Raw genomic sequence first — 57,671 nt, forward strand, 5'->3', positions numbered from 1 at the left:
GCGACGGCAGCTACGTGGGTTGTGTTCCTGGGCTGCGGCCGAACCTCCGGCGGGCAAATCTGCTATCCTTCAGGGACACCGCTTCTCACACGCCAGTTGGTCGGATCCCATGCGTCACTCATCGGTTTGCATCGCCGCGATCCTGGCGGCATTCCTGACAGCCGGACAAGGGAACGGGCAGTCGGTTACCACCAGCGTCCCGAGTCAGGTTCTCGGCTCGTCCTTCTTTGAACAATCCGGCGTGCAATGGTCCGTCCAAGGACCGAACTTCTTCGCCCAGTTCGGTGGCGGCGCTCCCGCAGTTCCCTTCGGCAACCCGGGCGGAGCGCCGGCGCTGCAGACCGGCGCTGGATTCCATGCCGGTGGCGTCCGCGGATCGATCGGCCTTTCGATGACTCAGGGAAGCAACCGCAGCATCACGTCGACGACCCCATCGATCACCACGATGAATGGGGCCGGCGGAAACATCAGTGCACAGACACTTCAACCGTTCGTCACGGGGTTCACTCCGGTCTTGGCTGGTGGCGCCTATGGCAGCCCGGTGCAGCAAAACGCCAGCAGCAACCTGTTCCGTTCGGGCCAGCAAGCTCAGGCCAATGAATTGGCCGCTCGAGCTCAAGCCAATCGGAACGCCCAGCAACAACTGGCGGTGCAAGCCCTGCAGCGAGCCGAACGCGCCGAACTGGAAGGCAATCTACGCATGGCACGGGCAAACTATCGCAAGGCCTTGGCCGCCGATCAAGGACCGCTGCGGGCGCAGATCCTGACACGTCTGCGACAGCACGGCTGGTGACACCGCGGGACGATTCGGTACTCAAGTCGCAACCGGCGAACAGATCTCGACCACGAATCCGTTGTTGTCCCGCACGTAGGACACGATCTGCCCCCAAGGCTTCTTCTCCGGCGGACAGACCTCGACGGCACCTTTCTCAACCGCAGTCGCGAATGCGCCCGGCACGTCATCGGTGACCAACGCGATCTCGACCGGTGGTGGCGGCGCATTCGCATCGGGCTTGCTGATTTCAAAGCCATGCGACTGCGCCAAGGCGTAGGAAACGAAACCCAGCGTCGTCGCGCCGGTGTCCAGCTCGCCGTACGCCTGATCGCCTTCCTCATGGAACATCTTCCGCTGTAGCCCGAAGACGGATTCGTAGAATGTCAGCGTCTGTTGAACGTCGCGGACATAAAGCAAGGTGTAGCCGAATCGCATGAGACCAGAACCTGACGTTGGGGTGACGGAGATCGAAGCGGACGCGTGACCACTCAACAGCACTCGGAATCGCCGCAGCACTCGTCTCCGATCACTGTCATGGAAACGCGACCACCTTTGGTGACCTTCGGTGGCCGCGCGGGCAATTCGCCTTCACAGCAGATCGGTTTCGCTTGTTCGGCGGGAACCTCGCTCAGCGGTTCGATCGCGATGAAGTCTTGGGCGTAAGGTTCCTGCGACAGTTTCAAGAATGACCGCCGACAAACAACCGATCGAACGCCGCGAATGAACGTGTGGCCTTCGTCGTCGCTGACACTTGCGTAGGGACCGCGATACACGACGGCTTCGTGATGGTCCAGGCACGGCCCTGCGGGAAACTTGGACGCGATCACGGTTGCGGAACGAAATTCGATCCCCTCCACCACCCGCCAAGGTTCTCGCTGGTAGTCGGCCATCCGAACCGCCTGAAACCCTGCCTCCACGAACGCGTCAAGAAACGCTTTCTCCTGCAACGCCCCGCTGATGCAGCCGCTCCAGAGTTCGGGATCTTGCTGCATCCTCTCCGGAACCGGTTCGTCACTGACGATGTCACTGATGACGGCACGACCGCCGGGACGCAGCACACGAAAGATTTCGTGAAACAATTGCGCCTTCTGGGACGCATCGACCAGATTCAACACGCAGTTGCTGACGACCACGTCGATCGAATCGTCCGTAATCATCGGCTCGACCGACCGCATTTGCTCCAGAAACGCTTCGAAGCGAACCAGCGAAGCGTCGCAGCTGACCGGATGCTCTCGCAAGTAAGCGTCGACACGTTCCCGGTCGATTTGCATGTCCTGGATCTTGCCTTTGCAAAAGGCGACGTTGTCATACCCGATCTGTGAGGCCACTTCAGATTGGCTGCGACGCGCCAGTGCCAACATCTCATCATTCATGTCGACGCCGATCACCCGTCCCGATGGTCCAACGACCTGCGACGCGATGAAGCAGATCTTGCCTCCCCCGCAACCGAGGTCCAACACGGTTTCGCCTGGACGAACATGCTTCGAAGGATCGCCGCACCCGTAGTCGCGATCGATCACTTCCTGCGGGATCACTTTCAGGTAGCGAGCATCGTAATCAACGGGGCAGCACAATTCGGGCTCACGAGACTCCGCGGCGGTCGAATAACGCTGGCGAACAGCCGACTCGGTATTGAATGCAGACATCGCTTGGAAAAAGACAATGGTTGAAGTGAAGGAACGTTGATCAAGACAGCGTTTCGAACCTGTCTTGGTGGATTTTAGCCGGACAGCGCTACCTTGAATCAAAAACACGGTGATTTGCAGTGCAATCAGCGGCACGGCGTTCGCCGCCGGTTGGGGCGAGAAAACCCGCGGCCAGCGCCACGCGGCTCACACAAAGTGCGCTGTCCAGGTAACGGTGTGCCGACAAAGCCAATCAGGTCAGCGCCCCGCCGCAACCGCTACCGGCGCCCGCGGTGCACCCGTAGCAATGGTCGGCCGTGGCGATGGATTTCCCAGCGAACTCGTCCAGTGATGCAATATCCCAAATGGTTGCCGAGGGTTCGGCGGCGGCCGGCATGTCAATCATCTGATTGAAGTCACAGTCGTAGATCGCTCCATCCCAACCGACCGACACCAGCGATCGACACATCACGCCTTTGGCAGCGTCGGCGTTGAAGTGCTCCGCCAGGAGCCGCAGGTACCGATCCAGATCCCCGCGTTTGAGCAGGTAGGTTGCGTAGCGTTTGATCGGAATGTTTGTGATGGTCAGCAGCCGATCGAATTGAATGCCGTAGCGACGTTTCAGTTCGCGTTGGTAGTCCGCCTGCAAGGACTGTTGGTTGGGCGGAAGCGAAGGCCCGGTGGGATTGTAGACCAGGTCCAGTCGCAGGGGAGAGTCCTCGCGGCCATAGCCCAGCGCGTTCAATTGCAACAACGCCTCGATACTTTGGGCAAACACGCCGCTGCCGCGTTGCGCGTCCACATTGTCTTCCAGGTAGCAAGGCAGGGATGCCACGATGTCAACTTGGTTTTCAGCCAAGAAGGGTGCTACCCAGCGGTACGACGGCTGCTGAAGAATCGTCAAATTGCAGCGATCGATCACGCGCAAACCCGTCGAACGAAACTCCGTCACCAGCCGCCGAAAGTTCGCGTTCATCTCCGGGGCCCCGCCGGTCAGGTCGACCAGCGAAAGATCGCGGCAGGATTGGGCCAGTTGGATAATCCGGTCAGCCGTCTCGCGGCTCATGTTCTCGCGGGTCTTGGTCGGCCCCGCCTCGACATGGCAATGCGTGCAGGCCTGATTGCACAGCTTGCCCAGATTGATCTGCAACTGGGTGACCGCGGTGCGTTCCAGCGTCATCCCTTCGGCCGCCAATCGATCGGAGAATGGTTGGACCACGCCCGAAGGCAGCCCGGCATTGATGACGGGTAACAGTGCTTTCATGAACTCAGATTTGCCTTTGAGAATTCGTCCGCGGTGTCAGTTTAGAGCAATGGCGAACTTTTGGGGCAACCCGCCTTCGATCGGACCGAAGGCGACATTGCCAACTGGCGGGAACGATCTGCCGAAGTCTGCCGAAACGGGTTAGACTCTTTCGCACCCGTCACGGCACCACAGACACCGACTGGGCCGCGTGGGGACCGACTCCCCGCTGTCGTCTTGGCACGATTCGCAACGAGCTACGGTCGGCCCGGCAACTTGACGAGCGTTTTCGTGTCCCCGTAGTCGGCCAGCCGATCCAGGTTTTCCAGTGCTTCGCCAGTTTTGCTTTGTCGCCCTGATCGTCCTGTTGATCGCCAAGGTGGTCGGCGTGATCGCGCAGGGTCCCAGCCCGGTTGTCATGGACGCCGCGGGTTACTGGTCGCTGGGCGAGACGGCACGACAGGGCGATTGGCTGCTGCTGCGGGAACCGATTGCCTACCGAACGCCGGGCTATCCCTGGCTGATCGCGGTGACCCGAGCCGTCCTACCCGATCCACTGTTTTGGCTGACGTGTTTGCAGGGGGCGATGTGGCTGGCAACGGTCTTGATCACGGGACTGTTGGCGGGATCGTTGGCGCAGGACCGCCGGGCCGCCTGGTTCGTCTTGATCGGGGCGACGTTGATGATTTCATCGGTCGTCTACGTCACCACGGTGCTGACCGAAACGCTGTTTGTCTTTCTGCTGATGGCCCACCTGGCGTCGGTCGTCCGCCTGGGTCGATCCCCGACGATCGCCGGCGGCGTGCTGGCAGGGCTGACGCTGGGATTGACGATCTTGACCCGACCGATCGCGATGCTGCTGTGGATTCCGGACCTGATTTACCTTGTCGTCCATTGGCAAACGCGGTGGTCGGTCGACCGCCCCGCGCCGCGTGGTTTGCACCGCCGGGTCAGTGTGGCTGTGGCGGCGTTGCTGACGATCGGCTGCCTGACGCCCTGGCTGACGCGTAACCGGGCATTGTTTGGCGAGGCGATGATCACGGAGTTTGTCGGTCGCAATCTTTGGATCGTTACCTTTCAAGACGGCAGCGGAGCGGGGTTGTCGCTGCCGGACTCTGCGCCCGCAAACGAACTTCAGCGACAGATCGGAGCGGCCACGTGGCGGGATCTGCAGACGGATCAGCGATGGCGGCACACCTGGACGATTTCGGATTCGCTGGTCCGGTCCGGCCTGTCCGATCCGGCGGCCGACCGCTTGATGAAACAGGTCGCCGTGGATGCGGCGCTCCAGTCGCCGAAAGTCTTCATGGCCAAAGCGATTCGGCGATGCGTCAATTTCTGGCGGACTCGAGCCACCGAGCTGCCCGTCCAGTTCGCTCAGTTGGCACCGGACGATGCCAGATCCGGCGAACAACTGCGAAGGGAACTTTACGCCGGAGAAGCTGTCTGGGGGACGCCGCTGGCACCCATCCAGACATGGATCCGCTACCGCTACAGCAACTGGTTGACCGGCAACACGCTGTTGATGATCGTGACCGGACTGGCCACGGTCGTGATGATCTATCGCAAATCGACGCGGGCGGGGGGCATTTGGGTTGCTGCGGTCTTCGGTTATTTTTCCCTGGTCACGGGAATCCTGGAGATCCCCGCCTACCGGTATCGAATGATTGTCGAACCGATGGTGTTGCTGGTGATCAGCGTGTCCGCCAGCCTGCTGTTGCCGGGAAGTTCCGCCCCAACCGACCAGACACAATGAACGCATGAGTGAGACGATCGAACTGTCCGTCGTGATGCCCTGCCTGAACGAGGCCGATACGGTCGCCACGTGCGTGCAAAAAGCCGTGCGGGCCATGCAGGAGAAAGGCGTTGTCGGCGAAGTCGTCGTGGCGGACAACGGCAGCACCGACGGATCGCAGGAGTTGGCGGCCGAGCACGGCGCGCGTGTGGTCCCCGTCACCGAACGCGGCTACGGCGCGGCCCTGATGAATGGGATTGAGGCCAGTCGGGGACGGTTCGTCCTGATGGGCGACGCCGACGACAGCTACGACTTTCTGGAGATCCCAAAGTTCGTCGACGCGCTCCGGCAGGGGTCCGATCTGGTGCAAGGCTGTCGCCTTCCCCGCGGCGGCGGGCACGTGATGCCCGGGGCGATGCCCTTCCTGCACCGCTGGTTCGGCAACCCCGTGCTCAGCTGGTTGGTTCGATTGATGTTCCGCATCCCGATCAACGACGTTTACTGTGGCATGCGCGGATTCACGCGGAAGCACTACGACCGTCTGGACCTGCGCTCGCCCGGGATGGAATTCGCCACCGAGATGATCATCAAGAGTGGCTTGTACGGCGCATCGATGAGCCAGGTGCCGATCACGCTGCATCCGGACGGCAGGAAGGAACACGGCCCGCACCTGCGTACGTTCCGCGACGGTTGGCGTACCCTGCGGCTGTTCCTGGTGTTCAGTCCCAAATGGACGTTCTTCCGCCCCGGACTGCTGCTGATGGCGATCGGCTTGCTGGGTTACGCCTTGGCGATGCCTCAAACCGCGGTTTTCGGTGCCAAGCTGGACGTCCACACCCTGCTGGTGGCAAGCCTGCTGATTTTGATGGGCTGGCAGTGCGTCTTGCTGGCGGTACTGGCAAGGATCTTCACCGGCCGGGAGGGCATGATGCCGCCACACGAAAAACTGGAACGGGTGACGGTGGAACGGGGACTGGTGTTGGGGATCCTGGAAGGTGCGATTGGAGCGTTGTTGATCCTGGTGATTGTCTGGCGCTGGTGGCGCCAAGACTTTGGCCCCCTGGTCTATCCGCAGACGATGCGTTGGGTCGTCCCCGGCGTCACCCTGGTGGCGATCGGATTCCAGACCGCGATGGCGTCATTGATGGCCGGGGTGTTGCAGATGCAACGCCACCGACGCGCCCCCGTGGCTGTTGAACGGGAATCTGCAACGGGGGCGGCGTGATGCAAGGTGACGCCCAACCCAACATCATTCGCCACGTCGCGTCGGGCCAACTTTGCTGCGACCCCGAATGGGAAGCTGCCTACAAGCGGTTTGAAACACCGGAAGAAGAAATTCAAAAGTTCATTGGCCGGCTGAAGCGGTTCGGCTTTGAGGAGCTGGATCGGGACGCGCGGATCGTCGAGATCTTTTGCGGCCGTGGAAACGGGCTGATCGCTTTGCAGCGGATGGGGTTTCGACGGTTGGAGGGCGTCGACCTGAGCGACACACTGCTGGAGGAGTACCGGGGCCCGGCGACGCTGCATCTGGCCGACTGCTTGGACCTTCCGATGCCAGCGGACAGCTACGACGTGGTGATCGTCCAGGGAGGACTGCACCACCTGCCACGGATCCCGGACGACCTGGATCGGTCGCTGGCCGATGTCGCACGGATCCTTCGCCCCGGCGGGTCGTTCTACGTGATTGAACCGTGGCGGACGCCGTTCCTGGTGCTCGCCCACGCCATCACGGATCGGTCGCTGGTGCGCAAGCTGTATGCCAAAGGCGACGCCTTGGCGACGATGACCGAACGTGAACGGGTGACGTACGAACAATGGCTGGGCGCGCCCGAGGTGATTCGGCACAGCTTCGATCGACATTTCCGCGTTCTGTCCTGGCAAACCCGGTGGGGAAAGCTGGCCGCCGTCGCGACGCCAGGCGATCAACCTGCCAGCGATGCTTCTGCAGGCGTTGCCGCCACTGGCGAACGTGCCGATCGAGATTCCGCTTCTGCTGATTGACGCCAGACGGTTTGCTCCGTTCCTTTCCTCCCGCACCGAAAGCTCAACCGTGAAGCCCTCTTTGATCCGGCACTGGATTGACGCGAAGCCCCACGGCACCGAAAGCGGCCGGCGGTTCCAGTCGGTCAATCCGGAAGATGGAACGGTTGTCGCGGAGGCGTTGCGTGGCGGAGCGGACGACGTTGACAAGGCGGTGGATGCTGCCCACCGCGCCGCCGAACCGATGGCCCAGACCACTCCGTCCGAGCGCGAAACCATCCTGCTCCAGGCCGCGGCTTTGCTGCAGCGTGACGCCGATGAGTTTTGCGATTTGTTGATTCGTGAAATCGGGTCCCCGATCGGCAAGGCAAAGATGGAAATCGAGATCGCGACTCGGTTGCTGAAGGCAAACGCGGGGATCACGCGACGCCTGACCGGCCGGACCTACCCCAGCGACATCCAGGGTCGATGGAGTTTGGGCTTTCGCCGCCCGATCGGCGTGGTCGCCGGGATCACGCCATTCAACGTGCCGCTGATCAAAGGCGTCAAACAGGCCAGCACGTCGCTGGCGACCGGAAACACGTTTGTCTGGCTGCCATCGGAGCACACACCGGCCATCGCCGATCGCACGGCGCGTCTGTTCCACGAAGCCGGTGTCCCGCCGGGCGCGATGAACGTGGTGTTCGGAGACGGCAGCGAAATTGGTGACCACCTCGTGTCGGACGCGCGGGTCGCCGCGGTGACGTTCACGGGATCCGAGCGCGTCGGCCGTCACGTGCAATCGATCTGCGGGGCGGAAGGAAAGCGTGTTACTTTGGAGTTGGGTGGCAAGAATCCTTTGGTGGTGCTGTCCGATGCCGACCTCCCCACCGCGATCCAGGCGGCAATCCGCGGCGGATTTATCTACCAGGGACAGATCTGCATGGCGTCCAGCCGGATCATCGTGGCCCGATCCGTGTACCAGGCGTTCCTGGACGGTTTCGTTGCGGCTGCCTCGGGCTTGTCCCTGGGTCCGCTCAGGGAGCCGACGACGATGATCGGTCCGCTGATCGACTCGCAAACCTGCGACCGAATTCGCGAGCGTCTGCGACAGGCTGTCGAGCGGGGCGCCAAGATTTGCTGCGGCGGGCAATGGTCAGGAAACCGGTTGCACCCCACCGTGATCATCGACGTCGATGAAGACATGCTGCTGTTGCGGGAGGAAATCTTCGGACCGGTCGTCACGGTGGAAGGAGCAAACGACGTCGACCACGCGATCAACTTGGCCGCAAGCGCCCCCGGGATCCTGTCCGCCGCCGTCCACACCGCTTCGTTGGCGACGGCAATGGAATTCGCCCAACGACTGCCGACCGCGATGCTGCACATCAACGATTCGACCTTGCAGCAAGAGCCCGAGGTCCCCTTCGGAGGCGACGGTGCCAGCGGTTTTGGTCGCGAAGGGATGGAAACAGCGCTCGATGATTTCACGCGTTGGCAATGGGTGACGATGCGCGGCGTCTGACGTGGGGTGGAGTACCGGACGCCCCAACCACGTCGGGCTGCCGATGCGACAGGGGGCCGCAAGAGCACCCTGCAACACGCCAACGTCAGCCAGAGGTGCTATGCAACACCACCAAGCGACACCGCGCCGCGGCGGTTCCTAACGGCCGACCAAACGCTATCCTTGTTGGATGGAAATCTCACAAGAATTGGCTGACCGCGTGATGCGGTTGGTGGTGTCGTCGGACTATCGCCCCAGCAAGCCGAAGCAAATCGCCGAAACACTGCGTCTGGATCCGGACGAATACCGCGAACTGCGTCGGACGATCAAACAATTGGTCCTGGAGGGTCGATTGTTCTACGGGTCCAACCACTTGGTGATCAGCCCTGGCATGGTGGGCGGCCCCCACGACCAGGTGCGCGGGGTCTTTCGGATGGCCGCCGGCGGCGAATTCGGGTTCCTGCGTCCGGGTGACAGCGGCGACGAAGCCGTGACCGAGGATTTCTTCATCCCACCCGGCCAGACCGGCGGGGCATTGGAAGGCGATCTGGTCGAGGCCAAGGTCCGCCCCTCACGTCGCGGCGGAACAGAAGCCAGCGTCGTCCGGATCATCCAGCGGGCACGACGTCAATTCACCGGCACCTTTGCCACACTGAAGGGACAAGCCGTCGTCTACCTGGACGGGACCCCCTACGAGGAACCGGTGCAAGTCGGCGACGTCAAAGGCTTGCCCATCGAGACCGACGACAAGGTGTTTGTCGAAGTCGTCAAGTTCCCGGAGGAAGACGGCAAGGGGGGCGAAGCGATCATCTTGGAACGCTTGGGCAGCAGCACCAACCCGGCCATCGACACCCTGACGATCATGCGGCAGTACGGTCTGCCGGACGAATTTCCCGAAGAGGTGATCGACGAAGCCCGACAGCGCGCCGATGAGTTCGATGAAGACCAGATTCCGGCCGACCGATTGGACCTGACCGAACACCTGACGGTCACCATCGATCCCTTCGACGCCCGTGATTTTGACGATGCAATCTCCTTGCAACGCGAACAGAACGGACACTGGCGTTTGTGGGTTCACATCGCCGACGTCGGACACTTCGTGAAACCCGGCGGAAAACTGGATGAAGAGGCGCGGCGTCGGGCAACCAGTGTTTACCTTCCGGACCGCGTCATCCCGATGGTCCCGGAAATCATCAGCAACCACCTGGCAAGTCTGCAGCCGGACAAGCAGCGGCTGGCCAAGACGGTTGAAATCGAGATGGACGAAGACGGAACCGTCGTCCACACCGAGGTGCACAACAGTGTGATCCGCAGCGATTTGCGTTTGCACTATGCCCTGGTGGACCAGTTCTTGGATTCGCCGGAAAAGTACCAGGACAAATGGGGACCGGCCATCTGCGACCTGTTGCGGGACATGCACACCTTGGCGATGCAGATCCGCCAACGCCGCTTCCGTCGCGGTGCCATTTCGATGGACATGCCCGAGGTCAAATTGGAATTGGATCGCAGCGGCAAAGTCAAAGGCGCTTACCGCACGGTGAACACCGAAAGCCATCAGATCATCGAAGAGTTCATGCTGGCCGCCAACCAGGCGGTGGCAACGTGGTTGGACGACGCCGATCTGAACTTCCTGCATCGCATCCACCCGCCGCCGGAACGGCGAAAGCTTCGCCAACTCTCCAACTTCGTCCGCGACCTGCGGCTGGGAATCGACTCGGTCGAGAGTCGCTTCGAGATCCAGCAGGTGCTGGACCGCGTCGCCGGCACGCCCCTTGAAGATGCCGTCAACTTCGCGGTGCTCAAGAGCATGAACAAAGCCGTTTATGGGCCTCAGAACGACGGCCACTACGCGCTGGACATGCAGCACTATTGCCACTTCACCAGCCCCATTCGACGCTACCCCGACCTGACGGTTCACCGCCTGGTGGATCGATTGCGGGCCGGCGAATCGACGCCCGACGACGCCTACGGCACGGTGTTGAAATTGGGACACCACTGCAGCGACATGGAACGCAACGCCGCTCAGGCCGAACGCGAATTGACTCAGTTGAAGCTGTTGCACTTTCTCAAGAAGCATCTCGGCCAGACCATGCCCGCAGTCATCAGCCGGGTGTTCGGCGACGGCTTCCTGGCCCGCTGCATCAAGTTGCCCGTGGACGGATACGTCGGGATGCACCAGTTGCCGCCCGACAAGTACCGGTTTGAACGACGCGGCCAGATGTTGGTGGGATTCAAGGCACACAACCGCTATCGCCTGGGAGACCAGCTGACCGTCCGCGTGGCCAAGGTGGATCTGACGCAGCGGCAACTGTTCTTCGAACCGGTCAAGAACCATTCGGTGGGCAAGAGCGACCCCTTCGATCGCAGCGGGAAAGCGTCCAACAAATCACCGTACAAGGCGAAGCGAAAAAAAGACCGGCGTGACAAGAAGAAAAAGAAACGCCGGAAACGCTGACGCGGCGGCCACACCGGCCGGGGCGGTGAACGTTCACCGCGCAGAATGAACGGGGAGCGTCAAATCGGACGGTACCGGCGCGGTTCGTCCAATCCGACCCGCCTTTGCGATCGGCCGGGATTCTCTGATCGGGCGGGCTTTCGCGATCGGCAGGGCCCCCGCGATTGGCCGGGGGTGGAGGTGAAAATTCGCGACATTTTCGCTTCCGATGCGTTTCGACCGCGCCGAACCCTGGAACGTGCTTGCACATTCGATACACTCTGGCGGTGTCATGACGACCGAGGCCGCAGGCCAAGATCGCCACGCCGCACACTGATCGTTGACATTTTGGCCCCGCATTCGAAGCGTCCCGACACGGTGATTGTCGTCCAACAATCGCCTGCCGTTGGCGTGGATTGGTGTGATGGGTGCAGTGAGACTTCGGCGCGACACGAGTCATTGGTCGACAAAGCCAGCACCGACGGACCGCACCCAACCCCTTTCGAGTGACGCATGAGTCAGGTTCAACTTTCCTCCACCCCGCTCGACCGGTGCCATCGCGACGCGGGCGCTCGCATGGTTCCCTTCGCGGGCTGGGAGATGCCGATCCAGTACGATTCGATCGTCAGCGAGCATCACGCCTGCCGCACCGCCGCGGCCCTCTTTGACGTCTCCCACATGGGTCGACTTCGCTTCGACGGCGAGGGCAGCGCAGAATTGCTGGATCGGTTGATGACGCGTCGCGTCACGGATCTGGCCGTCGGTGGCGTGCGTTACGGGCTGATTTGCAACCGCGACGGAGGCACGCTGGACGACGTTCTGGTCTCTCACCTGAAGACGCCCAGCGACACGCGTTATCACCTGCTGGTCGTCAACGCCGCCAATCGGGAAAAGATCGTCGATTGGATCAAGCCTCACCTGGAAGACTTTCCACGCGTGACGTTTTCCGATCGCACGGAAGTGACGGCCATGATTGCCGTCCAGGGCCCGCTGGCGATGGAAACCTGCAAGCGACTGTTTTCCTTTGACCCCGCTCGATTGAAATACTACCAGGCGGCGATCACCGACCACCTGTCCAAACCGGTCATCGTCAGCCGCACGGGGTACACCGGCGAGGACGGATTTGAAATCGTCTGTCGTGCCGAAGAGGCGACGCGGGTTTGGGAAAACTTCTTGCTGGCCGGACGCGACGCCGGCTTTCGTCCCGCCGGCCTGGGCGCGCGCGACACGTTGCGGATGGAGGCCGGGATGCCGCTGTACGGACATGAGCTGAGCGAATCGATCGACCCGATCTCCGCCGGGCTCCGCTTCGCCTGCAACATCAAGGACCGCCAGTTCATCGGTCGCGATGCCATCGCCGACCTGATCCAATCCGGCACCCGTCAAGTCCGGATCGGGTTGCTGCCCGAGGGCAAGCGTCCCGCACGGGACGGCGCCGAAGTGCTTGACCTGGACGGAAACCCGGTGGGCACCGTGGTCAGCGGAGGCCCTTCACCGACACTCGGGCACCCGATCGCGATGGCGATGGTGGATCGCGAACATGCCGACGCCCAGGCGTTCCAAGTGGACATTCGCGGCAAACGCTCCAAGGCGACCCGGACCAAACTGCCGTTTTACAAGCGGCCCCAATAGCACCCTTTTCCCAACCGACTGGTTCAACCTGTTTGCAGAGGAGCTGACAACGTGGCACGCGATAAGAGCAAGCTTTTGTACGCCGAAACCCATGAGTGGGTCGACGTGTCCGAGGAAGGCGGACAAAAGATCGCAACGATCGGGATTTCGGACTTTGCGATCGAACAACTCAACGACCTGGTGTACATGGATTTGCCAGAAGTCGGAAAAACGGTCGACGCCGGAGATGAATTCGGTGAAGTCGAGTCCGTCAAAGCGGTCAGTCCGTTGTACAGCCCGGTCGGCGGCGAAGTCGTCGAGGTGCACAGCGACCTGCCGGACAACCTGGAAGGTCTGAACGATGATCCTTACGACTTCGGCTGGATCGTCAAAATCAAAATCGAAGACGAGTCCGGACTGGAGTCTTTGATGGACTTTGCCGCCTACCAAAAACAGTGCGCTGAATCCGGCTGAGTTTCGCGATTCTTACTGTCGCGTCGTCGGCCCGGTTCCCCGGGCCGGTCACTGACTCGGCTGGCGACGGCCGAGAAGTAGCGGTCCCACCCCGACCGCACCACCTGTCTGCCAACCCACCCTGGACGTTTTTATGAACGGGTATCTGTTTCACACCGAATCCGACCGCCGCGAAATGCTCCGCGCGATCGGTGCCGAATCGGTTCAAGAAATCATCGACGGCCAAGTGCCGCCGGCGGTGCAGATGAAGCGGCCGCTGGAGTTGCCGCCGGCCGCTGATGAGATGACCCTGGAGAGTGAACTGCGGCGGTTGGCCGCTTCCAACGCGTCGGTCTCGTCGCACGTGTGCTTCATGGGTGGTGGGGCCTACGACCATTTCATCCCCGCGGTCGTCGATGAGATCGCTTCGCGGGGCGAATACTACACGTCGTACACGCCTTACCAGGCGGAAGTCAGCCAGGGCAACCTGCAGGTGATGTTCGAGTACGAGACGCTGGTCAGCCAGATCACCGGCTTGGACGTCAGCAATGCCAGCCTGTACGACGGTGGATCGGCCGCCACCGAAGCGGTGCTGATGGCGCTCGCTTCGGTCAAGAAACGCCACAAGGTCATCACCAGTGACGCGGTGCACCCCGAGTATCGCGAGATCTTGGAAGCGTATTTGCAAAACATCGATGCCGAGTTGGTGGTCGTGCCGGCTTCGGAATCTGGGACCAGCGAAGGCATCCTCGACGCGATCGACGAACAGACCGCTTGCGTGCTGATTCAGCACCCGAACTTTTTCGGCCGCCTGGAACAAGTTCGAAAGATCGCGGATGCGGCGCATCAAGCGGGCGCCCTGGTCATCCAGTCGTTCGACCCGATCAGCGTGGGTTTGCTGAAACGCCCCGGGGATCTGGGCGTCGACATCGCCGTGGCCGAGGGCCAATGCCTAGGCAATCCGCTGCAATACGGCGGCCCCTACCTGGGCATCATGGCTTGTCGCCAGGACCTGATGCGTCGGATGCCGGGCCGCATCGCGGGCCAGACCACCGACCGTCGTGGCAACCGCTGTTGGGTGCTGACCCTGCAGACGCGCGAACAACATATTCGACGTGAGAAGGCGACCAGCAACATCTGCAGCAACCAAACGCTGCTGGCATTGCGGGCGACCGTGTACCTCAGCTTGCTGGGTCCCCAGGGCTTGAAGGAAACGGCCGAACACTGCGTCGTCAAAACCAACCAGGCTCGTGAGCGATTCGCCGCCAGCGAACGCTTTGAACTGGTTCACGCCGGTCCGGTATTTAAAGAATTCCTGGTCCGCGATCGCGAAGGCGACGTCCAAGCTCTGCTGGAACACGCCACCGATCACGGCGTGCTGGCCGGGGTCCCGGTGGGGCCGATGGAACCGAAATGGAAGGACTGTTTCCTGGTGGCGGTCACCGAGAAGCGGACCGAAGCGGATCTGGACCGGCTGATGAAAGTTCTGGAATCCGCGCCGGCGGACGAAGCGAATCGACTGGCTGAAACTGTTTGAAAGGTGAATCGAGATGCGTAACCAACAAGCCACCAAGCTGCTGTTCGAAATGAGTCGAAGCGGACGGCGCGCGCACCATCTGCCGCCGTTGCCCGCCGAAGGCGAAACAGCCGCGTCGCTGCTCCCCGCTGACCAATTGGCCGATGCGCCACCCCCGCTGCCCGAACTGGCCGAGGGTGACGTGGTTCGCCACTTCGTCAACTTGTCGACGCTGAACATGAGTGTCGACACCCACTTCTATCCGCTCGGTTCGTGCACGATGAAGTACAATCCCAAGCGGAACGAGCGGATGGCATCGCTGCCCGGCCTGGTCGACGTGCATCCCCTTCAAAGCGACCGCTCGGTCCCCGGCGTGTTGCAGATGCTGTACGAGTTGCAACAAATGATCGGCGAGATCGCTGGGCTGCCGGGCGTCTCCTTGCAGCCGGCCGCCGGAGCGCACGGCGAGCTGACCGCCCTGTTGGTCGCGGCCGCCTATTATCGCGATCGCGGTGAAGACCAGCGTCGCTACGTCTTGACCGCGGATTCCGCCCACGGGACCAACCCGGCAAGCGCCCAGATGGCCGGCTTCTCGACGCGAACGGTCAAGAGCAATGCCCAGGGGCTGGTGGATCTGGACGACTTGAAAAGCAAGTTGGACGACAAGACCGCGGTGTTCATGCTGACCAACCCGAACACGCTGGGGCTGTTCGATTCGCAGATCAAGGAAATCACCGACCTGGTTCACGAGGCCGGCGCGCTGATTTATTTGGATGGTGCCAACATGAATGCGATTCTGGGGATCACCCGCCCCGGGGATTTTGGTGCCGACCTGATGCACTTCAATCCGCACAAAACCTTTTCGGGTCCGCACGGCGGCGGCGGACCCGGCGCCGGGCCGATCTGCGTTCGCGACTTCCTGGCGGATTACCTGCCCGGTCCGGTGGTGGAAAAGGTCGGAGAGGAATTCCGCACCGTCGACCCGGCCAAGACGATTGGCCGTGTCCGGAGCTTTTTCGGCAATGTCGGCGTGCTCGCGCGGGCCTACATCTACATCCGCACTTACGGCAAGGAAGGTCTGCGCCGCGTCAGCGAGGATGCCGTGCTGGGGGCCAACTACCTGCTCAGCAAAGTGCGTCACATTTTGGACGTGCCCCACGGCGACCGCTGCATGCACGAGTTCGTCGCCTCGGCAAAGAAGCTGAAAAAGGAGAAGCACTTGTCGGCCATGGATCTGGCGAAACGGCTGCTGGACTTCGGGTTTCACGCGCCGACCGTCTACTTCCCGTTGGTCGTTGAAGAAGCCGTGATGGTGGAACCCACCGAAACCGAGAGCAAGGAAACGCTGGATGCGTTCGCCGAAGCGCTGTTCCGCATCACGGAAGAATCCGGCGATGTGGTCGAACACGCCCCGCATTCGACGAACATCAGCCGTCCCGATGACGTGATCGCGGCGCGAAAACCGATCCTGCGATGGACGGAAAAGGACAAATGACGGCCGAGTCGGTCGGGCGCCTGCTGCCGTTTCGTCGGGGCGACGCCGCCTGGAACATGGCCTTGGACCAGGCGTTGCTGGAATCGGTCGACCGCACCGCCCGCCAAGACGGTCGTGCTGCTGCCACGCTGCGGTTCTACGGCTGGAAAACGGCGACGCTCTCACTGGGTTACTTTCAATCCAGCGAACCATTGCCTCCGACATTTCGGAACGTCGCCCAAGTGCGCCGATCGACCGGAGGCGGTGCCATCCTGCACCACCATGAACTGACCTACAGCCTGACCTATCCGATCCAGGCCCGCGACTCGGGCGCCCGGATGGAACTTTACCGCGGCGTGCATGCGGCAATCGCCCAGGTTCTTGCCGAACGGTCGATCTCGGCCCGACCTCATCGCCTGGACTCGCGGCTGGGCGGTGACGCCGATGCATTTCTGTGCTTTCAACGACGGACCGACGAGGACTTGATCGTCAGCGGTTACAAAGTGCTCGGCAGCGCGCAGCGCCGCATGCGACAGGCAGTCTTGCAACACGGCAGTCTGCTGTTGCGGGTCAGCCGACATGCCCCGGAGCTTCCAGGATTGTTTGAACTGACATCGATCGACCTGGACGTGGAAAAACTGTCGGAACAAATCGCCCGGCAACTCGGTCAAACACTTGGCATTCGCTTTGCGGCCGACGGTGAAACGGAACAGGAACGGACATCGGCCCTGCAAATCGTTGCCGATCGGTTCGCCAGCGACCGCTGGTGGAATCGCCACTAACGTTCAACAGGAAATGGGAACGTCGTCATGCTCAGCCGACGGCCGCGGCGCGACGAAGGAGACTCCGTCACGATCGATCGGCGGCAATGCGGGTTGGTCGATGGTGGTGTTTCCGCCCCAACTATCGATGGTGTACATCTGCGAATTCGGCGAGAAACGCCCATGGAGTGGTTCGGATTCTTACCCCCTCCTTGGGCTATGAGTGAGGCATAAAAGTAGGATTGCGGCATTCTCCCTGCCTGTGTAACCGTCTACACTACTCGTAGCTCGGTTGCATGGAGTTCGGTGGGCAATCCCGCAACTCGACTGATCCCCCGGATGCGTAGAACGCCTGGCCCGCGTTCGAAATTCAAAGTAACAGGTGCGTTATGCAAGTGAAGCTCAAGGTCAAGACGGGAAGTCATGAGGGAACCGAGATTCCCGTCACGGGGGAGAAGTTTCTAATTGGACGAAGTGACTCCTGCCAGTTGCGGCCCAAGAGCGATTCGATCAGTCGAAAACACTGCATCCTGGTGATCCGAGAAGGACGCGTCTTGATCCAGGATCTGAAAAGCCGGAACGGGACTTACGTCAACGAGAAGCGACTTCCCAGCGACCGCGCCAAGGTTCTCAATGCCGGCGACCTGCTCCGCGTGGGCAAGCTGCAATTCGAAGTGATGATCGAACACGGTTTGCACGGGAATAAGAAACCGCAGGTGGCCGACGTTCAAGACGCAGCCGCCCGCACCGTCAAGGAAAGTGACAGCCGATTCGAAGAAGTGGACGTCACGGGCTGGTTGGATGAAGCCGACCAGATTGACCGGGTCCGCAAACTTTCCGATCCCGATACGCGTCAGTTCAAGGTGGACGATGCCAAGAAGATCGAACAGGAGGCTGCCGAGGACGAATCCAGCGGTGACCTCTCGGTCAACGACACGTCTTTGATCGAGCGATTGCGACAGCAGAAAAAGCAGAAGAAGGGCAAATTGCCCGAAGGCATGAGAAAGGCCACCACGGAGAACTCCAAGGATGCCGCGGACGACGCCCTGAAGCGATTCTTCAGCGGTCGTTAGCGGACACGCGGCAGGCTTGCTGTGAACTGTCGCCCTGATCTCAAGCTTTGTTCGAGCCGCGTCTTGGCGGCGAACGTAAAACAAAATCGACCGCGACACGGCCGTCGCGGCTCCGGAATACCTGTTCCGGGATTCTTGATCAGACGCAACTTGATCTGACATTGGAATGCCGAATCCTCACCGACCGTTGCTTCCAGCCGCCAGGAAGGCTCGCCAGGAGTTGAAGATCTCCGCCGCCGCGGCTCCGGAATCGAACGCCGCTTTGGCGCGTCGAATCGTCGCCGACGACGCCCACGCCTTTGCGGTTCTCGTCGATCGGTATCACGACTTTGTGTTCCGAATTTGTTTCTCAATTTTGCGTCATCGGCAGGACGCTGAAGACGCTACCCAGGAAACGTTTACCCGCGTCGTTCGCTACTTGGACCGCTGGGACCCTCGGCGGCCACTGGAGCCGTGGCTGGCCAAGGTCGCCGGGAATCGATCCCGCAGCCAATTGGCGCGGCGAAAAAGTCACGCCCCGCTGACCTCGGTCGCCGAACCACCGTCGGACTGCAGCACTCAGGCACAGGCCGCCGCGGCGTTGCGGGAAGAGATTGCATTGGCGTTGCGGTCCTTGCCGACACGGCAGCGGCAAGCGTTTGAACTATTCCATCAGCGGTCGATGCCTTATGCGGAGATCGCCGAACAACTGCGGTGCCCCGTCGGTACGGTAAAGACGCTGGTGCATCGCGCGCGGGCGGGGCTGATCCAGCGACTGCAACACCGCGATGTGTTGTTTCCTTCCGGCACTTCGTCCGGTGCCCCGACTTCTCCGGGAGACGCGTCATGAACTGTCATGAATTCCAGCGGCAGCTAGACGATTTACTTGACCGGCGGCAGGATCCGTCGCGAGACAGCCAGTTGCAAGCCCACGCTGCGGACTGCCAAGCGTGCCGGGGACGGATGGCAATCTGGCAAGGTATCGACGCCTCATTGGCGAGCGGCCGAGTTTCACTGGCCTCGTCGGAGCATCCCCGAAACGGCCGCCGACGCACCGCTGCCGTCGCGACATGGCTGGGTACCCTGGCCGCCGCCGGACTGTTGATCGCCTGGGGACATCAGGTGCTACGCGAAGATCCTGTCACGGGTCCCGTTGCCGTACTGCCACCCGACGCCACAGCGATCTCACCGACGTCTCCCCTGCCCTCCCGGGACACGGACGTGGCGACAAGCCAACGCCGCCGTAACGCCGACGCGACGACTGACGCGGGGGTGGCCTCACTGCTCCGCGCGACACCCTGGTGGGCCGCAGTCCAGGAAGCCGCCGTCCGGGAAGAAAATTGGGTCCGCCAAACGATCCCGGCGGTGGTTTCGGTTCGACAGGGCGTTGCGCCCATTGAACGTTCCATGCGGCAAGCGATCGCGATCCTGATCCAAAGTGGACAGCCGGCGGCTTCCAAATCTCAGATGAGACCGGAAGAGCCATCGCAGCCGTTCAATGAGCAGACGTCGAAGGTTCGCCGAGACGTCCGCTGGGATGACGTCGCATGAACCGGTGCGATTTGATCGGGCATCGAACGGTGGCTCGAATGACCGCACGATTCTCGCCGGTGTTTCGACTTGCGGTGTTTCGGCCGGCAGTATCTCGACCGGCGGTGATCCGCTTGCTGGTGGTCGCGCTGCTGGTCGTGATTTCCCATCGTGTGGCTCGAGCCGACCAGCGGGTGGTCCTCAAAAGCGGGATCACGCTGCAGGGTCTGATGGCGGAGATCGCTTCGCTAAACCAGAATCCTTTTGATGCTGGCGGACGCGGTGACGTCAAATCCCGCCCCATTTTGCTGGTCGACGATGGTCTGCGCCGCGTGTATGTGCACCGACGCGGGATGGTCGCGGGTCCGCCGCAGGACGTCCGTGGCGTCGAACAAACGATTGAATTCAAACAGGCACCGCCCTTGGAAGGACGTCCGGTTCAAGGGATCGGCGACATCCTGGCCGTGTCCGATTTCAACGAATTCGGCCGCCGCGTCATCACGGTACGTGGTCCGACGGGCGAATCGCTGGACGTGATTCAGGGCATTACCGAGATCAATTCGCGGTATGCCAAGATCGAAGCGCTCAACAAGAAACCGGCGTATGAATGGGACATGCGGGTCGCCACGCGATCGATTCCGCCGGCCACGCTGCAAAGAATCTTTCGCCGGCGGATTGACCAGACCGATCTGGACCAGCGTTTGGTCGTCGTGCGTTTCTTTATCGAAGCCGGCTTGCACCGCGCCGCCGAAGAAGAATTGACGCGCACGATCCGTGACTTTCCCGAAGCCAAGGACATGGAAGCCCAGCTGATCGGGATCGTGCAACAGCAGGCGGTTCAGTTGATCGACGAGGCCAAGCTACGCGCCTCAGTCGGCCAGGAGCAATTCGCTCGGGACATCCTGAGCCGGTTTCCCATGAATGCCGTCGGACGGACCACCCGCATCACGGTCCGCGACGAGCTGGCTCGAATTGACGAGTTACAACAACAGGCCCAGTCTTTGGCCGATGCCCTTCGTCAAGACATCGAACAATTGGACGAGGCACCTCGGGACGCCCTGCAACCGATTCTCAATGAGATCCAAGCCAACCTGTCTTCGGCGACGCTTCCACGGCTGAACGACTATTCGCGACTGCGTCAGTCGGACACCGTGACGCTGGAAGAACGCGTCGCCTTGGCCGTTGCCGGCTGGTTGCTCGGTCCCGGATCGGGCGAACAAAACCTGACGGTAGCCACCGCCTTGGTGCAAGTGCGTGACCTGGTGTCGGAGTACCTCGGTTCCGCCGACGCCGATCGCCGGGCGGGGATCCTGGAAGAGTTGAAATCGCTGGAAGGGGCGCAGATCGAATACATCGCGAGGATGTTGCCTCTACTGCATCCGGTCAAAACCTGGCCGGAAGGGTCCGAAGACCCCGACGTGCCGGGGCTGTACCGAATCGGCGACGTCTCGCAACCGCCCGCCGTCGATGATCTGGATGCGACCCCCAATTACATGATCCAGTTGCCGCCAGAGTACGATCCGCTTCGCGAGTATCCGTGCCTGGTGGTTTTGTCGCCGCCGAACGCTCCGCCCGAACTGGAAATGACCTATTGGGCCGGCAAGTATGATCCGGTCCAAGGAGCGCGCAGCGGTCAAGCCATGCGGCACGGATACATTGTCGTTTCTCCCGTCTGGGGAATCACCGAACAACGGCAGTACGAATACACGCCGCGGGAACACTACGCGGTCTTGGCGGCACTGCGCCACGCCATGCGTCGAGCCTCCATCGATGCCGACCGAGTCTACTTGGCGGGCCACGGCGAAGGCGCTACCGCAGCCTGGGACATCGCGCTTTCACACCCGGATCATTGGGCCGGCTTGATCAGCATCAACGGCGAGCCTTCCAAGACGATCCAGCACTATTTCCCCAACGCCCGACACATCCCGCTGTACTTTGTGATGGGCGAATCGTCCGGCCCCAAAGCGCCGCTGATCCGCATGGGGCCGATCCTTGATGATTACATGCACGTCCGCAACGATGCGACCGTGGTGATGTACCGCGGACGCGGCGCCGAACCCTACTTCGAAGAATTGCCCGAAATGTTCAAATGGCTGAACGTTTCCACGCACGTCCGCAAACCGATCCCGACCGATTTTGAAGCCGCGACGATGCGGAGCGGCGATCAGTATTTTTGGTGGCTGGAACTGGGACCGTTGAAACCGCTGGTCGATCTGAATCCTGTCCTCTGGGATCAGGAGAAACGCAAGCGGGCTGGAAAGGTCAGTGGCGAAGTGGGATCAGGGAACCAGATTCGCATTTCCGGTCCCGCCGACAACTTTATCGTCTGGTTGCGTCCCGAGATGGGCATCGATTTGAGTCAGCAGGTGGTGATCCGCTACGGGACTTCGCCCACACGTTTCGACTTTGACTTCGACGTAGAAACGATCCTGGAAGATGCCCGCCAGCGTGCGGATCGCAAGCGCCCTTATTGGGCCAAGGTGCCCGTTCCGTAGGGACAGGGTAGCCGTTCCCTAGGGACAGGGGCAGGAACCGAGACGGTTGCCGCTGCGAAGTCCGAGGCTCAATCTTCCGAGATACTCCCGGCTGGCAGAGCCAGCCCTACATGGCGTTCCAGGGCGGAGCCCAGGAACGAGGGGGGGGACGCCATCAATGCCTGGTTCCAAGGCTCCCGCCTTGGAACCCACTGCCCGTCAGGCTCCGCCTGACAAACAGAGCCCTGCATGGCGTTCCAGGGCGGCGCCCAGGAACGAGGGGAGGGGAAGACCACCAATGCCTGGTTCCAAGGCTCCCGCCTTGGAACCCACTGCCCGCCAGGCTCCGCCTGACAATCGTTCGCCCACCGGCGGCAGCCTCAACCAGCACGGTTCGATTCCCGAAACGGTCCCATTCCGAACAGGGTCGACGGGGGATCAGGATCACCTCCTGAAGAAAAATCCTGCAGGATCTTGGCCGTTGGGGATAGTTTCCTGCCCTTGCCCTTCGATTCAGGCTCGTTCCCATCTGCGGGCGGAAGTGTCGCAGAAGTGAACCTGGACGCCAGTGAAAGTGACAAGGACAATGCCCGGGAAACGAATGATGCCTGCCGCCCGTTCCCTTCCCCGCGGGCGGCCGAGAAGACGGCCTTCGATTCCCACCCACCTGCCTTGCCCACCGGTTTTGATTCCCGTGTCGACCACCGAACCCGCCGAATTCCGCCCGCCATCCCCTGCCACGCGGCTGGGCCGTGTTGGCGATGGTGACGGCACGTTGGGTCCGGCGGACTTCCAACGGATCGGGATATCACCGCGGGAGACCCGCTCGGCGGTCATCCGTCGCGCTGCCGCAAGGACATCACAATCGTTGGCCAGCAAGCAGCTCCGCTGCCCGAGTGTCGCCACCGAGGAACAACTCTTTCGTGTGGCTTTGTCGACGTATCGCCTGCTTGACCCGAGGCAACGCGGCAACGACCACGCGCGGGCCCATTTGGGACGCATCCGTCAGGGCGACTTGATGAGTGCCGAACGGGCCGCGTTCGCGATTGTTCAACCGACAAAGCACGACGACGTCGCGTCCCCCTCGCATGCGGACGTTCCTGCAACGGAACAGTCGTGGCCGCCGCGAATGAACGCCACACTAGACGCCGGGCGGAACGATGCGACCAAGTCAGCGTTGCGTCACTTGGAATACCAGCCGGTGGCTACTGCCCACGCTTCCGATTCGCGACCGCAACCGGCGGTGGAGTCGACATCGGTCGCCCCCCCGCCGGCGGAGATCGGGACGAGCGTGCCGCATTCGGCTCCAGCAGTCACTCGGATGCGACGTCGACTGCGTCAGCCCGCCGTGATCGTCTCGATCATGGTGCTGGTTCTTTCGGCCGCAGTTGGATTGTCGGTCTGGAAATACATCCGCGGCCAAAGTGTCCGCGCCATCCGGGACCGTTATTCGCAGGTCGACGGTTAAGTCGCGCTTTGCGGCGGCGTACAATCGAGACGTATTGCTCCGGACTCGATTCTTTAACGGATGAGTGTGAATGAACGTCGCGACAGCTGCGCCCGCCGCAACGACGCTGAAAGAACTTTTGGACAGTGGCTGGGAATCCAAGACGGTCAAACAGGAGATGCGCGACAACTTCACGCGCATGCTGGCCAGTGGGGAAGAACTGTTCCCCGGCATCGTCGGCTATGACGATACCGTGATCCCGGAAATCAACCTCGCCTTGTTGGCCGGACACGACCTGTTGTTTCTGGGAGAAAAGGGCCAAGCGAAAAGCCGCATCATGCGGATGTTGACCCGATTTCTGGACGAGTGGATTCCCTACATCGATCACCCCGACTTGGCGGTACACGAGGACCCGCTGAAGCCGGTGACGTCGTTGGGACGCCGGTTGGTGACCGAACACGATCCGGAAGACATCAATATCGCCTGGTGGCATCGTCGCGATCGCTACTCCGAACGGCTCTCGCCGGGGACCAAATTTGCCGACATCATCGGCGAGATTGATCCGGCGAAGTTGACCGGCGGCGTCAGCATGAGCGCCGAGGAAGCCTTGTCGTTCGGTTTGATCCCGCGGATGCACCGGGGGATCTTCGCGATGAACGAGCTACCGGAGTTGGACGACCTGGTGCAAGTCGGCCTGTTCAACATTCTGGAAGAGCGCGACGTGCAGATTCGTGGTTACCCGATCCGCTTTGATTTGGACATCGTGATCCTGTTCTCAGCCAACCCTTCGACCTACAACCGCAGCGGCAAGGTGATCCCGCAGCTGAAGGACCGGATCGGAACGATCGTTCAAACGCACTACCCAACCGAACGGGACCAGGGGGTCGACATCCTGCAGCAGGAAGTCGGCGAGGACTTGCAGGGCGAATACCCGGTCCAGGTTCCTTACTTCATGTTTCAGTTGATTGAGGAGATCACCGAGCAGGCGCGCAAGAGCAAGTACATCGATCAGGCTTCGGGAGTGTCCGCCCGATTCTCCCTGGCGAACTTTCGCACCATGGTCGCGTCGGCCAGACAGCGCGGCATCCTGCACGGTGAGAAGCCGGCGGTGCCGCGAATCAGCGACCTCGGGCACCTGTATTCCAGCTCGCTGGGAAAACTGGAATTGGACCTGATGGGCACGCACCAAATGAGCGAGCGTCAGGTGCTTGATGCCGTGGTGGCCAAAGCCATCGAAGTGATCTTTGCCGAATACGTCGAAGAACATGGGCTTGCCGAGATCGCAGAAATCTTCCGCGGCGGCGTCCGCGTGGAGGTCGGCGATCTGCTGCCCAGTGCCGACTATGCCGATCGATTGAAGAACGTGCCGCCGGCCTGGGATTTGGCATTCGAAGTCAATGCCGGCGACAGCGACGCGGCCCGGGCCAGTTGTGTCGAATTTGTGTTGGCCGGGTTGTACAGCATGGACCGCATCAGCCGCGCTCAGCGTCACGGCAAAATCGAATACGAGATCTGATCGTTGTGGAGCGACCACCGACAGTCACCGCTTCGGTCGGTGTAGTTCGCCGACGAATCGCCGGCTGGGGGCGGGTTGTTTTAGCGATCCATTTTGTCGTCGCGGCGTAATCCGGTTCGCTGCGGATGGCATTGGACGAACGTGTCCCAAACGAAATGCGGCTGGTAAGCCCTGCCCCGTCGATCACCTTTTTTGAGATTGAAGTCATGGATCAGCGCATCGGCGGAATCATTCACGCCTACCAGAAATACGATCCGGCCTCCTTCCCGCCGCCGACGCAGGAACCGCCCGATCTGGTTTCCCCCGCCTTCGAACAGGCGATGATGTATGGCGAGTTCAGAGAGCTGAGCGAAGAAGAATTGGCCCGGGCGGTTCGCTTGGATCCCAGTCAGATCCAGGGTCTTGGACCCAGCATCGATTTTCTGAAAGCGATGCTGGAGGAGAGGAAACGGAAGATCCTGGAGACCTATGAAGCTCGAACGGTTCAAAAGAAAGCCAGGAAGGCGTTTCACCAAGCCGCCAAGAACGTGCGTTTGCCCAAACAGCTGAACGATACCTACCGGCAAGCGATCAACCGCGAGCAGCCCTACCTGTTGGAGGCCCTGTGGTACCGCGCCGAAGGCATCAGCGGAAATGCTGCCTCCGAATTGTTGAAGGTCGCCGCACGGATGGCGGACAAACACAACATCGAAGAACTGGACAGCAAGTACGAGTTCACCGGCAACGAATCGATGACCGTGCCCAAGGCACTGGAGATCAAAGAAGAGCTGGAGAAGATCGACGAATTGCTCAAGCAGCTTGAAGAGGCCGCCAAGTCCGCGCAGATCGGCCTGATCGATATGGAGATGCTGGGAGAGTTTGCCGAGCCCGGCGACATGGAACAGCTGGAAGAAATGCGGCGGCAGGTCGAGAACATGATTCGCGAGCAGGCCGAACGCCAGGGTCTGCAACGCGGCGAAGGCGGCCAATTTCGCTTGACCCCGCAAGCCTACAAAATCTTTCAGGGTCGGTTGCTTGAACGGATCTTCAGCGAATTGGCTCCGTCTCGGACCGGACGGCACCAGGGCAACGTCGTCGGTGAAGGCGCCGTCGAGCTGCAACAGACCAAGCCCTACGAGTTCGGGGACTCGGTCGCCAATATGGACATCCCGCAAACCGTGATCAACGCTCTGCTCCGTCAAGGTGACGAGCGTCCGCTGCGACTGCACAGCGACGACATCGAAATCCACAAGACCCGCAACCACCCCAAGTGCGCGACGTGCGTGATCATGGACATGAGCGGGTCGATGCGCTACGACGGCCAATACATGAACGTCAAGCGGATGGCGCTGGCCCTGCAGGGACTGATCCAGTCGGAGTACCCGGGAGACTTTCTGCGGTTCATCGAGATGTACACGTTCGCCAAACTTCGTGCCCCCGGCGAGATCGTCAACTTGATGCCCAAACCGGTCTCCATTCATGACCCTTGGGTGCGGCTGAAAGCCGACATGAGTGACCCTGACATCAGCGAGACGCAGATCCATCAGCACTTCACCAATATCCAGCGTTCACTGCAGCTGGCTCGGCAGAATCTAGCGAATTGTGACACGCCCAATCGTCAAATCGTGCTGATCACGGACGGTCTTCCCACGGCGCACTGCGAAGGCGAATGGCTGTTCATGCTCTATCCGCCGGACCCGCGCACCGAACAGGCCACGATGCGGGAGGCGGCCCTGTGCCAGAAGGAAGGGATCACCATCAACATCTTTCTGGTGCCCAGCTGGTCCCAATCGGAAGAAGACATCCGGTTCGCGAGCCGGTTGGCGAAGTCCACTGCCGGAAGGGTGTTCTTCACCAGCGGCAACAACCTGGACCGGTTCGTCCTGTGGGACTACGTCCAAAACAAGCGAGAAGTCATCACTTGACCCTGATGGTGGTTGATTTGCCCGAAGGCGATCAAGTCGCTTTGCTCTTGGACCTGGATGAAACCGTGACGTATACTTGAGGCTTCACGCCCACCGGGATGCTCTCGTTTGAATCGCCTGCTCGCCGCCATCTTGCTGCCCTTTCTGATCGTTGGGAATGCATTCTCGCATTCTCACGGCGGTGAATACGCGCCGCATGATCACGCGGCGCGGCCACACGTCCATTTGCCTCATGTCCATTCGGACGGGCACCATCATTCGATTGGCTCCCATGCCAGTCATACGCATCATCGTGCGGTCGAAACCGAAGAAAAGTCGGCGTCCGGGGGTGTTCAGGATTCGGATGGGGGCGATCCACTTCACTCTTCCACGGATCACGATTCAGACACGGTCTACGTGGCTTCAAGTGCCGTCTACGTTGGCACGAGCCCTATTAGCTCTAGTCTTCTGCTGTCGGCCAGCTCGAGCTTCCAGGCAGAGTTCGCCTGTCTGGATTGGACCGACACGGGACCGCCTTCTGCTGACCTCATTTCCGGGTCGAGGCCACTCTATCTGCTGCACGCGGTGCTGAGGTTGTAGCGAGAAAAGCTGCGAACACATTGGTTCGCCTGGCTTTTTCTACGTCCACACCCTGTTTCTTACCGACGCGGCCTTTCAATTGAACGCGCGAATCAGCCAACGCCGTTTCCTCCTGCGCGGTTGGTCGTCGCATCGTCGTCTTCGGCTGTGCTCTGTCCGAAAAGATCGGATGAGCGGCAAGGCGCCAGCCGCCGATTGAGGCGAGAAAACCCGCGGCTAGCGGTACGCGGATCACGCAAAGTGGCGCTGTCCCGCTAGCATTCGCCAGAAGTACTGAAGATGTCACCCAAAAAGCTTTTCCGAGTGCTGGCTGGTCCGGCAATGGTAGTCGTTTGCTTGGCCCTGCTCTGGACATTCCGTGAGAACCTGCTGCCGAAGCCATATGATGCGACGACGCCCGATCGGTCTGAAAACGCCGCATCGAATGATTTAAAAGTTCTTGAGCTGAGCGAGCAAGCAAGGAAAAACCTGAATCTCGTTTCCAAGGGGATGAGGCCAACGGACTATTGGCGGGTCATCACCATTCCGGGAATGGTGCAAGATCGCCCAGGCATCTCCGACCGTGGAGTCACGTCACCGGCCGTCGGCGTTGTCTCGCAAATCCATGTTTATCCTGGCGATACGGTTCGCCCCGGTGAAACTCTGGTCACTTTGCAGCTGTTCAGCGAATACCTCCAGGCGACGCAGACACGGTTGTTCCAGGCCGTTCAGGAAATTTCACTCGTCCAGGCCGAACTGGACCGCGTCTCCGGGTTGGCCAGAGTGGGAGGTGTGTCTGGCAGTCGGCTGATCGAGCTTCGCAATGAGATCAAGCGTCAGCGGACTCTGACGCAGGCCGCCCGCCAGGAATTGCTTACCCGTGGATTGAGCCCTTCACAGGTGGACCAGGTCGAATCGGGTGCCTTTGTTTCCACCATCGAAGTGGTCGCGCCCCAACCAAGGACATTGGATACCGCGTCACTTGACGGGAATGCCCCGTCCGTTCTTCAGGCAGGGTACATCGTCGCGGATCAACTAGACCGATCGATCGCCTACGAGGTCCAGGAGCTTCCGGTGGAACTGGGCCAGACGGTTCAGGCGGGCCAACCGATTGCGAACCTATCCAACCACGGATCGTTGTACGTCGTCGGGCATGCATTCAAACGCGAAGCCGGATTCCTGGAAATCGCGGCGCAGCAAGGACGAAACGTGCAAATCGATTTCGCCGATGACACGCCGGAATATTGGCCGGAACTCGAAACGTCGTTTTCAATTCGGCATTTGTCAAACTCCATCGATCCCGAAAGCCGAACGTTCGACTTCTTCATTCCCCTCTCGAATCAATCGAGGACCTATCAGAAGAACGAGGAGACATTTCTGGTATGGCGTTTTCGTCCCGGGCAGCGCGTTCGGATCCACGTCCCTGTTGAAAAAATGACGGACGTTTTTGTGATGCCCGCCGACGCGGTCGTCAGCGAAGGCCCTGAATCGTATGTATTCCGCCAGAACGGAGATCTCTTCAACCAGATCTCGGTGCATGTCCTGCATCGAGACCGACGCAACGTCGTGATTGCAAACGACGGCAGCATGACAACGGGAGCCTATTTCGCGCAGAACGCGGCTGCCTCGCTCAATCGTGTGCTCAAAGCTCAATCCGCCAGCGGCGAGCAACCGGGATTGCATGTGCACGCCGACGGAACCGTTCACGCCGCACACTGATTGGGGAGATCACATGCTTGACGCCATCATACGACTTTCGCTGCGTTACCGCATGCTGGTCGTGATTGCCAGTCTGGTCGTTCTAGTCTACGGGTCGTACCTTGCGACCCGAATGCCGATCGACGTGTTCCCCGATCTCGATCGCCCCAGGGTGGTCGTTATCACCGAGGCGCCGGGCCTGGCCACGGAGGAAGTCGAAACACTTGTGACACAGCCAATAGAAATCGCCTTGATGGGCGCCAACGGCGTCCAGGCGGTTCGCAGTCAAACGACGGCTGGATTGAACGTCATCTACATCGAGTTTGATTGGACCACACCGATTCGGGCAGCCCGGCAAACCGTCAGCGAACGATTGAGCACGCTGGAGGGCATCCTGCCCGCTGGGATTCGGCCTCAAATGACACCTCCCTCGTCGATCATGGGGCAAATTGTGGTCGCGGGGATCTACCGTCAACGCGGCCCCAACGGCGGCGTCCTGGCTCCCGTCCGACGACCGAACACCATTGCGGAACTGTTTCGCGAGGGCGATGTTCCGAAACTGCAAGTCTGGTCTGTAACCGATCGGCAGGATCACGCGGCTTGGAAGCCGATTGAATTTCAAGTGATCGAATGGGTTTCCGAACCCGACCAGGACACGCTTTCTGGAACCGTGCGACTGCAGATTGACGGAAAGCACCAGGAGGTGCTGTTCGCGACCAATGCGAAGCGTGCGATGGAACTGCGCACGATCGCGGACTGGATCATCCGACCACGATTGCTGAAAGTGACCGGCGTCGCTGAGGTATTCATGCTCGGCGGCGATCGCAAGCAATATCAAATCTTGCTCGACCCCACCGCCTTGCTCGAATACGACGTCACGGTCCAGGACGTCGAGCAGGCGCTGCGGGAAAGCAACATCAACACCAGCGGAGGTTTCGCAATTACCGGCGAGACGGAGCGACCGATTCGTGTGCTCGGACGGCTCGGCACCGGTTCTCACGACATTGTGCACGATTTGCAGCAAATCGCCGTCGCGCGACATCCCAAACGAACGGTGTTGCTCGAACAGGTCGCCCGCGTCATCGAGGGTCCTGAATTGAAGCGGGGTGACGGCAGCGTCAATGGCGAGGGAGGTATCGTTTTCACGGTCGTCAAGCAACCGCACGTCGACACGCGAAAGTTGACCGATGACGTCGCGGCTGCGTTCGAGGAAGTTGAAGCTTCGCTGCCCGCGGACATCATCATCAACTCGGAGCTATTTCGGCTGAAGAACTTCATCGACCGTGGCATATTCAATGTGGCCGAGGCGCTCGTGATTGGCGCGACTCTGGTCATCATCGTTCTATTTCTGTTCCTGTTGAACTTTCGCACGACGTTCATCACGTTGACCGCGATTCCCATGTCGTTGGTCATCACCACGCTCGTCTTTCGCGTGATCGGATGGTTCAGCAGCAGCGAGCTTTCAATCAATGTGATGACCCTGGGCGGAATCGCCGTCGCGATGGGGGAATTGGTCGATGATGCCATTGTGGACGTCGAGAACATCTTTCGACGTCTGAAAGAGAACAATCGACGCGACGCTCCGAGACCAGCCATCGAGGTCGTGTACGAGGCGAGTAAAGAGATTCGCAGCGCAATTCTGTTTGGCACCACGGTTGTGATTCTGGTGTTCCTGCCTCTGTTCGCACTTTCCGGTGTCGAAGGCCGACTGTTCGCGCCGCTCGGCTTTGCCTACATCGTTTCGATCCTGGCGTCGTTTGCGGTTTCGCTGACGGTGACCCCCGTCCTCTCGTACTACTTGCTACCGAATACCGGTGCGACACACCGTGAAGAAGACGGCTTCCTGCTCCGCACGCTGAAATCGCTTGCGACACCGTTGATTCGCACCAGCATGGCGATTCCGCACAGCCTGCTAGCGGTGACTTGGATCGTCGTTGGCATCGCGGCCATCCAGCTTTCAACGCTCGGTCGCAACTTTCTGCCTCCTTTTGACGAAGGCAGCGTCCAAGTCAACGTGACCCTGCCGCCGGGATCGTCTTTAAAGGCTTCCAATCAAGTTTCGGAATCGATCGACGGCGTGTTCAAAAGCATGCAAAAAACGTCGGAGAATCCGGACGGCGAAATCCTTAATTTCGTCCGCAGAACGGGCCGAGCGGTAATGGATGAACATGCTTCGCCAGTCAATTTCGGAGAATACATCCTGAGCATGAATCCGGATGCGGAACAGGATCGTGAGGAAATGCTTGCGGAGTTGTTGCAACGCATCAAAACAGAGGTTCCCGGAGTCGACATCGAAGTCGAACAACCGCTCGCGCACCTGATCAGCCACATGGTGTCCGGAGTCTACGCACAAATCGCGGTCAAGATCCACGGGGACGATCTCAACACACTGCTGGCGCTATCCGAACAGGTCAAGCAGTCGATGGATGACGTGGAAGGAATCACGCCCCCCATCATCGAACCGTTGCGGATGACTTCCGAATTGCACATCGAACTGCGAGGCGAAGATCTGGCACTTTACGGGATCACCCGCGAGTACGTGGCCGACGTGTTGCAAACGGCGCTGCAAGGCGAAGTGGTCTCGGAAGTGTTGGAGGGGCAACGCCGTTTCGATCTGCTCATCCGGCTGGAGGAAGAATATCGAACCGATTACGCAAATCTGGGACGCCTGCGAATCGATTTGCCACATCAAAATGATCAAGCAGAACGTGGCCAGATCGAATTGCGAGAGGTAGCGACCGTTTCTGAAGGAGTCGGCCCCAACTCAATCAACCGAGAAAACGCCCGTCGGCGGATCGTCATTCGCTGCAACACCCAAGGTCGCGATCTGGCGAGTGCGGTGAACGAAATCCAATCTCGGATCAACCGGCAAGTTTCAATGCCGGTTGGGTACTACGTCGAGTACGCGGGTCAGTTTGAAAGCCAGCAAAACGCCACGCGGTTGATCGTGATCCTGGCCGGGGTTTCCGTGATCGGCATGTTTGGTGTCCTGATGATTCTCTTCCCATCGGTCCGCATCGTTCTGCAGATCCTCAATGCCCTGCCCACCGCGTTCATCGGCGGAGTCCTGGCCTTGGTCATCACCCAACAGAACCTGACCGTTGCCAGTTTGGTCGGTTTCATTTCGCTCGGCGGCATCGCCGTCCGCAATGGAATCCTGCTGGTGACACACTACTTCCATCTGATGAAAGAAGAGGGCGAGACATTCTCACAATCAATGATTATCCGCGGCAGTCTGGAGCGACTGGCTCCCGTGCTGATGACCGCCTTGACCGCCGGTATTGGACTGATCCCACTCGTTGTTGGAGGGCAAGAACCCGGTAGAGAAATCCTGTATCCGGTCGCCACCGTGATTCTTGGCGGCCTCATCACTTCGACGTTTTGCGAGTTCCTGATTCACCCAGGACTGTTTTGGAAGTTCAGCGGCAGAGACGCCAAACGCTTGGCGGACGCTGACGAAGTCAACTCCATTTAAAGGGCTGATCCCATGAAGAAGTTTGTATTCCTTTTCCTCGTCCCTGCTTTACTGTCAATTGCGGGCTGTCAATCGTCGTCCGAGACCGAACCTCAGACGACCGCAGAAGCGCCGCACGACCACGGGGACAGCGAGAGTCAGCAAGATCACAGCGTCGAAGGCCACGGACACGGCGTTGGCCCTCATGATGGGACCGTGGCTGATTGGGGCGGTGGGAAGTTTCACGTCGAATTCACCGTCGATCACGACCAGCAGCAGGCGACGGTCTACATTCTGGGACCCGATGAGACCAGCCCCGTCCCGATCGAGGCTGAAACCATCGAACTGAGCATCACGGATCCAGTCATGCAGGTAACCCTCAACGCATCACCACAAGCAGGAGACCCCGAGGGAAAGGCTTCGCGATTTGTCGGCAACCACGAAAAGCTGGGGGTCGTCCAAGAGTATGCCGGAACGATGAGTGGCGTGGTGGATGGAACACCGTACTCGGGAGATTTCACGGAAGAGCCCCACGGTGACCATCCGCACTAGCTGTAGCTGGACAGCACCACTTTGGGTGAGCCGCGTGGCGCTAGCCGCGGGTTTTCTCGCCTCAACCGGCGGCTAGCGACTTGCCGCTCATTGCACCGCAAATCACGGTCTTTTTGATTGCAAGTGCCGCTGTCCAGCCAGGCTGGATTGGAGCGTCACCATTGGAAAGTGGTCGGTTGGCAACGAGTGGCGGGGGCAATCGGGTCCTGCACCCATCCGGACAATTGTCGCCTTGACCACGATCGCCCAGCACCACTAAAGCGATCGAAACAGCGTCAGGTGCCCGGGTGTAGCCTTCGATGGATGGGATTGAGTTTCCAATGGTTGTACGCGTCGTGGATGTGGGATTCGCCACTTCGTAGCGAACGAGACATCTGATTGACCTGATTGGAAACCGACGTGTAATTGACGTTTGGGTTCTGCAGTTCGGCTGTGATGGCTTTTGCCGCTTTAATCGTCTGAGCGTGTGACTGTTGGATCCCTTTAACGCTCTCCTCCGCTTGCCCCGCCAGTCGTTCTCTTGGCAACGACGCGAGCCACTTCCTGGATGCCACGGTTTCCTTTTGAATCGCCTGCACTTGTTCTTGAAGTACCTCTTTGGGGATTGTCTCGAGTTGCTCGCTGTAAGCATCCAAAACGTTGACGTGGTGCATCGACGCGAGATGATGCGAATGCATTTGATGCGCCCCCCAGCAATCGTGTTGATAAGCACCTTGCCCCTGCGCGAGCACCAGGGAAGGGACCAAAAGAACGCCCATAATCGCACACCGCACAGTACACATGATTCTGTCCTCAGTTGAAGATGGTGCCAAACGCACGGATACCTTGTGCCCGACGAGGCCGGGTGAACGCCCCCACATAGGAGCAAAACGTAGACCAGTCCAGATGTGCGGGACGACAAATCTCCCGACCTTCGGGCTCGAACAACTGCGGGCTCGAACGAATGCGGGTCCGACCAACTGCGGGCTCCAAATCATCCATTGAGAAGCCGGCGGCCGAAGACAACAGGTCGGAACCGCAAAGGTCATCAGCCAGATTCGTGATGTTGACGAAAATTGGTCGGATCTTGCCGTTCTTACCCCGTTTGACGTTGCCCCTGCGGAGATGGATTTTGTATCTCCCACGGGTGTCGAGTCCGCGGCGATCGGGGTGGTCCCCGTCCCGCTGCCGCCCCGACAGAAACCTGACCAGATTGGACCAGCGAGGCACGGATGCACTCCGCGACGAATCCCTCAACTGTGCGATTTCGACTTTCCTGTCACCCGCGAAAAATATGGTGCGTCGGCTTGGCGGCCGTCACCCTGGCGGGATGTCAGGCCGGCCAGAAAGCCGGCGGCTTTGTCCAGGTGACCGAGGACCCGACCGCGGTCGTGGCCGACATCCCCGCGCCCGAACAGAGATTGGCTTCCGCGGCGTATCGCAAACCAGAGTCGCCCCACGACGCCCGTGCCACCGGTGTTCCGGTCCCTGGGATGCCAAAGGTGTTCCAGCAACAGATTCAAAGTGCCCGTGCCGCCGATCGCGGCTCTTCCGACGCCGGCGACGGCACGAAGTCGGCGTCCACCCGGGCCGTAGGCACGGAAATGCGGCTGACCGATGGGTCCAGCCAAAAGCCCGCCGGCGATGTGATGACGGCAGCCAAGCCGGCCGGCGACGCCATCGTCACCGCGTCCGCTTCGGTTCCAGACAACAGCGATTCATCGCGGACCGATGTGGTTCAAACCGGGCTGGTCTCGGCAAGTCTGACCGACCTGGATCCCCAGACGAGCAAGGACGCCAGCGGCGACGTCCAGGAAGCGCCGAAGACAACCGCAGCCCCCACCGCCGCCGACCGAACTGCCACCGCCAAGGCAGACTCCGAGGAACCAGCCGGCAACGTCAGCACCTCTACCCACCCGTTTTCTTTGGAGGGTGCGTTGCAACAGTCGTTGACCGATCTGCCGAGCTTGCCCGAAGTCGCCCCGACGCCCGGTGCGGCCGCGCCAACACGGATCGCTGATGCCGCGTCAACCGATGCGGGCGGTCCCGCGGTGGGTCATGTCGGCGACCTGGTGTTCGACGACACCACAAAGCCCAACGCCGGGTCGGTGGCGTTGACCAGCGGAACCGATTCCGACGACAGCGCCGTGCGTCCGGCGGCACACTTGGCGGAGGAAGAAACCGCCGCCGCCAAGGGTTCGGACGCCGCGCTTGCCCCGCAGCCTGAACTGACCGAGGATGAACTGTACGCTCAACTGCTTCGCCGCATCACGTCGGCGGACGAAGAGGAAAGTCCGCAAGAGCGCGAGCGGCGCCTGCTGATCGCCTCGCACCTGATGGTCTTGGCGGGGGATCCTCAAGCGGCAACGGAATCGCTGGAAGGAATTAGTGAAACGGACAAACAGTACCTGCAGAACCAACTGATGGGACTTTGGACGCTGATCGATCCGGAGGGCCATCCTTCATCCGGCCGCCGCGTGACCGAAGCCTTGACCAAGTACCGTGCGGCAACGCAATTCATGGCGGCCGCAACCGATTCGCTTTCGCTGGACCACTTGGAATTCTGCACCGAGATCGAGTCCTACGGGCAGATCAAACCGTTCGAAGGCAATCGATTCTCAGCCGGACAGCAGGTGATTCTGTACTGCGAAGTTGAAAACTTTGCAGTCGTCGAACAGGACGGCCGCTTCCAGACGGAGCTGCACGGCGTGTACGACATCTACGACGGCTCCGACACCAAAATCTTCAGCCAACTGCTTCCGGTCGATCAGCAGCAATCACGCAACCGATTGCGTGACTACTTTGTCGCCTACGAGATGTACCTGCCCAAGCAGATGCCCAGCGGCAGCTACCGCCTGATGCTGACCCTGGAAGATCGCGTCAGCAAGAAATACGGTCAGGCCACCATCCCGTTTGAGATCAAATGAGCGTAGGGTTCGATCGGTGGCTGCGGTTCGCTTCCACCGTGCCCGACCTAACGACTCGATTTGGGGCGCAGACTGCGAAAGATCTCAACCAGGGCCCAATCGTAACTGGTCTGATAGGTCTCGGCGTGCCGCAAAGTTGCCAGATTGACTTCTTCACTGGTCGGCGGCTTGGGGGCTTGCAGCTTCGTCAATGAACTGATCAAAGGCGAACTGACCATCAACAGAATCGAAACGGCCACGGCAACATGGGCCGATCGTCGCATGCTGTGACTACGCCCAACGCATTCACTGACCCTCGCCATCGTCTCATCGCGATGTCGACTGCCGGGACCGATCGCCCCCATCAGCTCGGCGATCTGGTTTTCAACACCTTCGATCTCCGCGTCCAGTCCGTCGTTTCGCTCTGGAGGTGTCATTGCATCACCTCCCGGCCCACTTCGTCAAACGTATCGGCAGCTTCCTGTCCGGCGGGCTGAAGCTTTCGGGCTAACTTTTCCAGCGCGTAGCGATAACGGCTGGCCGCCGTGGACGGTGTGATCTGCAACACCTCGGCAATCTCGGCAAACGTCATCTGTTCCCAGATCTTCAGCACCACGACTTGACGCTGCGCCGCGGGCAGATCCGACATCGCGTCCCAGACCTGACGGTTCCTGTCACGCAGGTCGACCGGGTTGTTGTTGCGTCCGATCAAGCGTTCCGCCAGCGAACCGATGGACGACCAACGCGACCGCGTCCGCAGGATCACCAGTGATTCGTTGCGAACCATTTGCAGCAGGTAATGCCAGGGTCGATCCGCGCCGATTAGCAACTTGGGTTGGGCAACGATTTTGACCAGGGCCGCGCTGACCGCATCCTCGGCGTCATGCTGGCGGCGGGTGATGGACACCGAAAAGCGGACCAGTCGATCCGCGGTCAGGTCGTAAAGCCCCGCCAGCGCAAGCGTCTGGTCGTCGGCCTGGCGTCGGCAGGCGATCTGGCGCGCGGCGTGGCGGATTTGGGCGTTAAAGTTTGCGTCGACAGTCATGATGTTCATCATGATGCGCCGGGACTTCGGATTTGTCTAAATTTCTGTCAGCTCGGATCAAATTAGCGAGAAAAAAGATGCTCCGCCAGAAAGTCCGCGGTTTGCGGCTGGTGGAAATAGTTCAGGTGATGCACGGTATCGGACGTGCCAAAGTCCAACGTCCGCTCCGCCGCGATTCGCCGGCCCTGCCACAGCTGGTTCATCGATGCGGTGTCCACCACCAGATCGTTGGCTCCGTCAAAGACGGCATCTGCAGCCCAGTCGATCAGTGGGTGCCCCGCGGTGGCTGCTTCGCGGAACAATCTCCAGAAGGCCCAACCCGGTCGCTCGGACTCGAAATTTGATCGGACCGCGTGGTAACGATCGGCGGCGACTTCTCCGCCGGAGTTGTTCGCCGGGGGATCCAGCAGCCGACGCAGTTCCGGATTGTTCCCGACGCGGGACATTGCAAACAGCCCGGGCACCATGGACATGGCCGCATCGGCAACCGGCGTCTTGGATGCCAAGCTGGTGATCGACGTCAGCACCCGCAACATCGCCTCGACCACCGAAAAGACCGGCAACGCGATCGTGGTCAAGCCGGCAACCATGTGCAACGCCTTGGAATACTGCGTCAACAACGTCAACGTCTCACGAATGTTTGGCGGGGCTGCGAGACCGGTGCCGGCCAACGGCGATCCGACCAGCACCGCTTTGCGGCAGCGATCCGCCCGGGGATCAAAGGTTTCACACCACCATCGCGCCACCAGCCCGCCGCGACTATGGCTGACCAGGTCGATCTGCGCCTTGCTGTTGCCGATCAGCTGCTGAAAATCCATCGCGTTCAGGATCGGTCCGACCGAGAGCGTCGGGTGATCGAACGTCAGGACGTTGCCTCGGTAATGCCGGACAGCATCACGCAAGAACTTCGCCCCGGCGGTTGTTTCCAGCAACCCCTTCATCATCGATTCGCTGTTGCTGAACGTTCCGTGAATCAAAACCAAAGCCCGCCCGGAGGCCGGGAATTCACATGGATTCAATTCCCCCCGTTCCACGTCAAGACGACGGATTCCCCGGTGGGGTGTCAGCTGCTCGTCGCGGCCTTCCAGGAAGGACGTGATCTTCGACGGTTTCAGTTTCTTGAACTCAAGCTCGATGGCATCTCCTTGCTGCAATCCGGTTCGCCCCGTCTGGCCACGAAAGTCCGTCTGGCCGCGAAAGCGTCCCAAATCGGGAGCCGCCCCGGTGACGTCTTCCCACTCCATCACCCCGTCGATATCGACCAGTTGCAAGCGAACGATGTCGCCCTGGACCGGTTCCGTGGATCGGGTGTAGCGACGCGAGGTTTCACGCACCGTGGCCGCGCGGACCTGGCTGCTGCCCCGCGTGGCGGATCGCACCAACCGCAAAAAAGAGTCATCCATCATCGACCACTGCCCTCCGATCCAGCATCCATCGTCGGCAACGGTGTGATCCCGTCGCCCTGCCGCGCACTGGCAATATCGACCATCGAATGAAAGGCGTGGTTTCGCCGCTTTTCAAAGTGAATTCTGCCCTCTTCCACCGCCCGTGCGAATCCTTCGCCGCGGGTCAGCAGAACCGTTTCCAATGGAACCAGTTCGCCGCGATCAACAAACCCCTTGATCTCGGAGTAGGTCCTTCGTCCACAGACCCAGCGGCGGCCGGCCTGGTCGTCGCGGGATTCCTGCGATTCTGAGTCCGGTCCGGGAGAATCCGCGCGAACATCCAGAAAGCGATCGTACGCTGCCAGATCGCGCCAGTATCCGACCAATGCGTGGTTGTCCATCAAGATCAAAACCGGATAAACCTCAATCCACTCCAAGCAGGACGCCAGCAGGATCGCCAGATCCACACAGGTGCCGCAAGCACTGGCGACCGTTTCACTGGGGGAACGCAATCGCTGAGTGAATTCGGCGTACGACGGTGGCGGATTGATGTAATTCAACGGTGATTCCAAGACCAAGGCTGACCAGATCGCGCGCACCTGTCGGTCCACACCTTGCCAGGCATCGCCGTCGGGTGCCAAATCGTTAAAGCTTTGATACCCATCAAAACCGGCATTGACCGAGTCAGCCAGGCAACGAAGAAACCCTTGGGCGCTGCGCAGCGTCCGGCCGACCGCCGGGTCGCGGGGACGCACGAACGACGGTAACCACCAGATGTCTTCCTCCCCCAACGTCCATTGGTCCACCGGAGCCAACCAGACGCTGTGGGTGTGGCGGTACAGAATCTGGTCGTGCCAACGAACCTCCACATACAAACTTGTTTGGATCCTTTCACTGACGCTGCGAATCAAGTGACTGGTCAACGGCAGCCGAATGCCCCCGGTCGGGTTTCCCGGAAGCGACGGCGCAAAGCGGCGGTCGGTACTTGCCAGGTCGTAGCGTCTTTCCCGGTGCCCCAGACTCAGCCGCGTTCGATAGGGAAACGCTTCCGCGCCGACGTGCAGTTGCACCAGCACCTCCAGGCCATCGACACGGTCGATCCCGTCGTCCGGCGCGGGTTGATTCTCGCGCGGCCCGGAAGTCGTCCCGGAAGTCGGCGCAGCAGACGCTGGTTGCTGGCCGTTTGCCGATGGCGGCAGAAACCGCAACGTGAAGTCTTCAAACAAACTGCGGCCGTTGTGCAGCAACGAGTAGTTCAGTCGCGAAACCGGTCGAACGCTGACCTGCACCAGATCATCGATCCGATCCCGTGCCGGATCAGCCGGGCGCTGGGCCAAACCCCGGGCCGCTTCGGCGTTCGATCCTCCTGCGGCGAAGGATCGCTGCTGCGACTGACGCCAGGTTTCGAATTGATCGAATGTCGATCCGGAAACCAACGATTGAGCGGACCACAGGATGATGCTGCTCCCACGAAGCCGAGGACGATACCCGGCGATCGCTTGCCATGCCTGCCAGAACGCGCACAGATCGTTGCATCCGGTGGCGATCCAGGTCGGATAGAAGTTGGCGAAGAACAATTCCGCCACGGCGTCGTCAAACGTATGTTGAAAGCCGATCGCCGCCGCGGCTCCCTGATGGACCGTCATCGGTGCCATCCGCGCGCCCGAATCCCAACAGTTGAAACCCACCAGCAACGGGGCGCGTTCCCCGGCGCACAGCGTTTTGGCGACTTGTTCAGCCCGGGCTTCGACGACTTCGCCGGACCGACCGGAGAAGCACAGCCCGTCGCGGACGCCGGAGTGGTCTCGCCCCAGGATCTGTCTGGCCAGACGATTGTCGACCCCGGTCAGATGAATCACGTCGGGAGACTCCGATCGGAGCACGTTGCGAAGTTGCGGCTCGGTCGGATCTTCAATGACCTGATCGGGCGTCCGACGCAGGCTGGTCAAACCGGCCGTGATGAACGTTCGCTCGCCGGCAAAATCGAAATCGCGCCGCAACGCACCCGGGGCGGTTTCGATCAGCGCGTAAGTTTTTGGGCGACGTCGACGGGGCCGCCGTCCGGTCACCAGATGGCGGACGACCAGGATGGGTCGATCGGTACGCTCGGGGGCCGACGCCGCCGCCAGGACGTATTCCCAGGGCAGAATCCTCGCCTCCCAGCACTGCTCGCCGTCCGGATTCGGGATCGCGACCTCCACGATGCCCCACAATTTCTTCAGCGCGCCGGCGTTTACGCCCAGCGAGCGTAAATCATGCCGCAACCGTTGCGTTTGCCGCAGACTGGCCGCCGGATCGAGGGCCCACCGATGGCGTTGCCGAACGATGTAGTTCCAACGCATTGCGAACTCTTGAAGCGCCGATCCACAAGGGATCCGGGCAACTTCTTTTCCGCCCGCACGCAGTCTGACACTTTGCATCAAATTGCCCCAAAGCGTTTTGTCATTCCAAAACCAATCGTCAATTCTGGAAGAACGGATTCAGTTGCGTTCCGTCCGGTGCCCGCTTGATCGCAGGACGAGGCGTTGGCCTGGGCTTGGCTTTGACCATCGGACGCGGCTTGGGAACGGTCGCTCGTTGCTGTTTTGTCACGGCATCGGTGGTGGTCGCGTTGGCCTTGCTGACGGCGTCGTGTCGCACGACCGAGATATCAGGCTGCTCTGTCTTCTTCTTCAACCCGCCGCCTGAAGCGGCGCCGCTTTGCGATCCGCCGTCGCGCGGGTTGCTAGCCAGGTCGGGATCGAACGGACCCTCCTGCTGCGATGCTGCGTTTTGAGCCGTTTGCATCTGGGACTTGATCTGTTTCATCTTCCCTTCCATGTTCGCGCCAAACATGGCCAATGGAATGCTCATGACGAACATGACCGCGATCAGCCCGATCGTTCCCAGGATCGAGTTAGCAAACCAGATTCCGAAAGCGCGCAACAATCCGCAATCGGCCGCGGTCGATATCAAATACAACGTCACAAACCAAGTCAACGGAGTCGCCAGCAGAACCGCTCCCCGACCAAACACGCTCCAGGCGGTCGTCACGATGAAAGCGTTCATGAAGCCGATCGCGATCAACCAGCCGATGCAAGCGAGGTAACTCGGATTGCGGTTTCCGATCAATGCGATACACAACTTCAACGTTCCGGCCATGACGGCCAGGGTGACCACCATCGCCACCCCAATGATGACCAACCCGGTGATGCCGATCGCGAGGATCTGTTCTTGAGAGATCGTTTCCATGGTGTCGATTGGGCGCAGCCGAGGGTCGTGAAGGAAGTCGTTGAGGAGACATGCTGGTCGAGGCGGAGCAGCGAACCACTTCGAATGATCGCGTCAGCCTTCGACGCGGAACTCTAGACCGGGGTTAGCCGGACCCCTGACAGGATTGCTCGCCCGGGCCACGATGCAGCGGTGATCTGTCGGAAAGTTCCGCAGAACCGGTCCAGCGTGAACGGACCGCCGTCGCCGCGGGCAAATGCAGGGGCAACCCCTCGTGGAACCGCAACACCCCGCGGACGAACCGTTGGAATAGAATTTCCCGAGTCGGGGACGCCGTTCAAAAGCCATTTGCGGTGTGGTCCGACATTTGTCCCACGCGTTGCGATCTGCATCCTCCTCCACCGCCCCCTCCACCAACCATTGCTGCTCATCATGCCGCACACTGCTTCCCCGGATCCCTCGCTTCCAGCATCCTTTTCAAAGACGTTTGGAAGTTCCCACCCAGCGACGCGATGGCTCTTGGCCGTGGTGCTCGAATTGGGTCTGTTGACGATGACGGTCGCTGCACCGGCGCAGGCCGCCGAAACGCGAAAGGACTTGGTGTTCGCGGAAGTGGACGGTCAATCGCTGAAACTGGACCTGTATCTTCCGGATCAAGCGGAAGGTTCGTCGCTGCTCGTCTTCATCCATGGCGGCGGTTGGCAAAGCGGAAACAAGTCCAATTGCAGCTTGGATTGGCTGGCCGATGAAGGCTACTCCGTCGCCAGCATCTCCTACCGGTTAACGGACCGCGCGATCTTTCCGGCCCAGATTCACGACTGCAAAGCCGCCGTGCGTTGGTTGCGAGCCCACGCCGACCAGTTCGGCTATCGGACCGACCGGATTGCGGTGGCCGGCACCAGTGCCGGTGGCATGCTGGCCGCGTTGATGGGAACCAGCGGGGACGTCGAGTCGCTTGAAGGCAGTGTCGGCAACAATCTGGACCAATCGTCTCGCGTCCAAGCGGTGATCGACTACTTCGGAGCGACCGACTTCATCCTGCGAAGCCGAACGCAACCGAGCCGCGCCAATGCGGTCGGTTCGGTCAGCTACAAACTGTTCGGCGGGGCGGCGAGCGAACAAGTCGAACTGGCCACGCTGGCTTCCGCGGTCACGCACGTGACGCCGGACGACCCGCCGATGCTGGTCCTTCACGGGCTGGAGGACCAGACGGTTCTTCCCGACCAGTCTCAGCGCATCGAAATGGTGTACCGCGAGGCCGGCTTGCCGATCAAGCTGGTCGAATTGCCCGGGGCCGGTCACGGCGGCGGTGAATTCTTTAACGAAGCCAACCGCAACATCGTGATCACGTTTTTGCGCAACACGCTGGGCAACGACTAGGGTCCACGCTCTGGTGAGCGTGGCTACCGGGCGAGACTAAAGTCCACGCTCGGGCGAGCGTGGCTACCGGGCAAGACTAGGGTCCACGCTTTGGTGAGCGTGGCTACCGGGCGAGCGACCCCAAGGTGGCCAGCGTCGCTAGACGGTGGTGGTCCCGGACCTCAAACAGATTGGTGAACGCGGCGACGGCATTCCGGGCGGCCCCGGCTAGGCCAACCGCTGCTTCAGTTCCGTTGTCAAATCATCGATCTTGACCCGGGTTTGCTCCAGGGTGTCTCGATCGCGGATCGTCACCGTGCGATCTTCCAACGAATCGCCGTCCACGGTGATGCAATACGGCGTGCCGGCTTCGTCCTGACGACGATACCGTCGACCGACGGTTCCCTTGTCGTCGTAGAAGACATTCAGGTGTTGCTTCAATTCGCCGTAAACCTCTTTGGCGATTTCGGACATCCCGCCTTTTTTCACCAGCGGGAAGACAGCCGCCTTGATCGGTGCCAGGCGCGGATGCAGTTTCATCACCACGCGAGACTCCATTTCGCCTTTGTCGTTGGGCGCCTCGTCTTCCGTGTAAGCTTCGCACAGGAACGCCAGCGCCGCCCGGTCCGCACCCGCGGAGGGCTCGATGACATGCGGCACGAATCGCTCATTGGTGACTTCGTTGCGGTAGGACAGGTCCTTGCCGCTGCCACGGTACTTGGGCTTGCCGTGTTCATTCAGCTCGACCTGCATCGGTTGCCCTTCCGGCGATTTGGGATCCAGCTTCCCTTCCATGTGACTGCGGAGATCGAAATCGCCGCGGTGGGCGATCCCTTCCAGTTCGCCATATTCCCCCGGCGGCAAAAACGGAAAGGCGTATTCGATGTCCGCCGTTCCGACGCTGTAGTGGGCCAGTTCCTCGGGATGGTGTTCTCGCATGATCAGCGAATTGCTGGACAACCCCAGCGCGGTGTACCAGGCCAGCCGGCGGTCGCGCCAGTATCGATACCATTGCTGCGACTGATCCGGCTGGCAGAAGAACTCGATCTCCATCTGTTCGAACTCCCGCGACCGAAACGTGAAGTTTCGCGGGGTGATCTCGTTGCGAAAACTCTTTCCGATCTGCCCGATTCCGAATGGGACCTTCACGCGCGAAGAATCAAGCACGTTCTTGAAATTGACGAAGATTCCCTGAGCCGTTTCCGGTCGCAAAAACGTCACGTCGTCTTCACCGCCGAGGGCGCCGAGCGTGGTCTTGAACATCAGGTTGAATTCACGCGGCTCGGTCAGCGTGCCCAACGACTTGGCGTCGGGCGCCAACACGTCATCGGTGTCGTCCAACTGATCCAGCGTCAGGGACTCATCCGACACCGTCAATTGATCCGCATTCTTCGCCCGTAGCTTGAAGAACTTCATCGCCCGTCGACGAACCTCATCCAATTCCTGTTCCGCTTCGGCAAGCGTCGTCACAAAAATCTTTTGATCGCCCTTCTGGCACCAGCGTCCACGAACCTGGTCGAAGCGATAGCGTTTCTTGGATTCCCGGCAGTCCACCATGTGATCATGAAACAGGTCGTAGTGGCCGCTGTTCTTCCAAACTTGGGGATGCATGATGATCGTGCAGTCCAAGCCGACCATCTCAAACGGCGACGGCGCCTCCGGTGGTGCAACCAGCTCGTTGTGGCCGCTGATCATGTCGTGCCACCAGGCCTCCTTGAGGTTGCGTTTCAGCTCGACCCCCAGCGGGCCGTAATCCCAAAACCCTTGGACACCACCGTAGATTTCGCTGGATTGAAACAGGAAGCCACGTCGCTTGCAAAGCGACACGATTTTGTCCATCGATTTCATGACAGAAGTGAATTGAACGGCGTTGGGGAAACAAAAAGCGGGGCCAAGGGCGGTCGAATCGGTGCCGATTGACGCCCGCAGGGCTGGCATGGAAAGGCTCCGGGGCGACGAATGATTCGTCGATCACCCCGGTCGTCGCCAAATGTAAATGTTCCGCCGCAATCGCGGGAGGACGGCAGCGGTGACTTCAGCGGGCGGTGACTTCAGCGGGCAGCAACGATGCGGCGGATGAACTTCAACGTCAGCGCGTGCGCCGGGTCGGCCATCCCGCCATGGTCGTATCCGTCCAATTCGTACAGCGTGACGTCCGGGTGGCCGACGACTTTCAACATCCGCCAGAAGTAAGCGTTCTCCTCGTACCGCCCGACCATCTCCATCTCGCGATCACCGGTGACCAGCAAAATCGGCGGCGCATCGGACCGGACGTGGTACAGGGGAGCCATCGAATCGACGATCGGCTGCTCCTTGGAAATCCCGCGTTCGGCGCGGACAGTGAAATGGGTGATGGTGTGCCCGCTGTAGGGGATCAGACCCGCGATTCGGTTTGCCTGGATCCCGTGGGCGGCCAAGTACGACGGATCCAATCCGATCATCGACGTCAGATAGCCTCCCGCGGAATGCCCGGCCACAAAGACCTGGTCCGGATCTCCGCCGTACTTTTCAATCTGGTCGAACGTCCAAGCCACGGCCGCCGCGGCGTCCTGCACGTAGGTCGGCGAAGAAACGTTCGGATGCAGGCGATAATTGGCCGCCACGACGGCGACCCCGCGATTCTTTAATCCGTCGGGAATCGATTTTTTCCCGGATTTCAAGCCTCCGCCGTGAAACCACACCACCGTGGCGAAGCCGTTTCGTCCGGCCGGATAGTACAGGTCCACGCGGCAACGTTCCGGCGGGGAGGACTCCGGTTCGGCGTCGGCCGGCGTGTAGGGCAGATCCCGAATCAGCCGATAACCGTGCTCGTCGACATCGGCTGCGGGTGCCGGGATCGCTTGTTCCGAGCCGGGTGCGGCGGCGGACGGCGATTGGGCTGAGGCAACCGGATGACTCGCCAAAACAGCCACCATCGCCAGCCAACACCAGGCTCCGGCAAAACCGGCAGAACGGAGAAAACGCATCATTTTGGAGTGTCCGGTAAAAACGGGAAACGGCAAGCTGCGAGGTCAGAGTTTACCCCGCCAGGCCGAACGCTGCGGGTCAACGGACCGAGAGGGGCCCGTTCAAACCGGACCGCACAGGGGGCCTGGTTTGATTTGAGCCAGGAGCCTGGATTGATTTGAGAAGGTGTCGCCACGCTTGCCAGATCGTGCCTCTTTGCCGTCTGGCGACGGCAGCGAGAAGACTTTGCGACTTCGGAGACGGCCTAGTATCGGGTGGTCCCGTAGGGCAGCGGATTGGCGATCTGGCTGGCCGCGTTGGTTCGAGCCGCGTCGAGGTTGGAGTTCAATTGGCGACTGAGCGCCGCGACCCGTTCGGCCACCATCGGCTGGGTGTTGTTGAGCGCCAACGCCCGCTGGTAGTTCTGCAGGGCTTGGGCAAGATCGCCGCTGGATTCGCGGAGCCGGGCCAACGCCAGCCAGGCGCGAGAGTTGTTGGCGTCCATTTGGACGGCGTCTTCCAAGTATTTCAACGCGGTCGCAGGTTCTCCGGTCTCCTCGTACAGCCGAGCCAATTCGACTCGGGGCTCGGAAGCCATGGGATTCTGCGACGCCCAATTCTTCATCAAGGCAAAGGCCCGATCCGGGCGGCCGGTGTCCATCAACAGCACGGCCAAACCACGGTGGCACTCCACGTGATTGGGGTCGTGATCCAGGCACTGGTTGTAGAGCGCCTCCGCGTTGCGATACAGACCGTCGTCGCTGCGTTGCTTGGCCAACCGGTGGGTGGTCGCCGCCAGGTTGTAATAACCGTCAGGATTGGAGGGATCTTCCGCCACGACCTGCTGGAACTGCTGAAGAGCCGCTGTGTACTGTCCTTGCTGGTGTAACTGGGCCCCCGCAGCGTTTTTTCCGCTCGTGGTCCAGTGACATCCGGCCGATGTAAGAAGTGGCGCAGTAGCGATGAGGATCAGCGCTGCGCGCCGAAAACGTGAACCGGACGCGGTGCGAACCGATTTACCACCACTTTGGGTGGCTGTTAGAGCATCTTGTGGGAGCATTGGCTGCCATCCTGACATGTTGCGGACACACCCGTCGACTGAGAGCGACGTCATTCCAGGCGGGAGCATCAGCGGTTGACTGAAGGTCGCATCGTGCAGGGGGACCCTATCAATGCGCGCCGAAACTACGCAAGAGAGGAACTTTCGTGATCGAGATGACGTCGAATGAGTCACCCAAGGACCGAAGCTCAAGTTTCGCGCCGATGGGATCCTCGCTACGATGCTCGCCTCAGGGCTCCGGCCCTGGGCAAATTCTCGGGACTCCGCTCCCGGGCAAACCCTCGGGGCTCCGGACCCGGGGAAACGGCGTTTTTCGTTGCGGATCAATCCGCTCCAACTACACTCCGAGCCAGGTATCCTCGCGTTTTACGCAGACCCCCTAGCTTATCAAGATTGCAACTTTTGACCTGAATTGGGTCGCGACCGGCCGCCGAACATCGCTCGCTGCGGAAATCGCCCCCCCAAGTGCTGCCCAACCCAGATTTGCTGCCTACCTAACAGGCATAAAGACAGAGGCCTCTGGATGACCTTTCGTAAACCTTCGCGATCTCTTCGTACCCCTTTCAGCCGCAGCCGCGACGTCCAGACGGACGGTGCGGCAGGGAATGGCTATTCGCGGTCGCGTGATGGAAAGAAACGCCGCGATGAAAAACGTCGCTCGTTGCTGGAGACTCTGGAAAACCGGCAACTGCTGGCCGGTCCCCAGCTGATCGGCATCCAGCCGAACGAAGGCGAGCTGCTGGTCAACGGAAAGACGCTGGGATATTCGCCCAACGAGTTGGTGTTCCGTTTTGATGACAACGCAACGATCGACGCCGACACGCTGGACGCGATCCGAATCACGCGGGCCGGTGAAGACGGAACGTTCGAATCCGCATCGGTCACCAGCGATTTGGGCACCGGTGGTCAGGCCCTGTTCGAATTCCGTGCCCGTCAGCCGGGCAGCCTGGGCAACGGGATCACGATCGTCCTGACCAGTAGCAACCGGCCCGGGTCGGCGGCACCGATCATCACGACCAACGATCGTCAGGTCACGATCAACGTCAACAGCAACCCCACCCGTCCGACGCGTGCCAGCGATCTAATTGCCGCGGTCAACAACGACCCCAACGCTTCGTCGCTGATCGAAGCGATTCAGGTCAGCGGACCGTCGCTGGAACCGGTCGGCACGGCCGTCGTCCCGGGAACTACGTTGGAATTGACCGGCGCGAACGCGGCCCAGGCCGTCACGGACTTTGGCACCAACGGCGCCGTCCGCGTGCGACTGGTTTCGCAGATCCCGGGCGAAGAAGGCCGGGGGATCGAAGTCCGCGTTGAACAACGCAACTTTGGCGGCACGGCCAATCCGGTGGTGGTCGTCACCGACCAGGTCGTCCGCGTGCAGTTGAACAGCTTTGCCGGCGACCCGACCACCGCCGATGAATTCGTCGCGGCGATCAACAACAACCCGCAAGCGTCGCAGCTATTGGAAGCCACCGTCCAGGAAGGCGACGGGTCGACGACGATCGGCACCCAGGCAGTCAATTATTCACCGATCACGCTTAGCGGCGTCAGCGACGTGGTCGTGCAACCCGGCTACGTCGGACTGGGAGATTCACCTCGAGAGGTGGTGTTCCGCTTCCAGGAGCCGCTTCCCGACGACTTGTATCAAATTGACATCCTGGGTTCGGGTCCGTTCGCCCTGCGCGGCGACGACGGCGAACCGTTCCAGGACGGCACCGACCTGACCCGCAACTTCGCCATCAATCTGGGGCCGCAGGTGGTTGCCGTGGTCCCCGAGCCCATCCGTCGCAACAGCAACGGATCGCTCAGCCCCGAAACCGGCAAGATTCAGGTTCATTTCAACGACGACGATCTGAATCCGACCGACGCCCGCAACCCCGATTTCTATCAACTGATCTACACCGGGGACACCGTCGACAACACCGACGACCAAATCATCACCCCCACGTCGGTCAGCTACAGCAACGTGACCAACGTGGCGACGCTGGACTTCGGCCGGCCGCTGTCGCGGATTTTTGGCCAGAACCCGAACGACCCCAGCGAAGCGCGTGCCGTCCGTTTGCGGATCGGTACCCGCGAAGGCTTGCCGTCGCCGCCGACGGAAGTCTCCCTGCAACCGAACCCCAGCACGGCGATCGAACCGGGCGACAGCTTTGACACCGCCTTTGACCTGAACAGCCAGTGGTCCGTCAGCGGCGCGACAACGACGCGCTCGGCCTACCTGACGACCGACATCTACAACGAATCACGGTTCGAATTGGACCTGCCGGGACCTGACGTTCCTGGCACCCGCAACATTCGCCCCGACGACCCGACCCGCCTGGATCGCACCGTTCCGTTGGACTACCTGCGTGGCGGGGCGGACAGCGTCGATGGCATCTCGGTCGTCCAATACGACTTCGCGCCCAGCTGGTTGGGCGATGACCCCAACCGCCCGGGCATCGTTGCCGACACGACGTACTTCAACATCATCAGCGAACAACAGCGGCAGCGCGTTCGCGAAGTTCTGTCGTTGTTCAGCGAGTACCTGGGCGTGACGTTCGTGGAAGTCGCCGAAGGTTCGCCGACGGACGACGTGGCGTTTTCGATTGCCGTGGGCGACCTGTACGGCGGCGATGAACGTGTCGTCAGTTCGCAGGGCGGGATCGCGGTGGTGACCCGCGATCGCAACGGCGACGGCGTCGAAGATCTGGCCGTGATGGACTTCCAGGACTTTGACGAGTCGGTCGATGACCAGTTTGGTGACGAGTTCTTCCGTGGGGCGATGTTTGCCGTCGGCCAATTGCTGGGCTACGGCTACGCGGACGACCTGCCCCAGCCGGTGACCCAGAGCACCGACTTCATCTTCCAACCGGGAACCGATAACGAGCCGGCCTTCCCCAGCTATGCCGACATCGTGCACGGCCAGTACCTGTTCCGGCCGGACAGCACCGACATCGACATGTACCGGTTCGAACTGGATTCGCCGGGATCGATCTCGATTGAGACCATCGCCGAACGCCTGAGCGATGCGAGTCTGCTGGACACGCAGTTGCGGCTTTACCGCGCCGACGCCGATGGGGCTTTCGTGGAGATCGCTCAGAACGATGATTACTTCAGTAACGATTCGCTGATTCGGCTGCAAAACCTGCAGCCGGGCACCTACATGATCGGTGTCAGCGCCAAGGGAAACAACGACTACGATCCGACGATTCCGGGCACCGGCTTTGGCGGTCTGACGGAGGGGTCCTACGAGCTTCGCCTGGACTTCACGCCCGACTCGGCCAGCCAGATGAAGGACCTGTCCGGTCGCCCGCTGGACGGCGACGCGGACGGCCGTCCGGGTGGCACGTTCAACTACTGGTTCGAACCGGCGGACCCGAGCAACACGCTGTTCGTCGACAAGGCGGCCACCGGTGGCGCAGGCTCTCCGTTGGGTTCGGTCGGAAACCCGTACCGAGAGATCGACCAGGCGATCCTCGACGCGCAGCCCGGCGATACCATCCGCATCGTCGGCAACGGCGGGATCGACGGTCGTCTGGAAACGCCCGAGGATAACTTCAGCTACCAGATCGGGTTCACCAACAACGGCGTGCCTTTGGCCGACGGAATCTCTTTGGAAGTTCCCAAAGGGGTCAACATGGTGATCGATTCGGGAGCGATCCTGAAGTTCAGCCGAGCCCGCGTGGGCGTCGGGAGCGTGGCCCCGACCATCGATCTGAGCGACTCCTCGCTGCAAGTGCTCGGTACCCCGACGATCCTGTTGGACAACGGCCTGGTCGCCCGCGACAACACCAACTCGATCATTCCCGGTGACGTGTACTTCACCAGTATCAACGACGACACCGTTGGCACCGGCAATCAGGTCGGCATCTTGCCTCAAGCCCAAGCCGGGGACTGGGGCGGAATCGATTTCCGCGGGGACCTGGACACTGCGGACGAATCGCGGCGGAATCTGGAACGCGAAGGGATCTTCCTGAACCACATCCAGCACGCCAACTTACGGTACGGAGGCGGAGCCGTTTCGATCGGTGGCCGTCAAGTCGTCGTCTCGCCGATCGACATGGCGATCACCCGACCGACGATCATCAACTCTTCGATCACCGATAGCGCCGACGCGGCGATTGCCGCCACGCCGGACACGTTCAAGGAAGACCGGTTCACCGAGCCGATGTTCCAAGGTGCCGGCAGCTTCACGCCGGACTACGACCGGGTCGGCCCCGAAATCCACGGCAACACCGTGGTCGACAACAGCATCAACGGGCTGTTCGTCCGGCTGCGGACTCGCAGCGGCAGCACGTTGGAGACCGTCGGGACCAACACCCGCTTTGACGATACCGATATCCCGCACGTGATCACCGAGAACCTGGTCATCACGGGGACTCCCGGCGGCGCGATTCTGCAATCGAATGCGCCTTCGTCGCTGTTGGTGCGGTCGACCGCGGTTGCCGGCGACGGCAACATCCCGGTGGGCACCTACACCTACCGTTTGACCAACGTCAGCAATACCAACCTGGAGTCGGCCGCCAGCCAGGCGACCGTTCCGATCACCACCACCGCGACCGGCGGCATTCGTCTGCAACAGTTGCCGACCGTCCCGTCCGGCAGCAACTTCGTCGCGCGGCGATTGTACCGTGCGACCATCGACCCGCTGACCGGCACGCCCGGTCCGTTCCGCTTGGTCGCCCAACTGAACGCCAGCAGCACGTCTTACATCGATCGCACGGCAACCGGCGGCGCCGAACTGTCCACCACCGACAACCCGCTGCGCAGCCGGCTGGACGCCAGCCTGGTGATCGACGCCGGAACCGTCGTCAAGGTCGATGGGGCACGGATTGAAGCCCGCTTCGGTGCGAACCTGATTGCCGAAGGCACCTCGTCCAACCCGGTCGTTTTGACCAGTCTGGAAGATCAACGCTACGGTGGTGGCGGCACCTTCGACACCAACGGACGCGGCAACAACGGTGAATTGACGCCCGGCGATTGGGGCGGGATTTACGTCGGCAACGGCTCGTCGGCCAGCATCGACAACGCGGTCATCGCCGGTGCCGGGGGCACGACCCGGATCGAAGGCGGATTCGCATCATTCAATGCCATCGAATTGCACCAGGCGGATCTGCGTCTGGCCAACAGCCGGATCGAGTTCAACGCGGACGGTCGCGGCAGCGTCAACGGTTCGCGCGTCGGCCGCATGGACAACGCCCCCGGCGTGGTCTTCGTCCGTGGCTCCCAGCCGGTTCTGGTCGGCAACGAGTTTTTGAACAACGACAGCGCGGCGATCACCGTCGACCTGAATTCGCTGAACTACTACGAAGTCTCCGACCACGGCCGCGCGACGGGCAACCTGGATGCGGTCAACGTCGTGGGCAACTCCGGTCCGCTGGTCCAAGACAACTCGCTGACCAACAACGCCATCAACGGGATGTTTGTTCGCGGCGGCGAGCTGGTCACCGAATCGATTTGGGATGACGTGAACATCGTCCACGTGGTCACCGAAACCATCGCCATCCCCAACAAACACATCTTCGGCGGGTTGCGTCTGGTCAGTGACGCCCGCGGCAGCCTGGTCGTCAAGTTTGAAAGCGGCGATGAGACCGCGGGCATCGTTGTCGGCGGCAACCTGGTCAGCGCGGCGGACCAATTGCGCGACATCCCCGACCGGATCGGTGGTGCCATGCAGTTGATCGGTCATCCGGACTTCCCGGTCGTGTTGACCTCACTGTCGGACGACTCGGCCGGTGCGGGATTCACGTTTGACGGAAAGCCCCAAGTCGACACCAACAACGACGGCCTGTTCTTCACCGACATCGATTCGTCCACCACCGGTCTTCCCACGGGACCGGAGGTCAACAACGGCACGCTGATCGATAACGACGTCGATTCGATGACCCCCGGTTCGTTCAGCTACCAGCCCGGCGCCGGCGGCGACGCGCAGATCGCACGAACCACCGTCCAGGGTCTGACCCAAGTCTTCCAAGACCAGAACTCGCTGTTCGAATACTCCCACTGGATTGATGTCGGTGCCGACGGAGGCGCGGTGCGATTGAGCACCACCAACATCACCACCCAGCCGACCCTGATCGCCGATGACCGCGTGATCAGCGAGGGGAACTTCCAGGGCGAAAACGGGCTGATCAACTGGCGCGTCGAACAATATTTTGTCGACGGCCAGACCGACCTGGTCAGCGAGCTCAGCTTTGACAGCGACCAGCCGTTGGGCAACCTGCGGGTGATCAACTACTACGACCCGGTGATCGGCACCGACTTGGGCGACGTGTTGTTCACCGAGGGAACGCCGGGACTGAACGATTTCCGGCTGACCATCCTGGACGCCCCGGAAGAAATCGGATTCCGTCAGTACGGGACTTTTGAAGCCGGCCCGGGACTGGTCAATGCGAACTACGAAGGGTGGATCGCCGATTCGTGGCCGAACCTGATCGGTGCCAACCCGTTCAACGCGGCATTCGTCCCGCAGGGAACCATCAACCTGGCCAACGCGCCGCTGCTGAACGCCCCGCAGTTCCCGCAGCCCAACTACGGCACGGGGATCTTGACCAGCGCCATGGCTTGGACCGTCGACACCGCGTCCAGCGAGTCTTTGGTGACGACCAACCTGGAGGTGATCGCCGAAGTCTTCGGTCAGGAAACGTTCCAATTGGATCCGGGACAATGGCACGGCGTGACCATCCGCGAAGGCGCCGACGACCGGAACGTGAAGGCGATCGCCGAGCAGGAACCGGTGCGGACCACCGTCTTCGACACCAATTCCATCCCCAGCCAGTCTCAGTTCCTGGGAGAGTTGGCACCCGACGAACAGTCCGGCGACGAGAACCAACGACTGGGCTTCATCGTCGACGGTGCCGTCACCACGCGTGACGACGTGGACGTTTACTCGTTCATCGCCGAAAGCGGTACCGAAGTCTGGCTGGACATCGACCGTGCCGGCAGCAAGTTGGATACCGTGGTCGAGTTGATCGACTTCAACGGCAACGTCCTGGCCGCATCCAACGATTCGATCCTGGCCGAATCGAATCCCGACGCGTTGTACGTCGACAGCACGCGGATCGATCCCGACGCCGCGCAACCGCTGCGAGTGGTTGGTGAGCGTCTGCAACGCCAGCAACTGATCGTCAGCGAATCGATCGTCGACGCCACGGGCGGATCACTGCGATTGGGCTTCGATACGATCAGCAACCGCGTGGACGTTGACGTCGAAGATTTCCTGGCCGATCCGGCCGCCGCGGTGGAAGCGGCGTTGAACACCGAATACGTGACCCAACTGGGACCGATCACGGCGACGCTGCTGCGTCGTCAGGAACGAAAGGTCGACGCCAACGGCATCATCACTCGCGTCGGCGGTGATTTCGTCATCGAATTGGAATTCAATCCGGACCTGTATGTTGGGACCCAACCACCCAACCTGCAATCCAGCGGCATCGGCGTGTTGGGCGCGACGGTTACCACCGACGAGCAAACGTTGATCCTGCAGTCGCAGGTCCAGGACACGTATTCCTACAGCACCAAAGATGCCGGGATGCGAATCCGGCTGCCCGGCGAAACCGGAACCGAAAACCTTTACCACATCCGGGTCCGCAGCAGCAACACGCGGGACCCGCTGGACTTCGTCACCTTGACGGATCCCAACAAGGTTCGCGATGGCTTGTCGACCGGACGCTACTCGCTTCAGGTGCGGCTGCGTGAAACCGATGAAACGGCCGGCACCCAGGTCAACCTGGCCGACGTCCGCTTTGCGACCAACGGCATTCAGGTCATCGGCCAACCGTTCCACTCGCCGCTGCTGGGCGAAGAGTATGAAACGACGGCCAACAACGACCTGCTGGCCGACGCTCAGCGTCTGGGGTATTTCGGCGTCAACATCGACGACGGGACGGTTTCGCCGACCGCGCCGCCGGTCGAAATCGGACCGCTGTCCAGCGACCGCCTGGCCAAGTCGTTCGGCGGGGCATTGTCGTCCGAAGATGACGTGGACTGGTACCAGTTCGAAATCCAGTACGACGACATCACGCGCGACTCCAATCCGCTGCTGCTTTCGACGATCTTCGACCTGGACTACGCGTCGAACTTCGCCCGCAGCGACATGGCTTTGTACGTGTTCAACGGCGCCGGCAACCTGATCTACACCGGGACCGACAGCAACGTCGCCGACGACCTGCCGGGATCCAGCACCGGAAACGACACCAGCGATCTGAGCCGCGGAAGTGCGGGCACTGAAGACCCGTTCATCGGCTCGGTGGAACTCGGCGAAGGCACCTACTACCTGGCGGTGTCCAACCAGACCCGCGTGCCGATTTCGATGGACCAATTCTTCAACCCGGCCTCGGCCAACCCGCTGGTCCGGTTGGCACCGATCAGCGCGATCGACCGGGTCGCAGTCGACAACATCGTCGGCGGAGGCAGCCCCGGCAGCCTCGGCGGTGGGCAACTGTTCGATGGCAACTCGATCGTCCCCTACACGCTGGACGACGTCGTGTTGTACGTCAACACGTTCAACGGACTGCAAGTCGTCAACCCGTTCACCGGCCAGAACTACGGCACGCTGGGGAACTTCGGCGATGAAATCCGTGACGTCGCCTTCCGCAGCAACGGCGAACTTTACGGCTACACCGGCTACGGCAACCGGGCTCCCTCGGACACCAACTGGTTCTATCACCAGATCGACACCGGCAACGCCACATTGAGCGCCCAGCTGAGCGTCGGCGGCGGAATCGAAACCTACAACGACCTGCAAGTCGAGAACAATGCCGTCCAGATTCTGGACGAAGTCAGCGACGACGGTCTGGAAGTGGAAGCCATCGCCATCAAGGCTTTTGGCGGCACCGAAACCGGATTCATGGTCGCCAACCGTCCGTTCGACCGGACGGGCGAAGGCTTGTTCTACTACCAGAACATCTTGTACGAATTCGACGAGACCTCCGGTCAGATCATCGGACCGACGGCCAACCGTTCGCTGGCGACCGCCGGCGCCGGCACCAGCCGCCGCGAAATCGGACAAATCGACACGACGCCGCCGGGCGCCGGACCGACCACGCTGGGCTTCCCCAATGCCACGGTCGTTAACGCCGCCGGTCAATCCGTCGCCGGCCTGGTGGATGGAGATTTCTTCACCATCACCTCCGGTGCGGACGTGGTGACGTTCGAACTGGATCAGGGCACCACGCTGACCGCCGTCGGCACCGTCCGCGACGAAGACACCTTTGTCATCGACGGCCGACTGTTTGAATTCAACAGCGGGGCGCGACTGCAAATCGACAACGTGGCGCCCAACGGGACCCTGGCCGGAGGTGAAACCGTCACGGTCACCGGCAGCGCCGGCCAAACGGTCACGTTCGAATTCGTTCGCCTGGGTCAACCGACCGGAAACAACGTCGGCATCCCCACGTTGGACGCCAACAGCCAACCGCTTCCGATCAACACGATCCTGAACGACTTCGCGTCGAAGGTGAACCAAGACATCCCCGACGCCCGCGCCAGCATCGTGGGCGGCGAAGTCGTGTTCGGCAACATTTCTGGATTGACGGCCACCGGCCCCGGCGTGACCGTGCTGGGCGATCCGTCGCTGAGCAATGCGGGCGCGATCGAAGTTGCGTTCAACGACACCGACTCGCCCGATGGGATCATCGACGCGATGGACGCTGCGATCCGCGGCGCTGGAATCGCCGTCAGCAGCGCGGGCAACCAACTGGCATTGCCCAATGCGGCCGCGGTCGACGTCAGCGGAACGCCGGGTCTGAGCCGGACGGGAGCCCCGGGAGTCGCCCCGGGCAACGAGCGGATCGAACTGTATCCGACCGACAGCGCCGACACGCTCGGACAACGCATCGTCGAAGCCATCGAGAACTCCTCGCTGCCGAACGTGATGGCACAATTGGGTGGACGCCCCGGCGCCGTCAGCCGATCGGTTGAGGTCAATGGCGCGATCGCCGCGACGTCGGCCAACTTCAATGCCGGCGGCGTTCCCAACGGCGGCCTGGTCACCGGGATCGATCTGGTCGGCAACACGCTCTACGCCGTCACCAACACCGGCGGACTGTACTCGGTCGACAGCGGATCCCTGAGCACGACCAGCACCAACAACGTGGGACGCCCAGTCACTTCCGCGACCGACCTGGTCGGTTTGAACTTCACGGGATTGCGTGCCGGCCCGCGAAATGTCGACGGTGGCTACGGTGACATTTTGTTCGGGATCACCGCCAACGGGGACATCCACGCGTTCAACGTTGACGGGCAATTGGTGCCGATTTTCGCGGGCGGACGCACGTCGATTTCGACCGGAATCGGCGGTGCCCTCGGGATGGATTTCAGCACCCTGGACTACAACCTCTGGCACGTCACCGACACTCGCGACACCGATGCCGGACACGGCGGCGGAAACTCCCTCGCGTTCAACTACGAACGGGACGTCTTCCAAAATCGATACAGCACGGTTGACGAGTTGCCGGACGAGTTCGGCCGTCTTGACGGCCAAAGCGTCGCCAACACGTACAACTTCCCCGGCGGTGCCCGCGG

Annotated in this window: 37 protein-coding genes (1 of these 37 cut by a window edge); 24 read left to right on the top strand and 13 right to left on the bottom strand. The window is 61.0% G+C overall.

The window, feature by feature from the left end:
* Positions 1-109 precede the first annotated feature (109 nt).
* The gene (locus FYK55_RS09390; RefSeq protein ID WP_150076133.1) at positions 110-793 is read left to right on the top strand and encodes a hypothetical protein; all 684 of its coding nucleotides are present in this window, start codon (positions 110-112) and stop codon (positions 791-793) included.
* A gap of 21 nt (positions 794-814) precedes the next feature.
* Here FYK55_RS09390 and FYK55_RS09395 read toward each other — a convergent pair whose 3' ends face one another.
* From FYK55_RS09395 to arsS, 3 genes are all read right to left on the bottom strand, one after another.
* Positions 815-1,210: a VOC family protein gene (locus FYK55_RS09395; protein WP_150076134.1), complete on the bottom strand. Its 396-nt coding sequence runs from the start codon at positions 1,208-1,210 to the stop codon at positions 815-817.
* A 53-nt stretch (positions 1,211-1,263) separates the two neighbouring features.
* Positions 1,264-2,421, bottom strand: coding sequence for a methyltransferase domain-containing protein (locus tag FYK55_RS09400; RefSeq protein ID WP_150076135.1), 1,158 nt, complete (start codon positions 2,419-2,421; stop codon positions 1,264-1,266).
* 232 nt (positions 2,422-2,653) lie between these two features.
* On the bottom strand, positions 2,654-3,664 hold the full coding sequence (arsS, locus tag FYK55_RS09405) for an arsenosugar biosynthesis radical SAM (seleno)protein ArsS (protein ID WP_150076136.1): 1,011 nt from the start codon (positions 3,662-3,664) through the stop codon (positions 2,654-2,656).
* 307 nt (positions 3,665-3,971) lie between these two features.
* On the opposite strand from arsS, the gene FYK55_RS09410 reads away from it, so the two are divergent.
* The 10 genes from FYK55_RS09410 (at position 3,972) to FYK55_RS09455 (ending at position 17,108) form a co-directional block, all read left to right on the top strand.
* Positions 3,972-5,399, top strand: coding sequence for an ArnT family glycosyltransferase (locus FYK55_RS09410; RefSeq protein ID WP_150076137.1), 1,428 nt, complete (start codon positions 3,972-3,974; stop codon positions 5,397-5,399).
* 4 nt (positions 5,400-5,403) lie between these two features.
* The gene (locus tag FYK55_RS09415) at positions 5,404-6,603 is read left to right on the top strand and encodes a glycosyltransferase family 2 protein (protein WP_150076138.1); all 1,200 of its coding nucleotides are present in this window, start codon (positions 5,404-5,406) and stop codon (positions 6,601-6,603) included.
* Positions 6,603-7,379 carry a class I SAM-dependent methyltransferase gene (locus FYK55_RS09420; RefSeq protein ID WP_150076139.1) on the top strand — a complete coding sequence of 259 codons (777 nt, stop codon included), beginning with the start codon at positions 6,603-6,605 and terminating at the stop codon, positions 7,377-7,379. The genes FYK55_RS09415 and FYK55_RS09420 overlap by 1 nt, the downstream gene beginning before the upstream one ends.
* 49 nt (positions 7,380-7,428) lie before the next feature.
* On the top strand, positions 7,429-8,859 hold the full coding sequence (locus FYK55_RS09425; RefSeq protein ID WP_161604394.1) for an aldehyde dehydrogenase family protein: 1,431 nt from the start codon (positions 7,429-7,431) through the stop codon (positions 8,857-8,859).
* A gap of 169 nt (positions 8,860-9,028) precedes the next feature.
* Positions 9,029-11,293 (top strand): ribonuclease R, encoded by a 2,265-nt coding sequence (gene rnr, locus FYK55_RS09430; RefSeq protein ID WP_150076141.1) that lies wholly within the window; start codon positions 9,029-9,031, stop codon positions 11,291-11,293.
* A 492-nt stretch (positions 11,294-11,785) separates the two neighbouring features.
* Positions 11,786-12,904 (top strand): glycine cleavage system aminomethyltransferase GcvT, encoded by a 1,119-nt coding sequence (gene gcvT, locus FYK55_RS09435; RefSeq protein ID WP_150076142.1) that lies wholly within the window; start codon positions 11,786-11,788, stop codon positions 12,902-12,904.
* A 51-nt stretch (positions 12,905-12,955) separates the two neighbouring features.
* Positions 12,956-13,357 (top strand): glycine cleavage system protein GcvH, encoded by a 402-nt coding sequence (gcvH, locus tag FYK55_RS09440; RefSeq protein WP_150076143.1) that lies wholly within the window; start codon positions 12,956-12,958, stop codon positions 13,355-13,357.
* A 133-nt stretch (positions 13,358-13,490) separates the two neighbouring features.
* Entirely contained in the window at positions 13,491-14,873 is a 1,383-nt protein-coding gene (gene gcvPA, locus FYK55_RS09445) for an aminomethyl-transferring glycine dehydrogenase subunit GcvPA (RefSeq protein ID WP_150076144.1), read from the top strand.
* Positions 14,874-14,886: 13 nt separating this feature from the next.
* A complete protein-coding gene (gene gcvPB, locus FYK55_RS09450) occupies positions 14,887-16,347 on the top strand; it encodes an aminomethyl-transferring glycine dehydrogenase subunit GcvPB (RefSeq protein WP_150076145.1) in 1,461 nt (486 codons plus the stop codon).
* Entirely contained in the window at positions 16,344-17,108 is a 765-nt protein-coding gene (locus FYK55_RS09455) for a lipoate--protein ligase family protein (RefSeq protein WP_150076146.1), read from the top strand. Before gcvPB ends, FYK55_RS09455 begins: the two co-directional genes overlap by 4 nt.
* Before the next feature lie 3 nt (positions 17,109-17,111).
* On the opposite strand, the gene FYK55_RS29980 is transcribed toward FYK55_RS09455, so the two are convergent.
* Positions 17,112-17,246, bottom strand: coding sequence for a hypothetical protein (locus FYK55_RS29980; protein ID WP_261344950.1), 135 nt, complete (start codon positions 17,244-17,246; stop codon positions 17,112-17,114).
* A 230-nt stretch (positions 17,247-17,476) separates the two neighbouring features.
* On the opposite strand from FYK55_RS29980, the gene FYK55_RS09460 reads away from it, so the two are divergent.
* From FYK55_RS09460 to FYK55_RS29650, 10 genes are all read left to right on the top strand, one after another.
* Positions 17,477-18,160, top strand: a complete 684-nt coding sequence (locus tag FYK55_RS09460; RefSeq protein ID WP_150076147.1) for an FHA domain-containing protein — start codon at positions 17,477-17,479, stop codon at positions 18,158-18,160.
* 166 nt (positions 18,161-18,326) lie between these two features.
* Entirely contained in the window at positions 18,327-18,989 is a 663-nt protein-coding gene (locus FYK55_RS09465; protein WP_150076148.1) for an RNA polymerase sigma factor, read from the top strand.
* Entirely contained in the window at positions 18,986-19,690 is a 705-nt protein-coding gene (locus FYK55_RS09470; protein ID WP_150076149.1) for an anti-sigma factor family protein, read from the top strand. The genes FYK55_RS09465 and FYK55_RS09470 overlap by 4 nt, the downstream gene beginning before the upstream one ends.
* Before the next feature lie 38 nt (positions 19,691-19,728).
* Positions 19,729-22,164, top strand: a complete 2,436-nt coding sequence (locus FYK55_RS09475) for an alpha/beta hydrolase (RefSeq protein WP_235908552.1) — start codon at positions 19,729-19,731, stop codon at positions 22,162-22,164.
* Between the two features lie 673 nt (positions 22,165-22,837).
* The gene (locus FYK55_RS09480) at positions 22,838-23,611 is read left to right on the top strand and encodes a hypothetical protein (protein ID WP_150076150.1); all 774 of its coding nucleotides are present in this window, start codon (positions 22,838-22,840) and stop codon (positions 23,609-23,611) included.
* A 70-nt stretch (positions 23,612-23,681) separates the two neighbouring features.
* The gene (locus tag FYK55_RS09485; protein ID WP_150076151.1) at positions 23,682-25,106 is read left to right on the top strand and encodes a magnesium chelatase; all 1,425 of its coding nucleotides are present in this window, start codon (positions 23,682-23,684) and stop codon (positions 25,104-25,106) included.
* A gap of 206 nt (positions 25,107-25,312) precedes the next feature.
* The gene (locus FYK55_RS09490; RefSeq protein WP_150076152.1) at positions 25,313-27,010 is read left to right on the top strand and encodes a VWA domain-containing protein; all 1,698 of its coding nucleotides are present in this window, start codon (positions 25,313-25,315) and stop codon (positions 27,008-27,010) included.
* A gap of 858 nt (positions 27,011-27,868) precedes the next feature.
* Positions 27,869-29,287, top strand: a complete 1,419-nt coding sequence (locus tag FYK55_RS09500) for an efflux RND transporter periplasmic adaptor subunit (protein ID WP_150076154.1) — start codon at positions 27,869-27,871, stop codon at positions 29,285-29,287.
* A gap of 13 nt (positions 29,288-29,300) precedes the next feature.
* Positions 29,301-32,741: an efflux RND transporter permease subunit gene (locus FYK55_RS09505; protein WP_150076155.1), complete on the top strand. Its 3,441-nt coding sequence runs from the start codon at positions 29,301-29,303 to the stop codon at positions 32,739-32,741.
* A gap of 195 nt (positions 32,742-32,936) precedes the next feature.
* Positions 32,937-33,272 (top strand): hypothetical protein, encoded by a 336-nt coding sequence (locus FYK55_RS29650; RefSeq protein ID WP_235908553.1) that lies wholly within the window; start codon positions 32,937-32,939, stop codon positions 33,270-33,272.
* A 275-nt stretch (positions 33,273-33,547) separates the two neighbouring features.
* Here the strand turns inward: FYK55_RS29650 and FYK55_RS09515 are convergent, their stop codons facing one another.
* Complete coding sequence (locus FYK55_RS09515) at positions 33,548-33,949, bottom strand: hypothetical protein (RefSeq protein WP_161604395.1); 402 nt, start codon at positions 33,947-33,949, stop codon at positions 33,548-33,550.
* A 609-nt stretch (positions 33,950-34,558) separates the two neighbouring features.
* Here FYK55_RS09515 and FYK55_RS09520 point away from each other — a divergent pair.
* A complete protein-coding gene (locus FYK55_RS09520; protein WP_150076158.1) occupies positions 34,559-36,178 on the top strand; it encodes a hypothetical protein in 1,620 nt (539 codons plus the stop codon).
* 47 nt (positions 36,179-36,225) lie between these two features.
* Here the strand turns inward: FYK55_RS09520 and FYK55_RS09525 are convergent, their stop codons facing one another.
* From FYK55_RS09525 to FYK55_RS09545, 5 genes are all read right to left on the bottom strand, one after another.
* Positions 36,226-36,594: a hypothetical protein gene (locus tag FYK55_RS09525; RefSeq protein ID WP_150076159.1), complete on the bottom strand. Its 369-nt coding sequence runs from the start codon at positions 36,592-36,594 to the stop codon at positions 36,226-36,228.
* Positions 36,591-37,202, bottom strand: a complete 612-nt coding sequence (locus tag FYK55_RS09530) for an RNA polymerase sigma factor (protein ID WP_150076160.1) — start codon at positions 37,200-37,202, stop codon at positions 36,591-36,593. The genes FYK55_RS09525 and FYK55_RS09530 overlap by 4 nt, the downstream gene beginning before the upstream one ends.
* Before the next feature lie 62 nt (positions 37,203-37,264).
* Positions 37,265-38,608, bottom strand: a complete 1,344-nt coding sequence (locus FYK55_RS09535; protein WP_150076161.1) for an esterase/lipase family protein — start codon at positions 38,606-38,608, stop codon at positions 37,265-37,267.
* Positions 38,605-40,929 (bottom strand): hypothetical protein, encoded by a 2,325-nt coding sequence (locus tag FYK55_RS09540; protein ID WP_150076162.1) that lies wholly within the window; start codon positions 40,927-40,929, stop codon positions 38,605-38,607. Before FYK55_RS09540 ends, FYK55_RS09535 begins: the two co-directional genes overlap by 4 nt.
* Positions 40,930-41,047: 118 nt before the next feature.
* On the bottom strand, positions 41,048-41,818 hold the full coding sequence (locus tag FYK55_RS09545) for a hypothetical protein (protein ID WP_150076163.1): 771 nt from the start codon (positions 41,816-41,818) through the stop codon (positions 41,048-41,050).
* 504 nt (positions 41,819-42,322) lie between these two features.
* On the opposite strand from FYK55_RS09545, the gene FYK55_RS09550 reads away from it, so the two are divergent.
* A complete protein-coding gene (locus FYK55_RS09550) occupies positions 42,323-43,177 on the top strand; it encodes an alpha/beta hydrolase (RefSeq protein ID WP_235908578.1) in 855 nt (284 codons plus the stop codon).
* Positions 43,178-43,384: 207 nt separating this feature from the next.
* Here the strand turns inward: FYK55_RS09550 and FYK55_RS09555 are convergent, their stop codons facing one another.
* From FYK55_RS09555 to FYK55_RS09565, 3 genes are all read right to left on the bottom strand, one after another.
* On the bottom strand, positions 43,385-44,995 hold the full coding sequence (locus FYK55_RS09555; RefSeq protein ID WP_150076305.1) for a glycine--tRNA ligase: 1,611 nt from the start codon (positions 44,993-44,995) through the stop codon (positions 43,385-43,387).
* 212 nt (positions 44,996-45,207) lie between these two features.
* Positions 45,208-46,125 (bottom strand): alpha/beta hydrolase, encoded by a 918-nt coding sequence (locus FYK55_RS09560; RefSeq protein WP_235908554.1) that lies wholly within the window; start codon positions 46,123-46,125, stop codon positions 45,208-45,210.
* A 242-nt stretch (positions 46,126-46,367) separates the two neighbouring features.
* Positions 46,368-47,075 (bottom strand): tetratricopeptide repeat protein, encoded by a 708-nt coding sequence (locus FYK55_RS09565; RefSeq protein ID WP_390621720.1) that lies wholly within the window; start codon positions 47,073-47,075, stop codon positions 46,368-46,370.
* A 610-nt stretch (positions 47,076-47,685) separates the two neighbouring features.
* Between FYK55_RS09565 and FYK55_RS09570 the strand changes: the two genes are divergently transcribed.
* On the top strand, positions 47,686-57,671 hold the 5' portion of the coding sequence (locus tag FYK55_RS09570; protein ID WP_150076166.1) for a GEVED domain-containing protein. 6,007 nt of this gene lie beyond the right edge of the window; 9,986 of the gene's 15,993 nt are visible here — the first part of the coding sequence; its start codon is at positions 47,686-47,688; the stop codon falls past the right edge of the window.

The organism is Roseiconus nitratireducens, assembly GCF_008629675.1.
GTDB lineage: Bacteria > Planctomycetota > Planctomycetia > Pirellulales > Pirellulaceae > Stieleria > Stieleria nitratireducens.

What these genes read in the sequence shown, in the direction of transcription:
- arsS (WP_150076136.1), bottom strand. Translation starts at nt 3,664, where the DNA reads ATGAAAGCACTGTTACCCGTCATCAATGCCGGGCTGCCTTCGGGCGTG.
- FYK55_RS09490 (WP_150076152.1), top strand. Translation starts at nt 25,313, where the DNA reads ATGGATCAGCGCATCGGCGGAATCATTCACGCCTACCAGAAATACGAT.
- FYK55_RS09475 (WP_235908552.1), top strand. Translation starts at nt 19,729, where the DNA reads ATGACCGCACGATTCTCGCCGGTGTTTCGACTTGCGGTGTTTCGGCCG.
- FYK55_RS09470 (WP_150076149.1), top strand. Translation starts at nt 18,986, where the DNA reads ATGAACTGTCATGAATTCCAGCGGCAGCTAGACGATTTACTTGACCGG.
- FYK55_RS09455 (WP_150076146.1), top strand. Translation starts at nt 16,344, where the DNA reads ATGACGGCCGAGTCGGTCGGGCGCCTGCTGCCGTTTCGTCGGGGCGAC.
- FYK55_RS09530 (WP_150076160.1), bottom strand. Translation starts at nt 37,202, where the DNA reads ATGACTGTCGACGCAAACTTTAACGCCCAAATCCGCCACGCCGCGCGC.
- FYK55_RS09505 (WP_150076155.1), top strand. Translation starts at nt 29,301, where the DNA reads ATGCTTGACGCCATCATACGACTTTCGCTGCGTTACCGCATGCTGGTC.
- rnr (WP_150076141.1), top strand. Translation starts at nt 9,029, where the DNA reads ATGGAAATCTCACAAGAATTGGCTGACCGCGTGATGCGGTTGGTGGTG.
- gcvT (WP_150076142.1), top strand. Translation starts at nt 11,786, where the DNA reads ATGAGTCAGGTTCAACTTTCCTCCACCCCGCTCGACCGGTGCCATCGC.
- gcvPA (WP_150076144.1), top strand. Translation starts at nt 13,491, where the DNA reads ATGAACGGGTATCTGTTTCACACCGAATCCGACCGCCGCGAAATGCTC.
- gcvPB (WP_150076145.1), top strand. Translation starts at nt 14,887, where the DNA reads ATGCGTAACCAACAAGCCACCAAGCTGCTGTTCGAAATGAGTCGAAGC.
- FYK55_RS09540 (WP_150076162.1), bottom strand. Translation starts at nt 40,929, where the DNA reads ATGCGTTGGAACTACATCGTTCGGCAACGCCATCGGTGGGCCCTCGAT.
- FYK55_RS09555 (WP_150076305.1), bottom strand. Translation starts at nt 44,995, where the DNA reads ATGGACAAAATCGTGTCGCTTTGCAAGCGACGTGGCTTCCTGTTTCAA.
- FYK55_RS09400 (WP_150076135.1), bottom strand. Translation starts at nt 2,421, where the DNA reads ATGTCTGCATTCAATACCGAGTCGGCTGTTCGCCAGCGTTATTCGACC.
- FYK55_RS09525 (WP_150076159.1), bottom strand. Translation starts at nt 36,594, where the DNA reads ATGACACCTCCAGAGCGAAACGACGGACTGGACGCGGAGATCGAAGGT.
- FYK55_RS09420 (WP_150076139.1), top strand. Translation starts at nt 6,603, where the DNA reads ATGCAAGGTGACGCCCAACCCAACATCATTCGCCACGTCGCGTCGGGC.
- FYK55_RS09460 (WP_150076147.1), top strand. Translation starts at nt 17,477, where the DNA reads ATGCAAGTGAAGCTCAAGGTCAAGACGGGAAGTCATGAGGGAACCGAG.
- FYK55_RS09545 (WP_150076163.1), bottom strand. Translation starts at nt 41,818, where the DNA reads ATGGAAACGATCTCTCAAGAACAGATCCTCGCGATCGGCATCACCGGG.
- FYK55_RS09465 (WP_150076148.1), top strand. Translation starts at nt 18,327, where the DNA reads ATGCCGAATCCTCACCGACCGTTGCTTCCAGCCGCCAGGAAGGCTCGC.
- FYK55_RS09560 (WP_235908554.1), bottom strand. Translation starts at nt 46,125, where the DNA reads ATGATGCGTTTTCTCCGTTCTGCCGGTTTTGCCGGAGCCTGGTGTTGG.
- FYK55_RS09395 (WP_150076134.1), bottom strand. Translation starts at nt 1,210, where the DNA reads ATGCGATTCGGCTACACCTTGCTTTATGTCCGCGACGTTCAACAGACG.
- FYK55_RS29980 (WP_261344950.1), bottom strand. Translation starts at nt 17,246, where the DNA reads ATGTACACCATCGATAGTTGGGGCGGAAACACCACCATCGACCAACCC.
- FYK55_RS09485 (WP_150076151.1), top strand. Translation starts at nt 23,682, where the DNA reads ATGAACGTCGCGACAGCTGCGCCCGCCGCAACGACGCTGAAAGAACTT.
- FYK55_RS09535 (WP_150076161.1), bottom strand. Translation starts at nt 38,608, where the DNA reads ATGATGGATGACTCTTTTTTGCGGTTGGTGCGATCCGCCACGCGGGGC.
- FYK55_RS09500 (WP_150076154.1), top strand. Translation starts at nt 27,869, where the DNA reads ATGTCACCCAAAAAGCTTTTCCGAGTGCTGGCTGGTCCGGCAATGGTA.
- FYK55_RS09515 (WP_161604395.1), bottom strand. Translation starts at nt 33,949, where the DNA reads ATGCATTCGCATCATCTCGCGTCGATGCACCACGTCAACGTTTTGGAT.
- FYK55_RS09390 (WP_150076133.1), top strand. Translation starts at nt 110, where the DNA reads ATGCGTCACTCATCGGTTTGCATCGCCGCGATCCTGGCGGCATTCCTG.
- FYK55_RS09415 (WP_150076138.1), top strand. Translation starts at nt 5,404, where the DNA reads ATGAGTGAGACGATCGAACTGTCCGTCGTGATGCCCTGCCTGAACGAG.